This window comes from Flavobacterium sharifuzzamanii (assembly GCF_003254585.1).
Taxonomy (GTDB): domain Bacteria; phylum Bacteroidota; class Bacteroidia; order Flavobacteriales; family Flavobacteriaceae; genus Flavobacterium; species Flavobacterium sharifuzzamanii.
On sequence record NZ_QJGZ01000035.1, the window covers coordinates 230,686 to 288,356 of the forward strand.

General features: G+C 32.8%; 48 protein-coding genes and 2 tRNA genes (2 of these 50 only partly in view). 25 read left to right on the forward strand and 25 right to left on the reverse strand.

What is annotated here, in order from left to right; translation table 11 throughout:
- From DMA14_RS06130 to DMA14_RS06140, 3 genes are all read right to left on the reverse strand, one after another.
- Positions 1-646, reverse strand: the 5' portion of a protein-coding gene (locus DMA14_RS06130; protein ID WP_157957676.1) for a hypothetical protein. The gene continues 335 nt to the left of window position 1, outside the view; 646 of the gene's 981 nt are visible here — the first part of the coding sequence; its start codon is at positions 644-646; its stop codon lies beyond the left edge, outside the window.
- A gap of 93 nt (positions 647-739) precedes the next feature.
- Entirely contained in the window at positions 740-1,084 is a 345-nt protein-coding gene (locus DMA14_RS06135; RefSeq protein ID WP_111423895.1) for a hypothetical protein, read from the reverse strand.
- A gap of 224 nt (positions 1,085-1,308) precedes the next feature.
- Positions 1,309-1,563 carry a hypothetical protein gene (locus DMA14_RS06140; RefSeq protein ID WP_111423896.1) on the reverse strand — a complete coding sequence of 85 codons (255 nt, stop codon included), beginning with the start codon at positions 1,561-1,563 and terminating at the stop codon, positions 1,309-1,311.
- A gap of 331 nt (positions 1,564-1,894) precedes the next feature.
- On the opposite strand from DMA14_RS06140, the gene DMA14_RS06145 reads away from it, so the two are divergent.
- The 19 genes from DMA14_RS06145 to DMA14_RS06235 all read left to right on the forward strand — a co-directional run bounded on the left by DMA14_RS06145 (position 1,895) and on the right by DMA14_RS06235 (position 22,115).
- A complete protein-coding gene (locus DMA14_RS06145) occupies positions 1,895-3,103 on the forward strand; it encodes an anhydro-N-acetylmuramic acid kinase (protein WP_111423897.1) in 1,209 nt (402 codons plus the stop codon).
- A 178-nt stretch (positions 3,104-3,281) separates the two neighbouring features.
- Positions 3,282-4,856: a glycoside hydrolase family 10 protein gene (locus DMA14_RS06150; RefSeq protein WP_111423898.1), complete on the forward strand. Its 1,575-nt coding sequence runs from the start codon at positions 3,282-3,284 to the stop codon at positions 4,854-4,856.
- A complete protein-coding gene (locus tag DMA14_RS06155) occupies positions 4,843-6,165 on the forward strand; it encodes an MFS transporter (RefSeq protein ID WP_111423899.1) in 1,323 nt (440 codons plus the stop codon). The genes DMA14_RS06150 and DMA14_RS06155 overlap by 14 nt, the downstream gene beginning before the upstream one ends.
- A 21-nt stretch (positions 6,166-6,186) precedes the next feature.
- Positions 6,187-6,528 carry a tetratricopeptide repeat protein gene (locus tag DMA14_RS06160; RefSeq protein ID WP_111377772.1) on the forward strand — a complete coding sequence of 114 codons (342 nt, stop codon included), beginning with the start codon at positions 6,187-6,189 and terminating at the stop codon, positions 6,526-6,528.
- Between the two features lie 176 nt (positions 6,529-6,704).
- Positions 6,705-7,154 (forward strand): GNAT family N-acetyltransferase, encoded by a 450-nt coding sequence (locus DMA14_RS06165; RefSeq protein WP_111423900.1) that lies wholly within the window; start codon positions 6,705-6,707, stop codon positions 7,152-7,154.
- Positions 7,155-7,156: 2 nt separating this feature from the next.
- Positions 7,157-8,770 (forward strand): glycoside hydrolase family 3 protein, encoded by a 1,614-nt coding sequence (locus tag DMA14_RS06170; protein WP_111423901.1) that lies wholly within the window; start codon positions 7,157-7,159, stop codon positions 8,768-8,770.
- 123 nt (positions 8,771-8,893) lie between these two features.
- Positions 8,894-9,532 (forward strand): peroxiredoxin, encoded by a 639-nt coding sequence (locus DMA14_RS06175; protein ID WP_012024184.1) that lies wholly within the window; start codon positions 8,894-8,896, stop codon positions 9,530-9,532.
- Positions 9,533-9,757: 225 nt separating this feature from the next.
- A complete protein-coding gene (locus tag DMA14_RS06180; RefSeq protein WP_008462030.1) occupies positions 9,758-10,066 on the forward strand; it encodes a thioredoxin family protein in 309 nt (102 codons plus the stop codon).
- A gap of 66 nt (positions 10,067-10,132) precedes the next feature.
- The gene (locus DMA14_RS06185) at positions 10,133-10,390 is read left to right on the forward strand and encodes a DUF6952 family protein (protein ID WP_008462029.1); all 258 of its coding nucleotides are present in this window, start codon (positions 10,133-10,135) and stop codon (positions 10,388-10,390) included.
- 333 nt (positions 10,391-10,723) lie between these two features.
- Positions 10,724-11,221 (forward strand): thiol peroxidase, encoded by a 498-nt coding sequence (gene tpx, locus DMA14_RS06190; protein WP_111423902.1) that lies wholly within the window; start codon positions 10,724-10,726, stop codon positions 11,219-11,221.
- Between the two features lie 13 nt (positions 11,222-11,234).
- The gene (locus DMA14_RS06195; protein WP_111423903.1) at positions 11,235-11,609 is read left to right on the forward strand and encodes a diacylglycerol kinase family protein; all 375 of its coding nucleotides are present in this window, start codon (positions 11,235-11,237) and stop codon (positions 11,607-11,609) included.
- Positions 11,610-11,627: 18 nt separating this feature from the next.
- The gene (locus DMA14_RS06200; protein WP_111423904.1) at positions 11,628-14,087 is read left to right on the forward strand and encodes a DNA translocase FtsK; all 2,460 of its coding nucleotides are present in this window, start codon (positions 11,628-11,630) and stop codon (positions 14,085-14,087) included.
- Positions 14,088-14,094: 7 nt separating this feature from the next.
- Complete coding sequence (locus tag DMA14_RS06205; protein ID WP_111377989.1) at positions 14,095-14,787, forward strand: LolA family protein; 693 nt, start codon at positions 14,095-14,097, stop codon at positions 14,785-14,787.
- A gap of 8 nt (positions 14,788-14,795) precedes the next feature.
- Positions 14,796-16,250, forward strand: coding sequence for an LptF/LptG family permease (locus DMA14_RS06210; RefSeq protein ID WP_111423905.1), 1,455 nt, complete (start codon positions 14,796-14,798; stop codon positions 16,248-16,250).
- A 2-nt stretch (positions 16,251-16,252) separates the two neighbouring features.
- The gene (gene ribB / locus DMA14_RS06215) at positions 16,253-17,386 is read left to right on the forward strand and encodes a 3,4-dihydroxy-2-butanone-4-phosphate synthase (protein ID WP_162536276.1); all 1,134 of its coding nucleotides are present in this window, start codon (positions 16,253-16,255) and stop codon (positions 17,384-17,386) included.
- A gap of 1 nt (position 17,387) precedes the next feature.
- Positions 17,388-17,786 carry an acyl-CoA thioesterase gene (locus tag DMA14_RS06220; protein WP_111377764.1) on the forward strand — a complete coding sequence of 133 codons (399 nt, stop codon included), beginning with the start codon at positions 17,388-17,390 and terminating at the stop codon, positions 17,784-17,786.
- A gap of 152 nt (positions 17,787-17,938) precedes the next feature.
- Positions 17,939-18,026 (forward strand) — tRNA-Ser (locus DMA14_RS06225).
- Between the two features lie 261 nt (positions 18,027-18,287).
- Positions 18,288-19,511 (forward strand): site-specific integrase, encoded by a 1,224-nt coding sequence (locus DMA14_RS06230; RefSeq protein WP_111423906.1) that lies wholly within the window; start codon positions 18,288-18,290, stop codon positions 19,509-19,511.
- Positions 19,512-19,664: 153 nt separating this feature from the next.
- A complete protein-coding gene (locus DMA14_RS06235; protein ID WP_111423907.1) occupies positions 19,665-22,115 on the forward strand; it encodes a S8 family peptidase in 2,451 nt (816 codons plus the stop codon).
- On the opposite strand, the gene DMA14_RS06240 is transcribed toward DMA14_RS06235, so the two are convergent.
- From DMA14_RS06240 to DMA14_RS06265, 6 genes are all read right to left on the reverse strand, one after another.
- On the reverse strand, positions 22,112-23,137 hold the full coding sequence (locus tag DMA14_RS06240; protein ID WP_111423908.1) for an AAA family ATPase: 1,026 nt from the start codon (positions 23,135-23,137) through the stop codon (positions 22,112-22,114). The genes DMA14_RS06235 and DMA14_RS06240 overlap by 4 nt on opposite strands.
- A gap of 840 nt (positions 23,138-23,977) precedes the next feature.
- Positions 23,978-24,625, reverse strand: coding sequence for a hypothetical protein (locus tag DMA14_RS06245; RefSeq protein ID WP_111423909.1), 648 nt, complete (start codon positions 24,623-24,625; stop codon positions 23,978-23,980).
- 178 nt (positions 24,626-24,803) lie between these two features.
- Positions 24,804-25,739 carry a hypothetical protein gene (locus DMA14_RS06250; protein WP_111423910.1) on the reverse strand — a complete coding sequence of 312 codons (936 nt, stop codon included), beginning with the start codon at positions 25,737-25,739 and terminating at the stop codon, positions 24,804-24,806.
- A gap of 164 nt (positions 25,740-25,903) precedes the next feature.
- Complete coding sequence (locus tag DMA14_RS06255; RefSeq protein ID WP_111423911.1) at positions 25,904-26,665, reverse strand: Cthe_2314 family HEPN domain-containing protein; 762 nt, start codon at positions 26,663-26,665, stop codon at positions 25,904-25,906.
- Positions 26,666-27,021: 356 nt separating this feature from the next.
- Positions 27,022-30,186 (reverse strand): DEAD/DEAH box helicase, encoded by a 3,165-nt coding sequence (locus DMA14_RS06260; RefSeq protein WP_157957678.1) that lies wholly within the window; start codon positions 30,184-30,186, stop codon positions 27,022-27,024.
- 1 nt (position 30,187) lies between these two features.
- Complete coding sequence (locus DMA14_RS06265) at positions 30,188-31,036, reverse strand: hypothetical protein (RefSeq protein ID WP_111423913.1); 849 nt, start codon at positions 31,034-31,036, stop codon at positions 30,188-30,190.
- Positions 31,037-31,327: 291 nt separating this feature from the next.
- Here DMA14_RS06265 and DMA14_RS06270 point away from each other — a divergent pair.
- Positions 31,328-31,415 (forward strand) — tRNA-Ser (locus DMA14_RS06270).
- A gap of 170 nt (positions 31,416-31,585) precedes the next feature.
- On the opposite strand, the gene DMA14_RS06275 is transcribed toward DMA14_RS06270, so the two are convergent.
- Together DMA14_RS06275 and DMA14_RS06280 are read right to left on the reverse strand one after the other, a co-directional pair.
- Entirely contained in the window at positions 31,586-31,870 is a 285-nt protein-coding gene (locus tag DMA14_RS06275) for a MerR family transcriptional regulator (RefSeq protein WP_111423914.1), read from the reverse strand.
- 1 nt (position 31,871) lies between these two features.
- Positions 31,872-32,288 (reverse strand): hypothetical protein, encoded by a 417-nt coding sequence (locus DMA14_RS06280; RefSeq protein ID WP_157957679.1) that lies wholly within the window; start codon positions 32,286-32,288, stop codon positions 31,872-31,874.
- Positions 32,289-32,731: 443 nt separating this feature from the next.
- Between DMA14_RS06280 and DMA14_RS06285 the strand changes: the two genes are divergently transcribed.
- Positions 32,732-36,346 (forward strand): hypothetical protein, encoded by a 3,615-nt coding sequence (locus DMA14_RS06285; protein WP_111423916.1) that lies wholly within the window; start codon positions 32,732-32,734, stop codon positions 36,344-36,346.
- A 5-nt stretch (positions 36,347-36,351) separates the two neighbouring features.
- Positions 36,352-37,425 carry a trypsin-like serine peptidase gene (locus DMA14_RS06290; RefSeq protein ID WP_111423917.1) on the forward strand — a complete coding sequence of 358 codons (1,074 nt, stop codon included), beginning with the start codon at positions 36,352-36,354 and terminating at the stop codon, positions 37,423-37,425.
- A 222-nt stretch (positions 37,426-37,647) separates the two neighbouring features.
- Here DMA14_RS06290 and DMA14_RS06295 read toward each other — a convergent pair whose 3' ends face one another.
- From DMA14_RS06295 to DMA14_RS06350, 12 genes are all read right to left on the reverse strand, one after another.
- A complete protein-coding gene (locus DMA14_RS06295) occupies positions 37,648-39,555 on the reverse strand; it encodes an alpha/beta hydrolase (RefSeq protein ID WP_111423918.1) in 1,908 nt (635 codons plus the stop codon).
- Positions 39,556-39,678: 123 nt separating this feature from the next.
- Complete coding sequence (locus DMA14_RS06300; RefSeq protein ID WP_111423919.1) at positions 39,679-40,839, reverse strand: PD-(D/E)XK nuclease family protein; 1,161 nt, start codon at positions 40,837-40,839, stop codon at positions 39,679-39,681.
- Between the two features lie 80 nt (positions 40,840-40,919).
- Positions 40,920-41,648: a peptide arginase family protein gene (locus DMA14_RS06305; RefSeq protein ID WP_111423920.1), complete on the reverse strand. Its 729-nt coding sequence runs from the start codon at positions 41,646-41,648 to the stop codon at positions 40,920-40,922.
- Positions 41,649-41,683: 35 nt separating this feature from the next.
- On the reverse strand, positions 41,684-42,913 hold the full coding sequence (locus DMA14_RS06310) for a DNA replication/repair protein RecF (RefSeq protein WP_111423921.1): 1,230 nt from the start codon (positions 42,911-42,913) through the stop codon (positions 41,684-41,686).
- Between the two features lie 29 nt (positions 42,914-42,942).
- Positions 42,943-43,980 carry a TIR domain-containing protein gene (locus DMA14_RS06315; protein ID WP_111423922.1) on the reverse strand — a complete coding sequence of 346 codons (1,038 nt, stop codon included), beginning with the start codon at positions 43,978-43,980 and terminating at the stop codon, positions 42,943-42,945.
- Positions 43,981-44,089: 109 nt separating this feature from the next.
- Positions 44,090-44,809, reverse strand: a complete 720-nt coding sequence (locus DMA14_RS06320) for a hypothetical protein (protein WP_111423923.1) — start codon at positions 44,807-44,809, stop codon at positions 44,090-44,092.
- Between the two features lie 407 nt (positions 44,810-45,216).
- Positions 45,217-45,381 (reverse strand): hypothetical protein, encoded by a 165-nt coding sequence (locus DMA14_RS22720; RefSeq protein ID WP_157957680.1) that lies wholly within the window; start codon positions 45,379-45,381, stop codon positions 45,217-45,219.
- Between the two features lie 705 nt (positions 45,382-46,086).
- A complete protein-coding gene (locus DMA14_RS06330; RefSeq protein ID WP_111423925.1) occupies positions 46,087-46,557 on the reverse strand; it encodes a hypothetical protein in 471 nt (156 codons plus the stop codon).
- A 192-nt stretch (positions 46,558-46,749) separates the two neighbouring features.
- A complete protein-coding gene (locus DMA14_RS06335; RefSeq protein ID WP_111423926.1) occupies positions 46,750-47,031 on the reverse strand; it encodes a MerR family transcriptional regulator in 282 nt (93 codons plus the stop codon).
- Between the two features lie 42 nt (positions 47,032-47,073).
- Positions 47,074-47,502: a hypothetical protein gene (locus DMA14_RS06340; protein WP_111423927.1), complete on the reverse strand. Its 429-nt coding sequence runs from the start codon at positions 47,500-47,502 to the stop codon at positions 47,074-47,076.
- Positions 47,503-47,512: 10 nt separating this feature from the next.
- Positions 47,513-47,800 (reverse strand): hypothetical protein, encoded by a 288-nt coding sequence (locus DMA14_RS06345; protein ID WP_111423928.1) that lies wholly within the window; start codon positions 47,798-47,800, stop codon positions 47,513-47,515.
- Positions 47,801-48,090: 290 nt separating this feature from the next.
- Complete coding sequence (locus tag DMA14_RS06350) at positions 48,091-48,339, reverse strand: helix-turn-helix domain-containing protein (protein ID WP_111423929.1); 249 nt, start codon at positions 48,337-48,339, stop codon at positions 48,091-48,093.
- 558 nt (positions 48,340-48,897) lie between these two features.
- Between DMA14_RS06350 and DMA14_RS06355 the strand changes: the two genes are divergently transcribed.
- The 3 genes from DMA14_RS06355 (at position 48,898) to DMA14_RS06365 (ending at position 55,957) form a co-directional block, all read left to right on the forward strand.
- Positions 48,898-51,870 (forward strand): SusC/RagA family TonB-linked outer membrane protein, encoded by a 2,973-nt coding sequence (locus tag DMA14_RS06355; protein ID WP_317047244.1) that lies wholly within the window; start codon positions 48,898-48,900, stop codon positions 51,868-51,870.
- 107 nt (positions 51,871-51,977) lie between these two features.
- Positions 51,978-53,312 (forward strand): RagB/SusD family nutrient uptake outer membrane protein, encoded by a 1,335-nt coding sequence (locus DMA14_RS06360; protein WP_238989923.1) that lies wholly within the window; start codon positions 51,978-51,980, stop codon positions 53,310-53,312.
- 311 nt (positions 53,313-53,623) lie between these two features.
- Positions 53,624-55,957 carry an alpha/beta hydrolase family protein gene (locus tag DMA14_RS06365; protein WP_157957681.1) on the forward strand — a complete coding sequence of 778 codons (2,334 nt, stop codon included), beginning with the start codon at positions 53,624-53,626 and terminating at the stop codon, positions 55,955-55,957.
- Between the two features lie 74 nt (positions 55,958-56,031).
- On the opposite strand, the gene DMA14_RS06370 is transcribed toward DMA14_RS06365, so the two are convergent.
- Positions 56,032-56,301: a DUF6520 family protein gene (locus tag DMA14_RS06370; protein ID WP_111423933.1), complete on the reverse strand. Its 270-nt coding sequence runs from the start codon at positions 56,299-56,301 to the stop codon at positions 56,032-56,034.
- Between the two features lie 87 nt (positions 56,302-56,388).
- Positions 56,389-57,671 carry the 3' portion of a MauE/DoxX family redox-associated membrane protein gene (locus DMA14_RS06375; RefSeq protein WP_111423934.1) on the reverse strand. 238 nt of this gene lie beyond the right edge of the window, so 1,283 of the gene's 1,521 nt are visible here — the last part of the coding sequence; its start codon lies off the right edge, out of view; the stop codon is at positions 56,389-56,391.

The following is a 57,671-nucleotide window of genomic DNA, read 5'->3' on the forward strand; positions in this document are numbered from 1 at the left end:
CAATTTGTCCTTCTTCAAAATACATTTTCAAAAATCGGATTGGTATAAAAAGTAAAACTCCAAAAATAAAGTAATTTAAATAAACTAGGTCGAATGGAAAATATTTTGATAGTATTATTGCAACATCATCTATTTTTGTTATAGCTCCAATTATTAATGTTAAAATAAATGTGATTCCTTGTGACAAAAGACTATTTTTCGATGGCTTATAATGTTTTATCAAGTCATCTGTTTTTTCATCTACTTTGTCTCCCTGAAGCTTTAGTATTTGTTTCTTCAATTCAATAATCTCTCTTTCATTCATTTCTTTTGTAAATTGCAAATTTTCAATAGTTGCTTGATATTTAATGATTTCTTGTTTGTTTCTTATAATTTCATACTCCTTTTCGTACAAAATCATATCACTTGGTCTTTTTTGTTGTTTTTCTTCCTCAATGTATTTAGCAAGTTTGACTAAAAGAGAGTTTAATTTTTTAAATTTTTCTTCTGCTCCTCTTTTTCTTTCCTCATCAAAAAACTTATCAGGATGCTGTGAATTTCTATATTTATATAAAAGATCATAAAGTTCTGTAGAAGTTAAATCTCCCGATTCTTGTAATTCATCCTTTACCGTTTGAATTATACTTGCAGTCAGTGTTTCCATCATAATTTATTGATTGTTCAGTATTTGAAATTAGTTTTTTTATACATATTTAATAATACATTATTACATTAATTGATTTGAATTATTTTTTTATGATTAATCTAATTCATTATCATTTCCTAGGTAATCAGCAAGTAGTTCATTAATAGCCTCATCATAAGTTTTATCAAAATTATCTGTTATTAATTTTATATTATTTACTGCTCTAAAAATATCTCCCTCTGGATTTTTACCATTATTTTCTTGAGCAAAAGTTTGAAATCTTTGTTTGACAAAAATTAGTTTACTGAAATTATTTATTGTAACATTTAATTCTTCTGTTAATGTAATTAAGTATTCAAATTCACTTCCTGGAAAATTTGAAAAATAAACTTTTCTAATGCCAATTTTATTCTCGTCATTTCGCCATTGAGATAGCACTTTTTTTAATTCAACTCTCATAATCTGATATTTTAATGTTTATATTATTTAAAAATAAAGTTTTTAGAAATACTCAAATTTAAATACTTATTGCAAAAAACTTATTCTATCTATTTTCAAAAATATCAATTAACCATTCAAAGCGACTAAGTACTTATACCTAATTGTTAATCTTGCTAAAATTACAAAACATGGCTAGTTATATAAAAAAAGAGCCTAGCAGAAGTTGCGAGGCTCTGTTCTAACTAGAAATTATTAGGATTAAATATTAAGTTCTTTGACCACCAACCATGCGATTGGATAACCAATAATCTATCGTCTTTATCAATGAATTTCAAAAAATGATCTCTCAAATCTTCTGATTTTCCAGATTCATATTTAAAAGACCAAACTGACTCTAAAACTCGTTTTGCTTTAAATTTCTCTAATTCTTCATAAAGTTTAGGATAATCTTTAACTTTAACAAGATCATAACTTAAAAAATAAAGTACTTGACTCATTTATTTTTGGTTTTATATTTCAACAATCCAAGTGAAATATCTTGGCGATTGAAGTTTTGAATTTCTTCTTCATTCAAAAAATACTTTTATGGTATTCAATTCTATACCAAAAGCAAATATGAATAAAAAAACCATTCTTACTTTACGGAAAACCTTACTTTAAAAAACAATTAAACCATGTAATAAATCGCAAATTAATCAAAAGCTTAAAAATCTTCATTATATAAAAAGCAAAGCAACTCAACAAAATTTTCCTTTTTTCTAAATTTATATATAAAATAATCCCATTTTAGCGTTTCCAAATTAATTGCGTTTTTTAAGATTACTTGAAATGAATAAAAATATAAAAGCTCTTTACGAAATTGCTCAAAAAGAGACTCGAAAAATATTAGGCTTAATGTCAGGAACTTCGCTTGACGGACTCGATATTGCTCTTTGCGAAGTTTCGGGCGAAGGCGAAAACACGGTTGTAAAAATTCAGCACTTTGAAACCATCGATTACAACGACGATATTAAAACCGAAATCAGAAAAGTGTTTGCACAAAAAACAATCGATTTTCAGCATTTGGTCTTATTAAACGAATGGATTGCAAACCTCCACGCAGGAATGATTAATGATTGTCTTGCTAAATGGAATATTCCCGCAACGGAAGTCGATTTGATTGCTTCGCACGGACAAACGGTTTTGCATGCGCCAAAGTTTTTGCATCAGCAGGAAAAATTTCCAAATGCGACTTTACAAATTGGCGATGGCGATCATATTGCAGTAAAAACGGGAATTATAACGTTATCAGATTTCAGACAAAAACATGTTGCTGCGGGTGGCGAAGGCGCGCCTTTGGCCGTTTATGGCGATTATCTATTGTTCAGCCAAAAAGGAGAAAACCGAATTATGCTCAACATGGGCGGTATCGCAAATTTCACTTATTTACCCGCTTCACAAAACGCCGAAGAAGTCTTTGTAACCGATACAGGAACAGCAAATACCTTAATCGATATTTTTACCAAACAGTTTTTCCCTGAAAAAAGCTTCGACAAAGATGCTGAAATCGCTAAAAGCGGCACTGTAAATCAAGAACTTTTAAACAAATTAAAAAGTGATCCTTTCTTCCTGAAAAGCTTCCCAAAAACCATTGGCCAGGAATTGTTTAATCATAATTTTGTGAATTCGGCTTTGGTAAAATTAGGATTACAGAATATTTCGGCACCAGATTTGCTGGCAACTTTAACACGCCTGAGCGCAGAAACGATTGCCGAAGCAGTTTTGTTTGTTGTAGAAAATACTAAAACTCCAATCGAAGAGTTTACAGTTTATATGTCTGGCGGTGGTGCTCGAAATCCGTTAATGGTGAAGTGGTTACAGGAATTATTGTCTTGTAAATTTGAAAAAAGCGACGTTCTCGGAATTTCACGCGATGCAAAAGAAGCGGTTTTATTTGCTGTTTTGGCTAATGAAACGGTTGCAGGCGGAAATTACAATTTTGGCTCACAAAAAGGAATACCATCAGTAACCATGGGGAAAATTTCTTTCCCAGATTAAAAGTTCGCCACTAATTACACGAATTTTCACGAATTATTTTTTAATACTTTAAGAATAAAAAATTAGTGTAATTTGTGAAATTCGTGGCAAAAAAAACATTTAAAATAAAAAATTAGTAGAATTCATTGAATTCGTGGCAAAAGAAACTATTTTTGGTTTTTGTTAATAAAAGATTGAAATGCATAAAAATCAGCACTTACTATACTCTCTCCTATTTTTATTTTTCTTTGGATGGAAATCTGTTTCTCAGGAAAAAACAATGTATCCTAAAAATGAATTTAGAGGTGTTTGGATCGCAACAGTCGTAAACATTGACTGGCCACAAAAAGCGACAGACAACGTAGAAAAAGAAAAAGCTGATTACCTTGAAATTTTAGAAGCTTACAAAAAACTGAATTATAACGCCGTAATTGTTCAGATTAGAAGCGTTGGTGATGCTATTTATCCCTCAGAATTTGCTCCTTGGTCAAGATTTTTGACTGGAAAAGAAGGCTTAGCTCCAAACCCGTATTACGATACTTTGGCCTGGATGATTGAACAAGCGCATAACCGCGGATTTGAATTTCATGCTTGGTTAAATCCGTATCGCGCTACTTTCGATTTGAATAAAAATCTTTTAAGTCCAAATCACGATCTTTTTAAACATCCTGAATGGATGATCGAATACGGCGGAAAATATTATTACGATCCTGCACTCCCGGAAGTTCAGGCGCATTTAACCAAAGTCGTTAAAGAAGTAGTTGACAAATATGATGTTGACGCAATTCATTTTGACGATTATTTCTATCCGTACGCTGTTCCAGGAAAAGTCTTTAATGATAACGCTTCTTATCAAAAATATGGCGCTGGTTTAAGCCGTGCAGATTGGCGCCGTGCCAATGTGAGCAACTTTGTTCATTCTATTTCAAACACTATAAAAGAAAGTAAACCTTGGGTACAATTCGGAATTAGTCCGTTTGGGGTTTGGCGAAACAAATATCAAGATCCAAGAGGTTCTGAAACGCAGTCTACATCAAACTACGATGATTTGTATGCAGATCCAATGCTTTGGATGGATCAAAAATGGATTGATTATATTCTGCCCCAATTGTATTGGAGTATGAACAATACGAGAGCTTCTTATTCTAAATTGGTAAAATGGTGGTCTGAAAACACTAACCCTAATACTGCAATTTACATCGGGCATGCTACATACAAAATTAGAGGTGATGGCGATAAAAACTGGAATTATATGACTGAAATTCCAAATCAAATTGATCTTCTTAGAACTTTTAAAAATGTTTCTGGAAGTGCTTATTTCAGCTCAAAATGGTTTATGGGCAAAAACTTTGATGTTGTTCGTTATTTAGAAGAAAATCAATATAAATATCCTGCACTTCCTGCAGCGGTTCCAAATTTAAAACATGTTATTATCGATACTCCAAAAGTTTTGGAATATAGTAAGGACAGCATTAAATATAATTTCACTTTCCAAAGTCCGCTAAATACAAAGGTTCGTTATATGGTGGTTTATGGAGGCGAACATATTTCGAAAATAGACATTAACGATGCTACAAAAATTATCGAAAAAGTAACGGTAAAAGAAGTTGACGGAAAAATTACTTTCGCAATAGCGGCAGGAAAACTAAATCTTTACAAAGCTTGCGCCGTAACTTTTATTGATTATTATGCCAATGAAAGCACACCAATTGCTATAGACTTAAAAAAGCCATTTAAAAACTATACACCAAATCAACCTAATGAAAACAGATAACAAACCTTGGTTTTGGATTCCGCTTCTAAACTTCGCATCAGGATTACCGTATGCCATAATTATTTCAGTTTCGGTAATTATGTACAAAAATCTAGGAATTTCTAACGAAGACATTGGCGTCTACACCAGTTTGCTTTATCTGCCATGGGTAATTAAACCGCTTTGGAGTCCGCTTATTGAATTAATCGGAACTAAAAGAAAATGGTTTCTACTAATGCAACTCATAATTTCAATCGCCTTTTTGCTGGTTGGATTAACAATTCCGACAAACGGATTTTTCATGATGTCGCTAGCCATATTCTGGGTTGCAGCTTTTGCCTCAGCTTCAAATGATATTGCAACTGACGGTTTTTATTTATTGGTTTTACCAGAAGACAAACAATCATTCTTTATCGGAATCCGAAGTACTTTCTACAGACTTTCTATGCTTGCCGGAAACGGATTAGTGGTACTCTTTGCTGGATATTTAGAACATAAATATGGTGACAACACCAAAGCTTGGTCATATACTATGATTTGTGTTGGTTTATTGATGACTTTCATTACTGCTTACAATTTCATTTTTACGCCAAAAAATGAGATCAATGCCGTAAAAAATGAAAAACAAACTCCTCATCAAAACTTCGGAACTATATTTACCAGCTTCTTCCAGAAAAAACAAATAGGTTTAATTTTGACTTTTATCTTGGTTTTCAGGTTAGGAGAATCTCAATTACTGAAAATGTTGAGTCCTTTTTTACTTGACAATAGAGAATTAGGCGGAATGGGATTAGACACTGAAGCTGTTGGAATTATTTACGGAACATTAGGAATTTTTGCCCTTACAGTTGGCGGTATTTTAGGCGGAATTGCGATTTCTAAACATGGTCTTACAAAATGGATGCTTCCGATGTTTTTGGCGATGCACCTTCCTATACTTGGTTTTATTGGATTAGCTCATTTTCAGCCACAAGAGCTTTTTCATCTTCATATAAATTTATATTTTTTCGAAATAAATTCTCCATTAAATCTTTATACTTGCATTACGGTTGTTCTGGAACAATTTGGTTACGGTTTTGGATTTACAGGTTTTATGATGTATTTAATTCATGTGGCAGAAGGCGAATCGAAAACAGCGCATTATGCACTTGCAACTGGATTTATGGCATTAGGAATGATGCTTCCAGGAATGTTAAGCGGTTATATTCAGAAATTTTTAGGCTATCAAAACTTCTTTGTTTGGGTTTTAATAGCTACAATTCCAGGTCTAATTTTATCACGTTTTTTAACTTTCCCAAAAGATTTTGGGAAGAAATCAGAAGAAGTTTAAACCCCAAATCAAACTTTACCTATGGAAATCAATGAAAATTTGCAGAACGAACGAAATCTGAAAGGATCGGAGTTCGAAAAAAATGGAAATCTAGAAAAAGCAATTGAGTTGTATGAAGAAAATGTTGCGGAAGGCTTTAAAGGAAATCACCCATACGATCGATTAGCAACGATCTACAAAAACGAAAATGACCTCGAAAATGAAATTCGGGTTTTAGAAAAAGCAATTGTGGTTTACGAAATAATCACCATTGAAGACCGATTGGAAGGTTTGCCAAAACTTTTCCGTTTTAAAAATCGATTGGAAAAAGCGCTTGAAACCAAAAAACAACTGGCTAAACAAAAGAAAGCAAAGTTGAAATAATTTTTACCATTAAGACATTAAGTAATTTAAACCCAGCTTTATGAACTTTCTTATTGAAAAGAAGAGAATAAAGTAAAACTAAGGCGCTAAGCTTAATTTTTTTACCTTGAATAGTTTAATAGCTTTATGAACTTAATGCCTTAATGGTAAAAACAAGATAACTAAATTTATTTGACATGGTTACTTTAAAACGTACGAATTCAGACGATATCGATTTTATAAATCTGGTTGTTTTACTAGACCAGGATTTAGCGATTCGAGATGGCGAAGATCATGCGTTTTATAATCAGTTTAATAAAACCGATAAAATAAAACATACAATCGTTTATTATGAAAACGGAATTCCTGTTGGCTGTGGCGCTTTTCGCGAAAAAGAACCAGGAACAACAGAAATTAAACGAATGTATGTTCATCCAGATCACAGAAAGAAAGGAATTGCTTCTGCCGTTTTAAAAGAACTTGAAATCTGGGCAAAAGAAATCGGTTATACTTATACTATTTTGGAAACTGGAAAAAATCAACCGGAAGCCATCAACTTATATCAAAAATTAAATTATACCATAATTCCCAATTATCCGCCTTACGAAAAAATGGATAATAGTGTTTGCATGAAAAAAACTTTATAATAATGAAAATCACAGCCGAAGCATTACGACAAAAAATAGGACAATTTTTCTTTCCAGCAGTATTCATCAACGATACCGAAGAAAATATTCAAGAAACTGAACGCCTTATAAAAGAACATAATATTGGCGGACTAACCTTTTTTCATAGTCGCGCGAGCGCTGCAACCAATTACGAAAGCAAGAAAAAAGTAGTTTTCAATGATGACAGCTACGAAAAAATCAAAGCTTTGATTGTTCGTTATCAAAAAGCCGCTTCTACTCCACTTTTAATCAGTATTGATGCGGAATGGGGATTAGCGATGCGAATTGAAAAAACACCGCAATATCCATATGCAATTACGCTTGGCGCTTTGCCAGAAAATAAAGCCGATTTGGTTTATGAAGCTGGAAAACAAATTGGTTTAGATTTAAAAACTGCTGGAATTCAGTATAATTTATCGCCTTTGGCAGATATTAATAATAATCCAAATAATCCCGTTATCGGTTATCGTTCATTTGGTGAAAACAAAGAAAAAGTAGCCGATTTTGCGGTTGAATATTTAAAAGGAATGTCGGAAGTTGGTGTTTTAGGATGTTTGAAACACTTCCCTGGGCATGGAAACACCAATGTCGATTCGCATTTAGGATTGCCTGTTTTAAAGGAAACTTTGGAAGAATTATTAGAAAACGAATTATATCCATTCATTAAAGGAATCGAAAACAACGTCGATTCGATTATGATTGGACATTTGGCTGTTCCGAGTTTAAATGATGGAAAAGACACTTCTGCAACTTTATCAAAAGCGGTTATTCAGGATCTTTTACGTAATAAATTAGGTTATGATGGTTTGGTAATTTCTGATGCGTTAAACATGCACAGTGTATCTAAATTGTACGAAACAAAAGGTCAGTTAGAATGGGAAGCTTTCAACGCTGGAAATGATATTTTATGTTTCGCCGAAAATGTTCCTGAAGGAATTGAAGCTATCTTTAAAAATGCTTCTCCAGACCGCATTTTCGAAAGCTATAACCGAATTATGAAAGCCAAAGAAAAAGCTGGAATTTTATCTGGAAACACATCTGCTTCGGGCGAATTGGATTTCGAAAAAACATCAAAAATAAATTTAGAAATTGCTCAAAATGCCATTACTAAAATTATTGATAATTCAAGTGCTGAACTAGCTTTTGAAGCTCAGAAAAATAATAAACTTGCCAAATTAAGTTTATATAAAAATACTGAAAACACATTTTTCAAAACTTTAAATGCAAAACTTAATTCGCCAGAATTTGCTTTTGAAAATTCAGAAGTTTCTAATATTTCATCTATCAAAAAAGAATTAGAAAATTTCGACACTATTATCATTTCGTTGTTTGTCCCGAAAGCGAAACCGTTAAACAATTTCGAAATTGATAACGAAGTTTTAGACTTGCTTTCTGAAGTATTGCAGACAAAAAAATGCATTGTTTTTGTTTTCGGAAATCCGTACTCATTGCCTTTAATTCCTAATCTGAAAAAAGCTTCAGGATTAATTGAAGCGTATCAAGATTTTGAAGAATTTCAAAAAACAGCGGGAGTTCAATTTTTAGAAAAAAATAATTTCAATGGCGCTTTACCAGTAAATATTGATATTCAATAAATTACAACAACAAATAACCAAAATTTATCAACTTATAAATTTTTATAATCACATCTTATTGTAACTAGCTGTACTTATGCCCTACTTTTGCAGCAAATAAATATTAAACGTAAAACGAAAATTATGTCTTTAGTAGGAAAAAAATTCCCAAGTATTGCAGTAGATGCTATCTCAGAAATGGGTGATAACTTAAAAATCAACATTTTTGAAGAAGCAGTAAACAACAATAAAAAAGTACTTTTATTTTGGTACCCAAAAGATTTTACTTTTGTATGTCCAACAGAATTACACGCCTTTCAAGCTGCTTTACCAGAATTTGAAAAAAGAAATACTATCGTAATTGGTGCTTCTTGTGACACAAACGAAGTTCACTTTGCTTGGTTAAATACTCCAAAAAACAATGGTGGAATCGAAGGTGTTACTTACCCAATTTTAGCTGATACAAACCGTAACTTAGCTAACATTTTAGGTATTCTTGATATCGAATCTACAAGCTATAGCGAAGATACTGATTCAGTTATCATCGAAGGTTCTAACGTAACTTACAGAGCTACTTACCTTATTGACGAAACTGGAAAAATCTTCCACGAAAGCGTAAACGATATGCCATTAGGACGTAACGTAAACGAATACTTAAGAATGGTTGACGCTTACACTCACATTCAAACTAAAGGTGAAGTTTGTCCTGCAAACTGGGAAGCTGGTAAAGAAGCAATGTCTGCTGACAGAATCAGTACAGCTGAATACTTAAGCGCAAACTAATTTTTTATAAAGGTACAAAGGTTCATAGGTACAGAGTTGCAAAGTTTTTTTGCTGCTTAAAAAATTATCCATTGAACCTTTGTTACTTTAATTCTCCTCTAAAAAAAATACCAAAGAATTTTATCGGTCTCAAACAACAAATGTAATTTGTTGTGATTTCTTATACAGTTTAAAAAACTTTGAGCCTTTGAACCTTTGTAACTTTGAACCTTAAAAATTAAAGAAATGTTAATCGACTTAAACGAAGATACGTTAGCAGATTTAGTTGCTAAAAACGAAAAAGTAGTAGTACAATATTCAGCTTCATGGTGTGGAAATTGCCGTATTATGAAACCAAAATTCAAAAAATTAGCGACAGAGAATGAAGCTATCACTTTTGTTTTGGTTGATGCAGAAAACTCTCCTGAATCAAGAAAATTAGCTAACGTAAGCAACTTGCCAACTTTCGCTACTTTCGTAAACGGACAATTGGTTGGCGAAACGCAAACTAACAAACAAGAAGTTTTAATTGACTTAGTAAACGCTATAGTTTAATTGGTTATTTGTTTATTCGTTCAATCGATTAAACAAAAAAACGATTTAACGCTTAAACAAAAAATTATGAAATTACCTGTAATTAAGCATTTAACACAATTCATCGAAGAAAACGATCAGGATTATATTATTGAAACGATCGAGGTTTTGGAAGCTATGACTGAAATTCCTTCTCTTAAAGATGAAGAACTAGACGTAATTGGTGAATTGATTTCAAATATGTACGGTGCCCTTGAAGTGCAAAAATTAGTTGCTCAAGGAACAGATAAAAAAGAAGCTTTAAATACGTTCATGAAACGTGTTTTAGGTTCAATCGATAAATAAATCGACCTCCTCTCAAGAATAAATAAAAAAATAAAGCTGAGAAAGCGTTTCTAATTTAGGGGCGCTTTTTTTAGTATTGTGGTAAATGGCACACGGATGACACAGATTCACTTCGTGAAGTCTCGGATTTAGACGGGTTCTTCTGTTTTGCACATACCAAATCCGTTTAAATTCGCGTTTTTGCGTAAGCAAATCCGTGTCATCCGCGCCCAATCCATATACAAACTAAGATAAAAATCCACCTCCTTAATCTCTCCTTAAACCCTTAACAAATACTTTTAGATTAAAATATTAATCCTTACTTTTGAGCCTCATTAATTTTAATCAAAAATCATGGCATCTATCACATTAGGAGGAAATCCAGTTCATACATCAGGTGAATTACCAGCAGTCGGATCACAACTAGCTGACTTCAAATTAGTTCAAAACGATTTATCAGTTGCATCTTTAAGCAATTTTGCTGGTAAAAAATTAGTTTTAAATATTTTCCCAAGTGTTGATACCGGAACTTGTGCAACATCTGTTAGAAAATTCAACCAAAGTGCAAGCGGATTAGAAAACACTACCGTTTTATGTATTTCAAGAGATTTGCCTTTCGCTCAAAAACGTTTCTGCGGTGCTGAAGGTTTAGAAAATGTGGTAAACTTATCAGATTTTCAAACTGGTGCTTTTGGAAAAGCAAACGGTTTAGAAATCGTTGATGGACCATTAGCAGGTTTACACTCAAGAGCAATTATTGTTGCTGATGCAAACGGAAAAATTGTTCACACAGAACAAGTAGCAGAAATTGCAAACGAACCAAATTACGAAGCAGCTTTAGCAGCACTATAATATTTTCCTTTAAATGGAGTTTCAAAAAGATAATACATTTGTTACAGGCCGATTAAAAAGTATGACTTATGCTTTTAACGGAGCTGTAAAATTGATTAAGACAGAGCACAGCATTATGGTTCAATTCTCATTGGGAATTATCATGACAATTGCTGGGTTCTATTTTCATATTTCGCAAACCGAATGGCTATGTCAAACCTTAGCCATTGGTTTAGTTTTAGCTATCGAAGGATTAAATACAGCAGTTGAAAAAATTGCCGATTTCATCCATCCTGATTACAGCAGACGAATCGGATTTATTAAAGATATTGCTGCGGGAGCGGTATTTTTTGCCGCAATGACTGCAATTGCAATAGGCTTGATTATTTATATTCCAAAATTTATTTAGGCAAAGGAAAACGCAAGAATGGCAAAAAATAAAAAAGAAACTGTAGATAAAAAAAACGACAAACAAGAAGGAAATAAAAGATCTTTTAAAATTTCTAAACAACAAAAATTTGTTTTAGGATGTCTTTTGGTACTTTTTTCTATTGCACTATTAGTCGCATTTATTTCTTTTTATGTTAATGGACAGTGGCAAAACGACCAAAGTGTTGTAGACCAACTTGGAGATCGCACTGAAGTTGCTGAGAACTGGCTCGGGAAATTTGGGGCTTATCTTGCCGATTTAATTATTTACAGAGGTTTCGGACTTGCTTCTTTCATTTTCGTACGTTTATTTTTCCTTACCGGAATGTTTTTAGCGCTTGAGCTTTCGACTCAAAAACTTAAAAACACTTGGTTTTGGGATATTTTTGCTATTATAGTTGTTTCTATCTTATTTGGTTTCTTTGCTACTTCGGCACCAGAATTAGGAGGAACTATTGGTTATGAATTAAATTTATTCCTTCAAGATTATATCGGAAAAACAGGTACACTGCTTACACTGCTTTTTGGTTTAATCATTTATCTGATTTTCAAAATCAAATTATCGCCAGAAAAAATTCAATCGTATTTTGATTCGACTAAAAAAGAGTTCAAATCGGAATTAGACACTTTAAAACCAGCTGTAAATCAGCCGGAAAGTGCTTATAATTTGGAAGAATTTGCTATTGTAGAAGAAAAACAGGAGGAAGATGATCCTGAATTGGATAACATCCACATTAAAACCGTAGATTCTCAATTCGAGCTTAATAAAGAAGCCTTAAAGCCAACTATTTCTCATTCGTCAGAAATTGAGCTAACTCCAACTTTAAAGCCAATTCAACCGCCACCTACGCAAATTACTGCCACACCAGAGGAAGCATTTGTAATTGAAAAAGCGGAAGAAGAAGACATTATTGAAGAAAACTTAGCTTCTCGCCTAGTTGCTGATTTTGGATTATTTGATCCAACTTTGGATTTATCCAATTACAAATTCCCAACTATCGATCTATTAAAAGAGTATTCAACAGGCGGAATTACAATTAATCAGGAAGAATTAGAAGAAAATAAAAATAGAATTGTAGATACACTTCGTAACTACAAAATTGAAATTGCGCAAATTAAAGCAACCGTTGGACCATCGGTTACTTTATATGAAATTGTACCAGAAGCAGGAATCAGAATTTCTAAAATTAAGAGTTTAGAAGACGATATCGCTTTATCATTGTCAGCACTTGGAATTCGTATTATTGCGCCTATTCCAGGAAAAGGCACCATCGGTATTGAGGTTCCGAACAAAAACCCAACTATGGTTTCTATGAAGAGCGTTATTGGAGCCGCAAAGTTCCAAGAGGCCGAAATGGAATTGCCAATTGCATTAGGAAAAACCATTTCAAACGAAACTTTTGTTGTCGATCTTGCTAAAATGCCTCACTTACTGATGGCTGGAGCAACTGGACAAGGAAAATCTGTTGGATTAAATGCAGTTTTAACTTCGCTTTTATACAAAAAACATCCAGCAGAAGTAAAATTTGTTTTGGTCGACCCGAAAAAAGTAGAGCTTACGCTTTTCAACAAAATTGAAAGACATTATTTAGCCAAACTTCCAGATACTGAAGATGCTATTATTACAGACAATGCTAAAGTTGTAAATACTTTGAACTCACTTTGCGTGGAAATGGATAATCGCTATTCTTTATTAAAAGATGCGATGGTTCGTAATATTAAAGAATACAACGAAAAATTTAAGTCTAGAAAATTAAATCCAGAAGCGGGACATCGATTTTTACCATACATTGTTTTGGTTGTCGATGAGTTCGCCGATTTGATTATGACCGCAGGAAAAGAAGTTGAAGTTCCGATTGCGCGTCTGGCTCAATTAGCTCGTGCTATTGGTATCCACTTAATTATTGCAACACAAAGACCGTCTGTAAACGTTATTACAGGTTTGATCAAAGCCAATTTCCCTGCCAGAATTGCGTTTAGAGTAACTTCAAAAATTGACTCTAGAACTATTTTAGATACTCAAGGAGCCGATCAATTAATTGGACGTGGAGATTTATTATATACCAATGGAAACGACGTAATTCGTGTACAATGCGCTTTCATTGATACTCCAGAAGTAGAAAAAATTACAGATTTTATTGGAGGACAAAAGGCATATGCTACAGCTTATTTGCTTCCAGAGTTTGTTGGAGAGGAAAGTGGCATTAATCTTGATATAGATATTTCCGAAAGAGATACTTTATTTAGAGAAGCGGCAGAGATAATTGTCAATGCTCAGCAGGGTTCTGCTTCTTTATTGCAACGAAAATTAAAATTAGGATACAACAGAGCCGGTCGTTTAATCGATCAACTTGAGGCAGCAGGTATTGTTGGTCCGTTTGAAGGCAGTAAAGCACGCAGCGTAAACATCTTAGATTTAAATGCTCTTGATCAATTTTTTAATAATGAACAAAATTAATCCAATCATGAAAGCAAAAATTCAAGAAATCAACAACAATTCTATCACAAACATGACTAAAAAGTGCTTCCAAATGGCAATTATTTTGCTTTTGAGCTTCACTTCTATTCAGGCTCAAGATAAAAAAGCGAAAGATTTATTGAACGAAGTAACTTCTAAAATAAAAAGCTACGACAATATTGTTATCGATTTTAAGTATTCTTTGAATAATGCCAAAGAAAACATTAATCAAGACAGTAAAGGAAACGTAACAATGAAAGGAAATCAGTATGTTTTGAATTTTATGGGCGTTACCAAAATTTTTGACGGTCAAAAAACATACACTATTGTTCCAGAAGACGAAGAAGTTACTATTTCTAAAGTAAACGAGAAAGATGATAACGCAATCACTCCTTCTAAAATGCTTACTTTCTTCAATTCTGGCTACAAATACAACATGGATATTGTTCAGAATGTAAAAGGAAGAAAAATTCAATATATCAAATTAGTTCCTACTAGCGGAAAAGACCAAAGAAAAGAAATTTTGTTAGGTGTTGACGTTCAGACAAAACACATTTACAATTTGATTGAAACTGGAAAAAACGGAACAAAAACAACTTTAACCGTTAATTCTTTTAAAACCAATCAGCCATTATCAAAAAATCAATTTACCTTTGTAGCGAGTAAATACCCGAAATACTACATCAATAAATTAGATTAATCAGAAGGTTGAAAATTCTAGACAAATACTTATTAAAAACATTCTTACTTACATTTACTACGGTATTTGTAATCTTATTTTTCATATTCATACTGCAAACAGTATGGCTATTTATTTCAGAACTAGCAGGTAAAGATCTCGACTTAATATTGGTCGTGAAATTCCTGCTTTTTTCTATGCCACGAATTATTCCGCTGGTTTTACCACTTTCGGTTTTATTGGCATCCATCATGACTTTTGGAAATCTAGCTGAAAATTACGAATTCGCAGCCATGAAATCTTCTGGAATCTCATTACAAAGAGCAATGAGAGTACTGATTATTTTTATTTTCGTTTTAAGTATTGTTGCATTTTGGTTTGCAAACAACGTCATTCCGTATGCCGAATATAAATTTGTCAATTTTAGAAAAAACATCGCTCAAGCTAAACCAGCTATGGCAATTGCTGAAGGTCAGTTTAACGATGTTGGCACTTACAACATTAAAGTAAACAAAAAAACTGGCGAAAACGGCAATCATCTTACTGGTGTAACTATTCACGAGAAAGCGAATAATATGGGCGAAAATAAAACCGTAATTAAAGCTAAAACTGGAGAACTAGTCAGCAATGAGAAATCTAGTATTTTAAAATTGGTTTTAAATGACGGTTATTACTACCAAGATGTTACTCCAAAAAAATATGAGGATCGTGCTAAAATGCCTTTTATAAAAGGAAAATTTAAAACACAGATCATCAATATCGATTTATCTGAATTAAACAAAGTTGACGACAGCAAAGAAAACATTGCAGGAACAAATGGAATGTTGAATGTTAATGAACTTCGCTATACTTTAGATTCATTGAACAAAAATTTAGACAACGAAATTGTTTCTTTTTCTGAGAATATTAATCAGCGAGTTGGGATTAAAAAATTCCCTAAAGGTACTCAAAAAAACATCAAAAAGAAACCGCTTCCAAATGATGTTTTGTCTATTTACTCTAACAAAGACAAAGTTGATATTCTAAAGATGGCTGGAAGCAATATTACCAGCAATATTTATTCTATAGAAACGACGCAGAAAGATTTAAAAGACAAGGAACGAGAAATCAACAAACACTATAATGCATTATATGAGAAATTTGTTATTGCATTTGCTTGTTTCTTAATGTTCTTTATAGGAGCTCCGCTTGGTGCTATTATTAGAAAAGGAGGACTAGGACTTCCTATTGTATTTGCTGTTTTAATCTTTATTACTTTCCATTTCATCAATACATTCGGAAAAAGATTGTCACAAGAAGGAGGTATGACCCCGTTTATGGGATCATGGATGTCATCTTTTGTCTTGTCGCCACTTGCCATATTATTAACCTATCGCGCTACAAACGACAATGGATTAATTAATTTTGATGCAATTACAACCCCAATTTCACAACTAATTCAGAAAATCTCTGAGCGGTTTTTATCTGCTCAAAAGCAAAAATAATTATGTCAACAACAAAAATACAACTGAATACCATTGAAGAAGCTATTGAAGATATTCGTCAAGGTAAAGTAATCATTGTAGTCGATGACGAAGATCGTGAAAATGAAGGTGATTTTTTGGCTGCTGCCGAAAAAGTAACTCCAGAAATGATCAACTTTATGGCTACTCATGGACGTGGTTTAATTTGTACGCCACTTACAGAAAGCCGATGCAAGGAATTAGATCTTCGTGCGATGGTTACCAACAATACAGATCACATGGAAACTGCTTTTACTGTTTCTGTTGATTTAAAAGGTCAAGGCGTTACAACTGGAATTTCGGCTGCTGATAGATCAAAAACAGTTCAGTCATTAGTTGACCCAAATACAAAACCTCACGATTTAGCTCGTCCTGGCCACATTTTTCCTTTAATAGCAAAACAAGGCGGTGTTTTAAGAAGAACTGGACATACTGAAGCTGCAATTGATTTTGCGCGCCTTGCAGGATTTAAACCTGCTGGTGTAATCTGTGAAATCTTAAACGAAGACGGAACAATGTCGCGTTTGCCAGAATTAGTTAAAGTTGCTAAGAAATTCAATTTGAAATTGGTTTCTATTGAAGACTTAGTTGCTTACAGAATGCAGCACGATAGCTTAATTGTTAAAAAAGAAGATTTTGACATTGAGACTCGTTTTGGAACTTTCCGTTTAAGAGCTTACGAACAAACTACAAACAAACAAATTCATATTGCTTTGACCAAAGGAACTTGGAATCTTGGTGAACCAATTTTGACAAGAATTCACTCTTCTCAGGTAAATAATGATTTATTAGGCACATTGACTAACAATGCCGAACAGCAGTTAGATGATATGTTTAAAGTAATTAATGAAAACGGAAAAGGCGCTGTTATCTTTATCAATCAAGACATGACGGCTGTAAACCTTTTAAATAGAATTTCTGAGCTTAAATCATTACAAGCTAACGGAACTTTAAAAGCACCGAAAGTTATTATTGACAGCAAAGACTATGGTATCGGAGCACAAATTCTTCATGATATAGATATTTCTAAAATCAGATTGGTTTCGAACACAGAGCAAACAAAACGAGTGGGTATGATTGGATACGGGCTTGAAATTACAGAATACGTTAATTATTAATATGGGAACAGTAGAAGAAAGAATTCAAAAATCAGAAACCCGTATTTTTAAAGCGGTATTTCCTAGCACAACAAATCATTATGATACTTTATTTGGAGGAACTGCTCTTCATTTAATGGACGAAGTTGCTTTTATCTGTGCAACACGTTTCAGCCGTAAAAAAGTAGTTACAATTTCTACAGGACAAATTGACTTTAAAAAAGCAATTCCTGCAGGAACTTTAATCGAATTAGTAGCCAAGGTGGATAGCGTTGGAAGAACAAGCTGTAAAATTCACGTTGATATTTTTATGGAACAAATGTATTCTGAACTTCGCGAAACGGTAGTTTCAGGAACTTTTTCATTTGTTGCTGTTGACGAACACAAAAAACCGACGCCAATTTTAGACCATTTAGATTAATTTTTCAAAAAAACTCACTTTCGGAAATACTGATAATTAGATACTTGAAAATTATCTTAAAAAACTTCAAAAAAAAAGTTCGAAAAAAGTTTTTATAACCGAAAAACCGTCTTATATTTGCACCCGCAATCAGATAATGATCGCGACATATTGGAGAAATGGCAGAGCGGTCGAATGCGGCAGTCTTGAAAACTGTTGACTGTAACAGGTCCGGGGGTTCGAATCCCTCTTTCTCCGCCAGTACAAGTTTCAGAAGAAACTTTAAAAGTCAAAAGCCTTTAAACACTAGTGTTTAAAGGCTTTTTCGTTTTTACACACTTTTCAAAAAGCACATGTTTTATCAAAGAATGGTTACCCTATTAGTTACCCTATCTTTTTTTGATTCTTTTTTCTCAAAAAAGGGTAACTAAAAAGAAAGAATTCCCCGGGAATTCCCTGCTGTCAATGGGCTCTCTTAAAATTTTTAATTCAATTTGATTATTAATTTTAAAACTAGATAGAATGTTAAAAGTAATTTTTTACCAGAAATCCGACAGAGCAAACAAGAACGGCGAATCTCCAATCTATGCCCGTTTAAGCTACAATGACAAACAAATTTCCATGTCAACCGGGCTAGCCATTTCAAAAGAAAGATGGACCAGCACTAATAACCTTAGAAACCAGCTTAAAATTGAAAAGGAAATAGTAATAAAAAACCTGCTTGATCTTTTCCAGCTTAATGCAGCCAAAAAATTTACTGAACTCTTCAGAATTGATCCTGAGGTCAACCTTCAATTACTAAAAGCTGAACTCACAGGAAAAGTCAAAATCGATCAGCCTGAAGGTTCTACCATAATTCAGATTATGGATACATACAATGAATTCTTCACCAAAAGAGTAAATACTGGAGAGCGCGCATCGGCTTCACTGCAGAAGTACAAAAGGGCAAAAGACCTGCTTTTGAGTTTCATCTCCAGCAACTATAAGAAGGAAGATATGCCTGCATCTGAAATATCAAGCTCGTTTGTATTCAAACTGGAACAGTTCCTTAAGTATGAGAGCAGTTTTAAAGACCATACAGGCATCAAAAACAATTCGGTGGTAAAATATATGAAAATGTATAAGACTGCCTGTAATTATGCTATAAAGATGGATCTGATCATAAAAAACCCGTTCAATATTTATGACGGCAGACTGAGCGTAAAAGATGCCGTTTTCCTGACACAGCAGGAACTGAACACAATTGAGAATAAAATATTTCCAACGCCACGTCTGGAAAAAGTCAAGGACATATTTCTTTTCAGCTGCTATACAGGATATGCACCCATCGATGCGATGGATCTGACCGAAAGAAACTTATCTGAAGATTCAAATGGAAACTCATGGATTATGACGAGCAGAGCCAAAACTGCCATTAGAGCAAATGTGCCTGTATTACCAACCATTGAGAAAATTATTTCTAAATATAAAAATCAGCAGAAAGGTCTTATCCCGAAAATTTCCAACCAGAAAATGAATGCTTATCTTAAGGAAATAGCTGATGCCTGCAGCATAGACAAACATCTTACTTGGTATGTTGCCAGACACACATTTGCAACAACCGTAACTTTAGGAAATGGTGTAAGACTTGAGAATGTTTCTGCAATGATGGGACATACCAATACCAAGCAGACCCAGCATTATGCAAAAGTTTTGGATATTAACATAATGGAGGACATGGAAAAATTAAAATCTAAGTTTAAGTAACACTCTTTCAAATGAGGCTTCTGAATTTGAAGCCTCTTAACACTAAAACATAATTAAAAATAGCTCCAAACCATCCTTAAAAATGCCAATCACCTAGATAACAATCTTATACATACTTTTCTTATATTTACATTTAAACTAACTAACCAAACAATGACTAACAAATCTCACTTAAAATTTCTAAGTAAAAAACAGCTGTCCGAAATCAAAGACTTCAAATATAATTATGGCTTTGATCCTAGCAATGATGAAGAAGATAAAGAACCTAGAAGTTACACCAGGCTAGCCAACTCATTTAGAAATAATCTGATACGCTTTGAAAGCGATTTAAATAGTAAATACAAATTAAGAGATAAATCTTTAGCCATACCCTTCGACATAGACTATGTACAGATTACTTTTCAAGATCAGTTTGTCATAAATAAATATTACAAGGACTATTACAATAATTTTGGACTAGAAGCCACATCCTTCTACGACTTTGCAAAAAAAGGATTATTTGCTATTGTTGACCGCGAAAAGTTTGAGAGATTCATTAGTAATGTAAACAATTTCATCCGTTACGAACTCGAGAAAAACCATAATCTAAAGTTTTCCGAATATGTCAAATATATATCAGATTTTAAACTCCTTCGAACAGAAGATATTCTAAAGTTCAAATTGGAAGATACCGGATCTATTGTATACCTTGAACTTATTAACCTACCGCTGGATGATGCTATTAAGCAGCAAATTGTAAAAGCTTTAATAAGCTATTTAAATGAATCAAATATTGACCATAAGCATGATTCTGAAAATGATAGAATAGAATTGATAAATCCAGATTCGCAGCAAATTCAATTGATCATACAAAATTACGACATAATTGAGAGCGCGACATGCTCACTCTTCACTACGATCCGCCCTGGTGAATTTAACACAGTTGAACGCCAGTTCGCTTTTACCATTTCAAACTCAGATGAGCAATTGCCAATTATTGGAATAATTGACACCGGAATTAGTTCTCAAACAGCTTTAGCTCCTTTAATAATTGATGACACAAGCTTTACCCTTGCAGGCAATCCCTTAATTGACCAGGCTGGGCGAAGAAGTGGATTGAATTATTTAGGTCATGGTACGGCGGTGGCGGCTTTAGCCGCTTTGGGAAAAGAGAATCATAAAAATAATTTCAAAGGAAAAGTCATTGCCGATGCTAAGCTGCTGTCAATTAAAATTAGCGAAAATGGAAATGGTTATATATCTGAAGTTGATTTATTAAAAATGCTTTATGATGTAAAAAAGAAATACCCAGAAATTCGTCTATTTACATTAACCACATGCTACGGCATCTTTAAAGAGCAAAATGAACCGTTTTCAAACTACACTTATTTACTAGATAAATTCTCATACGAGACAAATAGCCTTATCTTTATTTGTACGGGAAATAATTTGAACTGTCTAAATGAAAATACAAGTTATGACCTTTCCTATTTTCAAAACAACCATACTAATTTATCTACTCCCGCAGATAGTTTAAACAATTTCACTGTAGGTGCTGCAGCAGGCAATCTAATAGACGGGCCTTTTTTAGGCATTTCCAGCGGTAAAGAATTTCCTGCACTCTACACCAGAAAAGGACATATCGACCTATCTGCAATATTTAGTACTGTTAAAATAAATAAAAACTATTTCAAGCCTGATGGTATTGAGTATGCCGGTGATATAGGATATTACGACGAAAACACTTTAGACTGGATGGATGAACCGGCCCTTACACTTTTATCAGCCCGTCCTGAAATCGGCATAATCCAAGAAGTCGGAACAAGTTTTGCTACTCCACTTGTTGCCAATCTTGCCGCAAAAATCACAAAAAACTATCCGTTACTTACCAACGAAAGCGTCAAAGCACTTATAATAAACAGCGCATCTACAAGCTTGATGCCATTTAAACCAGATGTTTCTAAATTAAAAAATAGAGTAATTGGGCATGGACTGATTGATGATTTTAAAACATTATACTCAAATGAAAATTCAGCCACACTCATATTAGAAGATACTATAAAGAGTGGAAAAATAAAAATTTACCCTGTTAATTTTCCAAATTACCTGATAAATGATAACCTAGGCAAAATAAACGGAATTTTAAAAATTACAGCAACTTTATGCTTTAAATTCCTGCCCATCAAAAACAATCAACTGTCTTACAATCCAATCCACATGGCCTTCAGCATCTTTAAGAACCATACAGCAGAGGATATTATGAAATCCGATGAGGAGATATTGTCAAAGCTAAAATCAACTCTAACATGGTCTGAAAACGGAAGATACATTTCAAAACCTATTCCTTATTCAAATACTCAGAAAATAACACTTAATGTCAATGTAGCCGACTTGGTTAATGAAAAAAGCACGTTCAAACTAGCATTACACGCAAGAGTATCGGATCAGATTGTTGGGGGATTACCTGAAAATTATCCTAAAGAATTTTCATTTTCAATTGTGCTTACTATAGAAGAAAATCTAAAGAAGAAAACCGGAAAATTATACGATGGATTACAATTGGCTAATGAGGTTGAATCTATGCTAAATATTGAACTTGATGATGATTTAGAAGCAGATCTTTAGATATTTAAAGACTCCTTTTCAGTGATAACAAGTTTTTTCCAGATGGATGTATCTATTTTAGCGGAAAGCAAGTTTTGCGTTTGCTCAGCAGCGAATAAAGACCTTTTAATTGCGGTGATAAGGGTCTTTTGAATGCTGTAATAAGACAAACCTATGCATTCCTTTAAAATTCTGTTCGCAGCTGCCTTATTATCAAATTTAAAACTCCCATTTTGTAGAACTAATTCGATAAGTTTGCCGATTTCTGCTTCATTAGGAAATTGAAATTCGATTATATTATCAAATCTGCGCAACAGTGCTTCATCAAGCATATCCTTCTGATTTGTTGCAGCTATTACAATACTGCTTTGCGGAAGATAATCAAAAAGCTGCAATATAGTATTGACTACTCTTTTCATTTCTCCATGATCTTGACTGTAATCTCGTATTTTACCAAGACTGTCAAATTCATCTAGAAATATAATACAATCCTCCAGTGCTGCTTTTTTGAATATTTTAGATAAGTTTTTGCTTGTTTCTCCTAATTTCGAAGACACAATGGCCCCCAGATCAATAACAACCATCATTTTTTCTAATTCGCCAGCAATAACATAAGAGGCTAATGTCTTTCCGCATCCTGATGGTCCATGTAAAAGTAGTTTATTAGAAACCGGCAGTCCAAATTGCTGAAGAACTTCAATTTTATGATGTTCTTCAATAAAAAAGTTTAATTCATTATGCACCTTTTCATTTGCAATAATATTTTCTAAAGTATAATCAGAGGTAATTTTCTCTAATATTAAATCAGAGATTTCTTTGTCTTCAATCCTGTTTAAATAAGTTTCCGAACCAACTTTTATTAATCCTGTGGATTTTTGAAATCTAATTGCATCTTTTAAAATTGACTGAAGCTGTATGGCAAAATTTAACTTTTTAGTTTTCTTAGAATGCTCAATCAACTCGTTTAAAACAGACAATAGACGTTCCTGATCATTCTCAAGACCATACTTTGCTATTTCTTTGATGTAGTCTGCCTGTGCCATATACTGCCGCAAAAGTAACCAAATTTATTTAATAAATTTACGGAAAATCATCTGATTAATAATACCTGAATTATTAAAAAAAATCTACAAATTACAAAACAAGGTTATTTCAGCTTTTATTCTCGGATACCTTACATCATAAATTCAGATTTTCAAATGATTTAGAGATTTTAATAATTAATGATATAGTAATAATATACTTTAATATTAAAAAAACTCACTTTTGAAGAAAAACAGCAGCAAAAAAAGAGCAGATTATAGATCATACTTAATTATCCGAAGAATTAAAGCCTCAGAATGCAACTGGATTTTCAAATTGTCAAGAAAGAGGGATCAAAAATTTTCAGAATGTTTCCAATTGTGTCCACAGTGCGGACACAATTCAAATTCATATAATCAGTTTATAATAAAGAAAAAAGGGAGTTCTACATTACTATAGGAGTAAAAACAAATGAGCTTCCCCTGCTAGAACAATAAGGATTACATTATTCAAAGGTTAGAATCTGAAAAGAGAGGATTTGCTATGGTCGATGAATTACCAATTATCTACTTCTATAAGAACCGACGCTAAAAGGATTTTCAAATAAAAATATTTTGCGGATTAAACAATTCTATCCGCAACATAAAAATCATTCAAATCTCTCAACACTGTTGAGAGAAATCAGCCAGCATAAAATCTTGCTGTTTTTTCCAAATATTTCTAATTGCGTCCGCAGTGCGGACGTAATTAGAAAATAAATAACATTTCTCAAGTAAGAGTCAAAATTCATAGTACTGGAAGTGCTACAGTTGAGCAACGTTAATCGCAAATAAGAAGTATAACACTACAGAATTTTACAATTAATGCAGATCAGTGTTTTCACTCTTAAATTTGATAATCTCTTCATTTATTTTCGAATTCAATTCTTCGTTTCCATCTTCTCTAAGAAGTTGTCTTACTTTATTTAAAACCAAAGCCCTATTTCTAGCTCCTTCGATTCCGTATTGATCCAATAATTTTTCCTCTTCCTCTGTAATGCGTATTTTTAGTTTCTCTGTATCAATTTGATATTCTTTTGTAACTCCTCCGAATTCATTTAAAAGAAATTTGAACGCTTGATCCGCCATGTTCAAAAATCCCTTTTTTAAGCTTTCTTCTACTGAAGCACTTAAATCTGGACTATATTTTAGCAATGGTTTATCAATACCATCAATAAATTTTGGTAAATCTTCAAAATTATTGCATTCAAAATTATGTGCAAACTGATTTCTAATGCTGATAATATGCAATAAATTGGCATAAGTCAGCTTGTCAATTTTACCGCAATCCACAAGCAGATCAATTTTAGCACGCAAACTTATCGAAGAAGATTTATTATCTAGTGACTTCGTACTGCCCAGTAACTCCAGCCCCATCATGTGCTTGATAAGCTTAGAAGTTAATGACTCAAAGAAAAGGGCTTTTTCAATTGCAATTTGTCTATTTTCAAATGTAGGCTGAAAGTTCATTTTTTTCTTTTGATTAATTATAATTCCTTATGATCTAAACTGGAAAAAAGTTAAACAATTCTATTTTCCAACGAATATAGCTCGAATTCAGTTAAGTTTTCATTACGCCGCATGCAAAATCGTTTTTCAAATACACAATTATCTACATCCGTTTCAGCAGCAGTTAGTTGTTATGCAATTACCAATCTTCATATAGAAAATCTGAAATTTCTTTCGCTGTTTCATGCTTTAACATTGACATATACTCTAAACTAATATTTGGCGAGATCTTTTCGATTTCTGCAATTCGTTTATTGTGCAAATTGAATTTCTCAACATTTTCACCATTCTCAGTTACTGTAAGCTGAATTACTTCTTTTGTTACAGCATCTATTGCATTTAATCCTTTCTCATTAATTTGTACATTTTCTAATTTTAAAATTAGTGAAGCAGGAAAATCATTTACGTGCTGTATAATCTTATTACCTATAATCGGAGTAAAAACCCATAGTGATTTACCTATATTACTTATAATGCCAGTTGTAAAAGCTCTTGCACCAGATATTAATACTTTTGTATTTCTAAACTCTAAAATAAATAAACCATTTACTAAGTGCTCGCTCTGTTGAAGTAAATCTTTCAGATTATTTTCTTTAATTAATATAGTTGAAGATTCAAGAAAAATTGAATTTATTAGATTTAAGTTTTGTTTAAATCCGTTCATTAGAAAAATCCCCATAAGACGACCAGCTTCGCGATGTGCAAAATGATTCCTTAACTCTTTTGCTGCTCTCCATTGTTCAAATAAATCATTTGAACATAATGCTTTCAAACGTGTAAGCTTTGAATTTAATGATTCAAAACCATCTCTTTTTAAACCCGAAATTTCGAGTTTCAAAGTAACACTTGCTTCAAAAATTCGTGTCGATTTTGAAAATGCTTCATCAATTAATGGATAATTAAAATAGCTATAATACATTAGCCTTTCAACTACTTTGTAATCATTAATTATCGTCTCCGGAACTAACGAATGGAATTTCCCTTTTAGTAAATATTTTTCTCTAAAATCATCTTCAGATTTTACATTAAATAATTCCCAGATTTCATCAGGTTCAAAGTAATTTATTTCTTTCATATAAGTTATTGTTTAAAAGCCTCGTGAGAAAGCATTACTGCTAATATTCCCACATGTTGCTCGGTTTGCAACTTTCGAAATTGAGACTTTTCGGCTAAACGAAAATTTACTAAAAAGGTAATTCTTCTAAATTACCAAATTGCATAAGACGTATGCTAATAGCCTTATTGTTTCGCTTTAGCCCTGTTCAAAAATTCAGGAATTGTTACGTTTATAAAAATATTGATGTATTGTTCAGCCGAATTATTTCCGCTTTTTATGTACAACAACCTTTCATTTTTGTATTTTTTCAGTTTATATTCCAATAAAAATTTAGGCATCATTCTTCTGAAGTCATCACCTAATTCCATATTAAACTTTTCGGAATTTTTGTAAATCATCATTGGAGCTTCAATATCATCTTTTTCAGAATCTTTGAATATTCCACGATGAGTATTTAAATTTCTGGCTTTAATAATGTGCTCAAAACTTTTATGATAATATTCTATTACTTTTAGTGATAGCGAATCTTTAACTGCTTCCGATTTCATTAGATTACCCCAAGTACATTTTCTTTCGGAATACCCAAGTTCATATACTTCATTTGTAAATAATTTGAACAAATCTAACAGTGTATTGCATTTGTGATAGAAAACTTCGGTATGATATTTAATATAATCTAGATGAGAAATTTCATTTTCTTCATAAAATTTTTTTAATGGAAAACGACGTAGAAAAACTTCTACTTTACTTAAATCTTCTTTGATCTCATTTATTTTAGCATAAATACCAAAAACTGCATTAGCATATTTCCCTTCCGGACTAAATAAATGATGATTGTTTTTGGACAAGCTATACTCTGGATGAATATGAATTTCTTCCATTGTACGATGAACAATTTCAAAAAAATCTTTAACTAATTTATCGTTAAGTTCAGTTATTTCCATTTAGTTGCTTTTATAACAGTTAGTGATGTTCTGGTTTTATAGCGAGCTGAGGAGTAATCTAAGTCCATTCTTCTGAATTCAAAAATCTTCCTAAATACAAAATCAGCATACTGACCCTTCTAAGTTTTTTATTTAATAATTACGATATCAATTTTAGATATGATTACTAAGCAAGATCAAAGATAATTTAGCAGTACGCAGCTATTTTGCGCAGTTAAAAAATAATTAAGAACAGAGATTAGAAAGAAAAAAATAACTTATATTTTTAATTAAAAAACCTTTTTAGCCATCTCCCTTCGACGAAAATCATAACTAACTAAATAAGAATTCATCAGATCATATAGAGGAATTTAGTCTTAAAACATCGAAAATAATTCATGGCAATTAACCCGACCCTTGAATTTATATTTCTTCTTAAAAACTAACTTTTCTGCATCATCAAAACCTTCTCGTATACAACTTGCTAAAATCTTAACGTTAAGTGGAATTTCTTGCTCATTATAGTTTTTCTGTTTGGCTCTTTCTAGTGTAATAAATGATAAAACTCCTAAACCAAAACTTAGTTCAGGGACAAGTCTCAAAATAAAACTTCGGGCTTTTAACAAATACAAGCTCTTATCAGGATTCTTCGAATCTGGAATAATATCATTTAGTTCTTTTATGGTTTTACCTTCCACATAATTTTTTAAAATGTCGCTCACAATAGGAAGCTTCTCAAGTATTTCCTTATCCGTATGAAGCTTGCTAAGCTGCATTCCACATGCTTTTCTAATTTGATCTCGAGTATTGGGTTTGGTGAAAATTCGGCTTAGATATCTTTCATCTTTTCCTAACCATTTGAAAAACCAATCTATATATTCCGTAATTGAAAAATCAATAAATTCATCAAAATCCTCTTCATCTATACTTTCCGAAAGCTCTAAAATCAACGTTGGATCAACTCCCGTTTTAAAGCTGATTTCTTTTGTCCATAAAATATCTTCTGACAAATCATCCAATTGTTTTCTTCTTTCTAAAAAATATTCAACCTGACCTTCGAAACTATCAGATTTCATTTCTTTCTCCGATTTAAAAGCGTATAAGGAATTCCTCAAAAGTACCTTTGTGTCAAATTCTGAAAGTTTTTCCGCCTTAAATCTATATAAAATATTAGCCTGAGTTACATCTAGGCTTTCAGCATCTTCTTGAAGAGAATCCAGTAAATATTCTAACGGATCTTCAATTTTAAGACATTGGTCTCCTTTTGAAAATACTCGTTTTTTTAAATCCCACCACCTGCTTGATATCACTAAATTCCGCATCGTTACTATATCTCCAGGAATTAGTATAACTGCTCCTTGTGATGAAAGTCCCGCTCTGCCAGCTCTGCCAGCAGCATTTAACAGCTCATGCGGTTTCACTGCTTCCCTAAAACCTAATTCATCATCAAATCTATCATCACCTGCTATAATTACTATTTCAGCAGGCAGGTTAATACCTTGAGCTAAAGTTGCGGTTGCCACCATCACTACAGCTCCATCTGATTTTTTATAATATTCTTCAATCAAATTCCTTTCAATTGGAAGTAGAAGTCCATGATGCACACTTACGTTGTACTGCTCGTTAAAATAGGAGTATTCTATCGCTCCCAATTCTTTAGCCAGCAGTTCGATATCTGCATCCTTTTCTTTACAAAACTCTAAAAAACCATTTTCCCTAGTTAATTTGTCATTTATTTTTTTCCATGTCGAATTTGCTATTCTGGGATCATCCACAAAAACTAATGTTTTAAGCCCCAATCCCGCAAAATGAACTGCGAGCCTAGCAGCAACATCGTTTCTATTGCTCGTAAGCTGCCAACCCCTATTTACATCAAGCATCACTTTGTCTTCAAAAATTGATGTTCTCAAATAATCTGCATCAGCATTCGTTTCCCAGATATTCTTCAAACTAAAAAAACAGTAGGGCTTAATCAGCATCTCTCGCCGTAAACTAGCTGATGGTCCATTGGTATCACCTCTTCTTCTGGCATCAAAGCATAAATCTCGAAGATCTGAAATCTCGCTTTCTTCAAAAACTATGCATCCATGTAGCTGCCTTGTAGGTTTCCATGAAGAATTAAAAAGAAGGCATTCACGGGTAGTAATCTTCTCCACCCAAGAACATATTTCCTGGCCGTTTTCAACCATTGCTGAAATCAATAAATAATCTGATTGTGGAATTAAAGTGAAAAGTGACAACAAACAATACATAGCATCTATCGACCGTCTATCCTTTTTAATGTCTGTTCCATGAATTAAATGAAATTCATCAAAGACAACAAGGCCAATATGATCAAATATGTCCGGATAAAGATTTATTATGGTCAGACAGCGTTCAGGTGTCATTACCAGAAACGGATAATTGTTAAATTCTGCAAATTCCGTAAATTCTCCATCAAATTCAAATTCATCAGGATCATAGTCCTCAAAAAGCTCCTTTAAATTTCTCTTTACTTGATCTTCTAAGGCATGAGTTGGTACCAAGTAAATTGTTTTTTTTCCGGAGTAAATGCAAGAGGCGATCTTAAGTTCAGAAAGTGTTGACTTACCAGCTCCTGTCGGAAGTGTTAAAACCGCAGATGTTCCAGGCTTCAAAAAATTGGTTGCTACTGCTTCAATGTGATTTTCCCATAAATATGGACGTTGCCCTGCCAGATTACTTAAAAACTTATACCAAGATCCTATATGAACCCCATCGGGAGTAGGAATGTTAATTACCCCTCTATTAATTATATCTCGCCCCAAAATTTTTAGAAGTTGGGCTAAACGATATGGTCCGGCAAAAACACTTTTCTGCCCTAAAAAAGATTTCTTAGATATGGATAATTCTATTACCTTTTGAAAATGTATCTCATAATCCAGTTTCTCTGTACCTGTTAAGGATGAGGCTATTGAAACAATTCCTAACCCTAGTTCTCTCCACAAGAAATTCAAGGCTACCTCTTCCAAATCAGTATCAATAAAAATTTCTTTTTCACTAAAATTGACTTTAGAAATTAAAAATAATCTTCCTTTAGCCAATTCAACAATAGAAGTTACAAGTCTCTGCTGTGTCAGATTCAGTGTTTTTGATTCAGGAAGAGTATTAGTCATTTCAGCGGCATCTGCCTGACTGTTTCCAATCAAAAAAAGGACTATTGAAGCAATATATCTTGAAATTACATCAGCATCCAATATTTTACCGGACTTAACGTCCTCAGACAAAGTAATTTTATATAAAAGGCTGTTGGCCGTCGCTGCTACAAAGGCGATGGACTCTTTCTGTTCATGATTTGGGATAGAAATTAGGATGGTTTCTAAATTATTTGCCAATTTTTGTAGCAATGTAAGAGCCTTTAAAACCCCTTCATCATCCAAATTCAAACTTCCCTCGGTAATCTGTTTTCTTATACTCACCACCTGCGCATAAATTTTTGTCAATTCCTGCGGAAGCCTATCAATATCTATATCACCAATCTGAGGAATATCCTTTATTTTATCTTCAGTCTTACTATTGTACATATTAGTTTTTTTTGGATTCAAGATAGTTTATTACCTGGTTAGCAAAATCAGCCATCCAGTCTCTCATATCTTCTAGGTGTATACTTGCCGCACTTCTTCTAACCGATGTAGAGCCATCAACGCATTTATCATAATTTGAAAATAAATTTTTCCTGCCATTAAGCGAATTATGAGATTCTTCTCTTGTTATTCCAATTCTGTAAAGACGGTACTTTTTTTCAAATATATCATTCTGAACTTTCTCCAAGATCTCACCTGCATTTAGCCCACCAATAAGACTAGAAATAATTCCTACGAGCGCATTATCTTTCGCTCCACTTTCAAATTCTTTAAACTCTGGAAAAACCTGAGATGTAATTTTATTTCTCGGATGAATTGTACATTTGTCTTCGGTAATAATAATATTCTTAATTGTGTCATCAACATTAAGAGTGATAGCTAATCCATCAATACCATGCTGCGCTGGAGCAAAATGTGGATAATTTGAATAAAAAAGATCTCCAGACTTACTTTTTGCAAGAACAATCCACGATATCATTTGAAAAAGCCAGCCATCTCGTTTTGATGGGTCAGCATTTACTATTTTCTCAATTATTTGATCAATTGATTCGTTTTTATGAACAGGAAAACTAGCAGATAAAGATTTAATGATTCTTAAAATATGGTGATGATGTCCTAAAAGCATTTCAGCGACATATTTAGCCAGCAGGCTCTTATTGACTATTTCATATTCATAATCTATAAACGAAGGCGAACCATCTATTTCATTGTATTTAAAAGGCATAGTTTTTATTATTAAGATAAATATTTTATCTAGTGCCATATCGCCACCTGCTTCAAAAATAGTCATATCCTTTATATCAATCTTAAGTAAAAATACTTGATTTCATTTTATAAGATGCTAAAAAACTTCCATTCGAAAATGCATCGAACAAAAAGCAAGAATCCTGCTAATTCTCCACAAAATAACCCTGAAGTGCAGTTGGTACTTTTTTTATTCTTAGTGAAAGAATTATACATGATTTACTCTACTTTAGATACGGATATTATTTTTCTTTATAAATATTATCAAAAAAATTTCTGGAATTAAAAAAACGTCCTATATTTGCACCCGCAAACATGCAAATGCTTGCATCTTACTGGAGGAATGGCAGAGCGGTCGAATGCGGCAGTCTTGAAAACTGTTGACTGTAACAGGTCCGGGGGTTCGAATCCCTCTTCCTCCGCCAGATGAAGTTTCAAAAAAAACTTTAAAAGTAAAAAGCCTTTAAACACTAGTGTTTAAAGGCTTTCTTATTTAGAATTGTGTCGAATCCTAATTGCAAAAAAGTGTCCTTTTTTAGTTACCCACCCTACTTTGAACTCTCTTTTAGAATCTGGGTAACTAATAAATGCTGAATTATGATTCGTTGCTTCTGAGTATTTTATCGATCTTTCCACTGTCATATAAAAAAATATCTCCCAGCTTAGTATAGGGCAAAATTCCGGTCTGTCTGTATTTTATAATGGTATTATTGGACAGTCCAAACATCTTTTTTAAATCCTCATTTCTGTAATATTGAGGTCTTACTTTAAATGAATTGATACTCAGTTCAATCTTTTCTATTTTTAGAAAAAGTGGCTCTAGAATACTTTGTAGTGCACTAAAAAGCCTGGGTTTATACGAAATTTTATTTTTTTCCATTTTATTGAGATTTTAATTTAATCCTTTCCTTGCGGCGTTGCAACCGGTTTATTATGCTGTCAAGCAGACGGCATTGCTTTTCTTGATAAGTATAGCCCTTTGCCTCTGAAAATTCCCTGCTAATCGATCTGACGGGCATTTGCAGACCCTCCTCCCCTCTGTAACTAAAATTCTTTTCAAAAAAGGTCTGCAGCAAAGACCTGTTCTTCACAGGGTTAGTCCTGTCAAAAAACAGGATGCCTTCGTCCATTAAGATATAGAGGATAAATGCGAGCTCATTTTTTTTAAGACTTGAGCAGCATACCATTCTTTTTGCTTTTGAACTGCTCTCTCCATTTACTGACTTTTCAAGTGATTTTATTTTGCGGTAGATCACTCTAAGCAGTTTTGACACAGTCTCCGGAGTATCAATCTTCATATCTTTCATCTTATTTGGTAATAAAAAGATTCAATTTGCTTTATTATTTCTCAATGAAGGGACATACATCTTTGAATCATTATAAACTGTATCCTTTTATGTCTTCATACCTTTAAAATTCATTGGTCAGGCAAATTAAATGCAAAAAATGCTCAAACATAACTGGTCGGTAATCTTTGTCCTTAGAAGGAAGCAAATGACAATGTCTTATTTATTTTTTTGAATTTATTAAATCATAATTGCCCACTTTTAGGGCTCTTAAAAAAAACTTAATTTATCCTAAAAATTAACTACTGGACAGTAGGAATAAAACTTTTAAACACTTAATAAACAGAATAATACAAGTTAAAACAAAACAGGTATTTATACTTGCACATATGAATATTCAACTAATTATCTTTATTTTTTTTTGTACTAAAAGTCATTAAAAATCCTCCGTTATTATGAAAATAATCTCTACCCTATTATTGCTATTTGCATTGCAGATTTATTGCTATTCTCAAAAGACTGCTCCCGTTGCAGGACATGCAGCCCGGTTAGTAGACCTTCTTAAAAAAGACTACAGCTCTTTGGATATTGCCTCACGTAATGAAACAATTCTAAAAGATATGGATGAAGTACTGGCAACATTCAGAGTATATGCGGGAGTCGATTACAATCCTGATAAATTTATCTTGAAACAAACTGTACTGACTGATACTTCGAGCATCGGCATACACCAAATAAAGTATGAGGATAATGATCTTAAATCTGCATATGAGGATTATATAGAATCTTCTACAAAATACAATAACATGTCCAAAACAATTGCTTCAGTTAATGTCTCAAGCAGTACTGCAGACACTGAATCGGGGCCTTATGAGATACTTAAAGGTTTAAATGACGATCTTCAATCTACAAAAAAGACTTACGAAGAAAGTAAGATTAAGGATGATGCCAATCAATTATTGATTTTATATGGTTATTTCAAAGATTCAAATCCATATCTATCTTTTATGCTGGAATTATTCATCTTCAAATATGACCAAGTCACCAAATTTAGACAAGATGTCTATTCAAAGGTTAATTATACTTCTTCGATACAAAAAGCACTCCCTTTTTTTGGAGGTGATCTCGCTTTTAAAGCAGCCATAGACGGATTAAGCAAATTCCTTGCAAAACGTATTAAGGACGAACTCACTACATACGCAGTTCAAAAAGTACAGGAATATTTAAATAATCCAAAACCGGAAAGCTATCTAAATGAACTGATGGTGCTTTTACCTGTAACAACCTCATATTTAAAATCATTTGACAGCACACGTACCTTAAATTTTATAAATGACCTCAAACAGTATATCGAACAGGACCTTAACAATTTAATGAACAATGCCCCAAACCTTAAGGATACGCCCCGTTTCAGAAGCTATATAAAAATGCATCCCGATCTTGATTTTGCTTTTGAAGCACTGGAACTGATTCCGCAGATACAAAAACTTGAAAATCCAATTGACTATTTTGATATTCTTGAAAACAGCCGCAATATTCAGCGTTGGGGTAATATGGACATTGAAGTGCAGGCTGAAAAAATAGCTGATAGTAAAAAGCAAATTATCGGTCTATTTAACAAATCTGCAGGCTATGATGCTGTAAAGGCAGAATATCTCAGTAAAAAAGGAGATTATAAAACAAAGAAGGACCAATACGAAAAAGAAGAAAGATCGTTGAACAGCATTAACAAACTTGCTGATTATGATATCATTATTGCAAAATATGATAAAATTACCAAAGAGCTTGAATCTGCACAGAAGAATCTGGATAATTCTCAGGCGAAATTTACAAAGACCCCAAATGCTGTAACCGGAAAAAACATTCTTGATGCCAAAGCTGATTTCAATGCCAAAAAAAAGGACTTTGATGCTATTAAAAAAGACTACCAAAAAATCGATCCATTATATTTGACGGATAAATCACTTTTTGCCACAGATATAATAGCTGCTCAAAATAATTTACTCAAAAGTAAACAAGAAATGGATGATGCAGAAAAAGAAGTGAAAATAAAAGAAAAAGACTTTAATGGGCTACCGGAAAATCAGATTGACAGCTTTAATAGATATATCAAATCAAATTTTGAACAATTAAAAGTTGCTAATGATAAACTATTGCCGATTGCTGAAGATAATCAAAATAAGTTAAAAACAGCGATTTCAGTTTATAATTCTTCTTTAACTGAAGAAAAAAAAGACATCTTAAAATACAATATTGCCAACAGCATCAAGTTTGCATCGATGATAGCGCACAGCCTTGTTGTTGTCGAAAATAATAAACCAAGATTTGCTTCCACTGCATTTGTTGCCGCTTATAGCAGCGAGGTAAATTTCTATATGCTTTACCTAGGCTTTTTAAACCAGCAGAACAGAAAATTTTACAATGTTTCATATTATATAGATTCAAATAAAAAAACTTTGAAAGAAGGTTTGGAGAATCTTATGGTAAACATCATAAAGCCCGAAACTGTTACGGCCGCAGAAAAAAAATATCAGATAATATCCAGTAATATGATTCAAATAGCCAGTAACGCCGAACGCTTAAATACCAGTTTTAATGACATTAAAAAAGCCAATAGCGCAAAAGAAAAAGTAACAGCCGAGCAGGTACACAGTCTGGCGGGTGATATGATTGATTTCGCCGATGGTGTTGTGCGCGTGATAGATACTTTGGCCACTGATAAAGATTTAAAATTATTTGATGCGCCATCTGTTGAAACTATAGTCAAAACAACAAAACCGTATTTTATTACAGCCAGAACTGTAAATGACATATACTTGGACCTTCATACAAAAAATTATACAACGGCTCTTATAAAGGCCATTGAAATACCACTTGCTTTTGGAAAAGATAATTCACAGTCAAAAGTGTACAATTCTATAACAGCCCTTGTGAATAATGCTGATGACATAAATCAATTGCGTAATTTAAAAAAGTTGTTCTCCTATAAAAAAGTTTACACAGATGAGGACAAATTGAAAAGTCAGAAAGAGCTTGGTCTTTGGGTAAAAATATCACTGGACAATAACCCGAATCTTTCGGATTATTCTAAGTCGTATGAGACTGTAAATAATTTAATACAAAATAAAGACGTTGATAATCAGTTTAGCACTCTACTTGGTGATTTTGAAACGTCCATCAAGAACAAAAGCACAGAATTCTATAAAGAATATGCAGGAATAAATACCGACGAAATATTAAAAAATGTAGATGACCTACTGACCAAACATAATATAACGGATGTTAAAATAAAAACATCAATTAAGAATACAATTAAAGATGCTATTGATAATTCAATCGAGTATTACGTTTTTGGCGATGAAGTTAAAAATGAGCAGCTAAAAAAAGATACAAAACTGATGATTCAGAATTTTAAGTATTACATGCCCGAAGTATTTCCTGATGTATTTGAATTTAAGGATGATAATACTATAAAATTGATTCATTTTGTAAATGATATTGCAAATGCCGACAGTGCAGAGGATGTAGAAAAAGCCCTAAATACATTTGCTCTGCCTCCAGGAAGTTCTTCGCTTAAAGAACATACCTCTTCTTACTTTTCTATTAATTCGTATCCCGGACTGTATTTTGGTGTCACATGGAAAGACTTTAATGGTTCAAAAGAAACCTATTCAACAGGAATAACAGCTCCTGTCGGGTTTTATTTTCAGCCGTGGCCAGCCGGAAAAAAGGTTACCTTGGGAATTTATGTGCCCGTAATTGATATAGCGGCACCTGTGAGGCTTCGCCTAAACAGTGATAGTGATACTGAAACACTGCCAGATTTTGATTTTATGGATATTTTCAGTCCTGGTATCTATTTTAGTCTTGGATTCAACAAAAGCCCATTTGCAGTTAACATAGGCGGACAATTCGGTCCTCGTTTAAAGGCTTTAAGTCCTGACACAGCCGCTTCAGGAGGAAGCGATCCTGCACCACAAATCGTAAATGAAAAACAAGTGTTTTATTTTGGCATCTCCGCAGTTATAGACATCCCCTTGTTCACTCTTTTTGCAAGATCTAAAAATTAGAAACTATGCTAAAAAGACCTTTAATTATTTTATTGATAAAGCTGGCAATCAATTGGTCTTATGGGCAGGATACCTTGCCCCCAAAAAAAATCCAGGAAATTATGAAGCTTGATAATGTAAAATTTCGCACAAATCAGGATCTCCAGAAAAAAGAGGAACAGGAAAATTTTTTTCAGGAATGTCAAAAAACAGAAGCATTTCAAAAAAGTATAAAATCAGTAACGAAGTTCGAATCTGTAATAATCGAGGTTGAGACAGAAACAGAAACAGAAATTTATAATTCTAAAAGACTGCATGGTCCAACCCAGTTTGACAGCAGAATCGAAATAGCTCAATTGTCGCCTAATAATGAAGAACATGTAAACATTCGTAAAATAAGCGAATCCGTTGCAATGGTTATCGAAAGAAAAAATTTGAATAAGATTTCAGAAAATACATATCAGTTAAACACAACGAATACTTTAGGAAAACAATTCAATCTTTGTCAGGGCGAAGCGTTTTCCGAACAGATCGTTGTAGGAACAGGAACTGCTTTTGTTGTGGGAGAAAATAAAATGATGACCGCATCCCATGTATTGCAAGGCTCCTTGAAAGACTATGCTGTAATTTTTGGATACAGGGTATTGAACACTTTTGGTACTGCCGAAAGTAGTATTTCTGCTGACGATGTATATTTCTTATCTGAAACAATCAAGAATGATCCTGATTTGGACATTACAATTTTTAAAACAGATCGTCCAATTAAAAGACCAATTTTGGCCAGCGAGAAATCGTCCCTTTTAAAGAAGGGAAATGAAATTTATATGCTTGGTTATCCTATGGGGCTTCCACAAAAACTTGCCATAAATGCCACTATATCTGATGAGTCGAACTATCAATTTTTTTACACCACACTTGATAGCTTTCAGGGCAATTCGGGATCACCTGTCTTTAATTTAAAAACGCATAAACTAATTGGCATACTTGTTTCGGGAATGATTGATTATGAACTTCGTGGCGATTGCTACAAGTCGGTTGTTTGCCGACAACCATACTGCTTAGGAGAAAAAGTCATACGTATCGAATTAGTGCTTGACTAACCAGATGATACTGGAGAAAACAATCTCTGCTAAATGTATCTTCTTTACTTAACTATAATAAATGCTTTTCTCGGCTTGCAGAAATACCAGGAACATTTTGGTCCAAATCTATTTTAAAAATAGGCCTTTACAAATTGAAGCAATTCTCATATGAGAATTGCTTCAATTTTATTCACTTTCAATCAAAAAAATTTACGATCAGTATTTTAGTATAATCCTTTATTAAGAATTTCTAAAAACCCAATACGATTTTGTTGTACCCTCAATTATTTTACTTTTTGAATCAAGTATTCTGTTTGTCGGTGGTATACCTAAAAGCGTCATGTGAATATCGTTTAATAAGGTTTGTGTATCTGCAAAATAGCCATGACCTAACAAACTTGTATCTACCCTTGATGCATCTATTGAATCCAGACCCTCTGCAATGACAATGTTGTCTCCACCCTCTCCAAGTCTGATATAACCACTCCTAATTCTCTTTGAAGCAATCAATGCTTTATCTTTGTCCGATGCATAAAGGGTTAGTCCAAAATTTCTATTTATCTCAGGCATTAACTGACTTATAAAGATGTCTTTGTCAATATCTGGCGCCGCAAGTATAATTTGATTGATTAAAGTGTTAGGAAATAAGTTTTCATTTTTCAATTTAACCAAAGCATTAGTTAATACCACATTGCCCATACTATGAGCTATAATATGTATTTTTTTTAAATCTTTAGTTTCTAGTAGTATTTTAATAAAGTCACACAAGTAATTTGATGAAAGGGCAGCGGTATCGGTATCTGCAGCATAACCCGTAACAGTAGCCTCTGAAGGCCATGAAAAGGCAGTTACCCCGCCTTTAAAATTTAGATCATAACCCAGCTGAGCTGTGCGGTACATTGCTTCTTTAAAATCAACATTATATCCATGTATGAATAATAAAATATCATTCTGATCGGATTTACCTATTTTTTCTGCGAGAATCTCAGTAAAGGCATCCTTGTCCAGTAATTCATTTGTAAGAATAGTGAAATACTTTTCAGGACTATCATTAAAAAAAAGGCTTGTAAACCAGTCAGGGCGTTCTAACTCGCCAACTCGATGAGAAAGAGGTATGCTTATCTCACAAATTCCCGTATGCAAACTGGCATCTCTTTTATTCTTATATGCTATTTTTTTATTTTTAATTTCATATTTTCTGTTAGTTCCATATAACACAGGATATGAAATATACTCAGTACTAATAATGTTTTTGATATGAGTAGTAATTCCAAAATCATTACCAAAATTATGGAATAATGATCCTAACTCTGTTTCCATTTTTTCGCGTTCAAATTTTGAAAGCTCCTCATGGGTTAGTTCTACTGCTCCTTCTTCTGCCGTGGGATTATTAATTGAGTCTAAAAGTATGTATATATCAAGATACTTTCTGAGTTCCCTCATAGAAAATCCATACAAATATTTTTCTTCAATGTAGCCATAAGCAACTAATGCCACAGGTTCGCCAGTTTCAGAAAATATTGGTGCGCCGCTTGTTCCCTGATAATCAAGTTCACTTACAACTTCTTCTTCTAGAATAAATCTTTCAAATGGTCCAATTTTACCATCATATTTCATTCCTAATACTAGTTTATCAATCTGGTTCAGGGTGTTGTCTTCTAATTCTCCCCTAATTCTGCCGTGGAAGCAGTATCCTTCTTCAAATGTTGGTTCGTAATCCAGATCTGTGTAAATCATTCTTTTTAAGTCAGCTGTTACAACTGTATCTCCAAATTTCTTCAACGTTTGCTTAATTTCAATGGAATCTTTTATCTCAGTGTAGCAGATATCTAAAGATTTCAATTTTTTCAATACAGGCTGACCAATATCGAGTCCCTCTACACTGAATTGGTCAATAAAATTTAATGCAGGCAAACTATACAGATTTGTACCATTTTCATCTCCAATACCAGTATCAAGAGCGGCCTGTTTTCCTGCTTTATCAGTGACATGCTGGACAGAAACAAAAAAAAGTCTTTCTTTATAAATTAGTAGTAAGCCACTACCTCCGTTTGAAGGCATTAGCGTTTCAGGGTCAATCATAATAACATGTTGTGTTGATTTCACAACATAATTGATTAATTCGTCGCGTAATTCTTTTTCACTCATAATATTCAATTAAATATTTAAATCTTATTTTATTCTCGGAGGAAGTTTATCTTCTTTTTTTATACTCTTTTCTGCGTTTTAACTCCTTTTTCTCTGCTGAACTATTGGATAAGATAGCTACCCTTAATTAAGTTTTGATTCCAGTAGCTCTGTTAATCTATTTCCATTATCAATTTCTTGCTCAATAAAAGCGACCAATTCGTCCATATTCATATGCCAATAATTTCGATTAAGTTTCTTGGATATTGATATATAAGCCTTGGTCTTGGGACGATTGCATTTGACATACCCAAATGTATTTTCTGAACTTAATTCAAGCATTTTTGGGATCATGCCTTGAATCCAGTCTTTTCTTGAGCTACCATATTTATCGGCCACTAGGAAAGCAAACTTTATGACATCATTCTGCAACTGAATCATTGTCATGAATCTTTTTCCGCCAAAGTAAATGTTAGGTTTTAAATGAAAATCAATCAAGGCGTCGCCTCTGGTATCGGTAACGAAAGTGTTTACCTTTTCAATTCGAAGCGAAAGGGAAGTTAAGAAGCTTTTTTGCAGTATTGTTTCAAGTTGATTTTCAGCAATAAACCTCTCATATTCATTTTTATAAAGAAAATTTAATTTATCGGCTTTCTTTTTCTTTCCATCTAAAAAAACCATATCGTATTTTTTACTGTCGTTTTGAAAGTCTATCAGCAATCCAGATAATTTTCCAAGATAAGCAATATATTCTGTAAGTATTACTGAATGGGAATTCTCGCTTAGTCTTATTTTTTGCAAAGCATTAAATATGTGTGTATATGAAATTCTTTTCCAATTAGGATCTCTTACTATTTCATCAATTAGAGTTAAAAAATAAAATTTTGGTTTGACTTTATGAGTCTTTCTAAACAGCTCAACATAACGTTCAAGCTGATTGGAATGCTGCGAGGGTTTTAATTTATTTTCTATAACAATCAAATCGCTGTCTGTTTCTATAATAATATCTATTCTTTGGCTTTCTGTCAAAATATGCTTGATTTCTAATACATTTTCCAACTTAAAAATATTCATGACCAAATCGCGTTTTTGACTCTCGCTTAAAGCATTGCAGTCTGATGAAAATATCCACGCCAAAATTTGAGAATGGATTCTTTCCATGTCTGCGATTCCTAGATATTCGAAAAAAGTTTTACTCATAGATGATAATGTTTGACCATTCTTTCCCTCATATTTTACGTAGGGAATTACTCTATACAAAGTTTTTCCCATCATTAAGGTTCGGCTATCCACCTGCTTTTCCATGACCCGATTGTCCTGTTACATTTCCCTTAATAGAAAATTTATAATTTATTGCTCTACAGCATACAGAAAAAAGTAGTCTCCTAAATTTGCCAATTGATGTCAAGCTCTTGCAAAATTAATTTTGCAACTTTTTCGGAATTCTCCCAACTACCGCACATTTCAGGGCTTAATGCTATTGTCAGAACCGCAACATTTTCCATTGATTTTCTTATTTCCTGCGCAATTCTAATTATAAACTCATCAGTATATAATTGAATATATTGGTTATCGTCGTAACTTGTAAAGAAATAATCTATATCTAGATTTATAATCCACTTTCGATCAGTTTTATTTACCCTGTAAGATAAATTATCTTGTAAGTACCAAGCATCAATTTCAGAAATTTCCATTTCATCAATCAGATCTCCATTTTTTTGAGTAGCGAAAATATTTAAAGCTAGTAAGCCAGGATAAAGCCTATCAAATATTGTAATGTAACTATCCCAGCGAAAGATGGGAAAAAAATCCTTTTTTTTGACCATATCTTTTTGCTCATATCTTAATCCAACAAGTTCCTCAATTGTTAGGTTGACCATATTAATATTTTGAGTCTGTAAAGCTTCTATCCAACTGTCAAGTTGACTATCTAATAAATCATAATGCCTATCAATATGTAAAAAATTATACTGTTGTTTTATATCTATTTTTTTTAACCAACACCAGCTAGCAGCCAAGTGATTATCCATTAAATAAATTTTCCCCTCGTTGCATAATAAGTTTAATTCAAATTCATCAGAACTTTTTTTACCATTAAATAGAATTGTCTCCATAATTTGTTTTAGTGATTTTCCATTTTATTTAGAGTTTAGTCTTGCATGTTTTTCTTTACCTGGACAGCAACATTTTTTTTATCGGTCACAAACAACTCATAAACTTTAAAACCCTCTACATCATAATCTGTATTTGGGATTGTTGTAAAGAAAAATTGAAAATTTGGTTGTTCATTTCGCAGTATGTCAAATAAACTATTAATCCCCCTAGAGTCAAGAGTACCAAAACTTGTGTTTTCGATTAGCAAAATCGTCGAATTGAATTTTGCATGATAATAGGCAATTTTTAATGTTATTTCCAGTAAAACTCTGTCTTGCTCTCCACCTGATAATGCCCTAAATGAAAAAGCGGGACTATGTAATCTGTCAGAGACCTTAACAATTAAATCGTCCTTTTGTTCATTAAAATTAATATCGTTAAAGAAAAACTTTTTATCCCTCATTATACCTCCAATTACATTCAAAAACTCATCTTCGGATAATCTAAAGTATGAGGACAGTAGTTTTACAAGGCTTTTATCTTCTTTTTCATCTTCTGTAAGACTTCTCAAATAGTCCCAATAGCTTTCACTAATGAATAAAATGGTCATTGTTGGCACAAGAAAAGGAATTTCTGTATCGTTGAATGAATACAAAACTCTATCCTTATTGTCTATTGCTAGGGAAAATTTATCAAGTTGGTTTTTGAAATAATAAACATTACAAAAAGAGTTGGCTTTAACTTCCCTGTCATCAGTCCATCTCTCTAAATATGATTTATCGGAAAGTGAGGCAATTAATTCCAAAATGAGTGTCTTACCAACTCCATTATTGCCATATATTATATTTCTGTCTGTAAATTCCAATACAACAGGGCTTGTTATTTGACCAAAATTAGAAAGTTCAATTTTAGTAATCACTCCCTTATCAACACTAATACCTGATAGTCTGAATTTAATTTTCTGTTCATGCGTTTCTTTGATAAATTTTAAGTATGATGTCGTGTATGTTGTTTCGTCACCATCAATTAAATCCGCATGTGTATTGCATAACCAGATTCCGTTGTCAATACTGCTTCGTTCTTTAGAAGTTAAAACACTGTCATATCGCCTACTGCCAAGTCCCTCTGATGCTGCACTTATATGTGCTGCCACTCCTATCAAATTCACTGAAGTGTGGGTTTCATCGGAAGGCCCAACAGTAATGTTGCTGCAAATTGAACATAAGTAGCCTGCTCTTTGTGCAAGTCGCCTTTTAACTTCTATTGAAAATTCGTCTCTTGGCATATTATCTTTTAAGCTCTTCTTTTAAATTATTATAACAACTTCTTTTTAACAATCATAACAAAATCTCTGTATGCTGATTTTACCTTTTCTCCTTGTTCAAAAAGCTTCTGTTGCAATTCAAGGTTTCTTTTATCTGCCTCTTGCCAGCTTTCATTTCTGTATGGTTGTTTTATTGCTTTATAAATTTGAACATGTTTAAATTCAAATTCCTGTTCTTCTGTCAACTCAATATCACTCATTTTCAATGATAAATATTCTTTGTATTGACTATTTTCATAATCCAAATGAAAAGCCTGCCCAACAATGGAATGAAATGTATCCAATTCTTCGAGAAAAACTGCAATAGACTCATTTATAGATTCATCTATAAAAATATTCTCCGATATTTTGTAAAACTCCTCCAATAAATCCCATTTCTCGAAGTAGTACCTACTGGTAAACAGACTATCGACTGAAAGAGAAATACTATCTAATAATGTGACTTCATTGCATAATTTGGTAAATTTATGATATAAATTTAAATCGTGAGACTTGTTGTTTTTTTCGTTTTGATCTTTTACAATTTGTTCAAAATTTTCAACAATTGACTTTATAGCCAGTAATAATTGCCCCTTTAAATTATCCTTAAATTTATCTTCTGAACTATTAAATGAAGTAACTCTGTGACCTCTTATATCAAAAGGCAATTCCTCCGGATTTGAATATCGTAGATCATTTACACAAATTACTCTTTCCCAACCAATTTGGTTTACTGCATAACCTAATTCAATTAAAACATTTGGATTTGGTCCAACTCGGTGTTTCAAAATTTTGTTCAGCCAATTTTTATTGACTACTGTGACATCGCAAATAAAAATATCCGCTGTATCTATTTTATTGAAAATAGTAGCGGATATAGCTGGGCTACCAGTTCTATTTCGTGTATCACGATCTATATTAATTTCTAAATTAAGCTCTTTTTCATACTTTTTTTTTACTTCTCTAATTGCTTTCTCAATGCAACCTTGTATGGAATTATTCCTTATATCCGATTGCCATGAATAAAATAGTGCAAAATTATTTCTCATAACTTGAATGAATGTTTCTTATTTTTTTACTGTTTAAAGAGCTTCAAAAAAATATTTCGCTTTTTGATATCGTTTAATTAAAACAGAAAAATCTTATTGAATATAGAATTTAAAAATCGATTATTGGATACCAATGTACATTATACTTTGCTAGCAAAAGAGAATGAACGCTTTTAACTAAAGTTTGTGGATCTTTACTTTCTTCTAACAATTCTGAATTTTCTACATCTTCAAGCAATAGCGACCTTAATTGTAATGCTTGACTGTAAATTGTAATTTCTAAATTATCATTTTCAGCAAAGATTTCATATGGATTTATATTTTGAACTTTGTCAATTCTATAGGGATCTGAAAAAACATTAGCCCAATTATGCCGAGGGCTGAATATCAAATGATGTTTACCTGAACCATAAGCAGGAAGATAATTTAACGCAAAAATTCCAGAATTTGACTCTATTGAACTTTTGGAGTAATTAAAATATAACTCAGTAATAGTATGAAATTCTGGTACTGCGTAATACACTTTATTAAATGGTCTGACAAGTGCTTTTAATAACTCGTACTGCTTCCCATTGGTATCAAGTTTCATTTTATAATAATCATGACCGAAAACATCCCAATACGGACGATATACATTATCGTGATATGTTGGGATCTTGAATTGGAAAAATATATTACCTTTAATTTTGACGTCATAACCCCCACCTTTTCTACCCTCCCAATATGTATTTGGAAAAATAGGCAATGGTACAAAAGGATAAAATCGAGTTATGTACTCAAAAGTAAAGCAGAATGAAAATTGAGTTTCTGAAAATTCACATTTTTTCATGGTTCAGATTGAATTAGTGCAAGTTAATTTTATCATTAATCATATGAAATGAATTACGTTAAATTTCTATTTCAAATTATAGGAATATTAAGATATTAATAAAATTTGATAGCAAGTGATTTGAAATTTTATTGTTAATTCAAACCTGACTCAAAAGTTAAATTTTATATTAAACATCAACGTTTGGATCTAAATTGAATATACACAGATATTTGCTCATCATTATTACCAACCATAAAATTGAAATTTTCTATTAAATAATTTTGAATGGTATCTGTTTTTGGGTGATTTTTCTTGAAATCAATTCCTGGGAAATGATGTTGATTTTCGCGAGCCCATGGTCGTGGCTCAGTAACCACAAATCTTCCTGTTCTCCGTTTGTAATAAATCATAAATTGTTTTGCTATTTATTTTTCAGTATCTATTTCTTCAATATCAATATTAGGAAGATATTTATTGGCATTTTTTTCAATCTTCTTCCAAAGTTCAGTTTTTTCTTTTCCTTCAGAAAATTCTTGATACCTCTTAGCAAGGTTATCCATATATTCTTTAATACTCGCTGGTTGTAACATAATATTTAGAGCTGTTCATTTAAACTTCTTTATTCTTGCACATAATCGATATACAAGAAACATAATTCCACATATGTCATGAAGCTGCATTTTGATTGGCAAACGTCTTTGCAAAAAATTAACAGCAAACCTACATAACAATTTTTTCTATATTCTACAGTTTTCTGTAATCAATCAATTATAAAGTGCAAAATAATTCTTTTGGAATGAAAAGATAACCGTATAAATACCTGTTATTTTTTTAATTTTTAATAGGCATAAAAAAAAGATGCCATACAGCACCTCTTTATATGTCATAAGTTATATTCTTATATTCTATCCATTGTTTGGAAAGTACTACTAAATCTTAATATTAGATATGGTATTTTTTAATTTTTCATAGTAAGCAATCTTCATTTTGAGTTTTTTATCTAGCTCAATACATTCATCAACAATCGTTAATATTTCATTGTTACTTTTGAGTATAAACAGAGTAAAAAAAATCAATCTCTAATTCTTGACTTACAGAATAAATGGAAACTACAGACACTCTCCAGTGCGCCTTTAGAAGATGGATTTTGAGCTATTTTCGATTTTTAAGCATAAGAAAGCTTTTCCAGAAACAGAATATTAGTTTTTGCCCCTTATTAAAAAACATGGCTAATTAATAAAATTGCCTTTCGAAATACTCTGGTTCACAGTATAAAAACTTTAGTGTTGCAAAATTTACAATAGTAGGCTGGTCAGATTTTCCCATTTATCTAAAAATTTATCATTTATTCCGTAGCCCCCTTCTCCGTTTCTCTTTATCGTGAGTTTAATATTAGCATTATTAGTACCTAGATCAGACTTGGGCACTATGAAATATGAATTATAGTCAAACCAGAAACATATCAGTAAATCCATTTCATCGTATTCATTTTTAGTTACATTAAATTGTCGCTTTCCCTCTGTATTTTTGCTCGTCGCTGTCGTGTAAAGTGATTGTCTGGTCTTTACTTCTATTTTTATTATCCTGTTTGTTTTCAGATTTAATAAGACAATATCGCAGCCGGAATGTTCCAGATTTTTGAATGCCTGCCATTCGCTTGAATGAATTCTTGTGTAAATTTGAAATAAAACTGAATTTTCGCCGATATCTTTCAATAAATCTTTCAGATTTTGAGCAAGTTGTTTAGTGGGCTTTAGCTTTTCCATCCTTCTTTTAAAATTGTGACTTTAAATAATATCCACAATGTAATTAAAATGGAACAATAGCACAAATATTAAGATCTAATACTCATGCATCATTAAAAGCTAATAATCATACATCGTTTCTAAGAGTAATGCTTATAAGGAAGATAGTTTCTAATAGCGAAAAATTTCCTTTATAAGACCGAGATTAGCATGTTAAGAAGCATTTCCCTTAAGTATCATATCGATTTTATCTGAGTCATACAAAAAGATATCTCCAAGTTTAGTATAAGGCAAGACTCCTGTCTGCCTGTATTTTATAATAGTATTATTGGACAGCCCGAACATCTTTTTTAAATCTTCATTCCGGTAATAATCAGGCCTCAAAGTTTTTCCTTGGCTGATTTTTGAATCAATCTTTTCCAGTCTTGCCAATACAAGCTCTATCAACTCCTTCATTTCCATTACATAAGATAACCACTTTTCCTTCTTCATCATCACTAGTCTTTTACATATTATCAATCTTCTTTCTTATCCATTCTACCAGTTTTCCAACCTTCTTCGACGTTCTTGCATTAATGCAATAAACTCATCTAAAAATTTTATCTGCTTCATCTTATAGGTATATCCTTTACATTCAGAAAACTGCCTACTTATTGTACTTATTATTTTCTGGCCTCCTTCATTATCATTATAAGTAAAATTTTCGCTTATAAATTCCTGGAAATAGCCTCGATTTTTTTTTGCATCATTTGAATCAAAATATAAAATACCTTCATCCATTAAAACATAGAAAAGATTTGCAAACTCGATTTTATTATAAGAACTTCTACATTTATTACTACAAGAGAAGGCTTGGCCCTGAACATTCCCAAATCCATTTGTTTGTACTAGACTTTCTATATTTTTTAATCTCGTATCGAGTTTAAAAAAATTACCTATAATATCATATGTTTTAACTTTTTTCATTTTTACTCGCCTATTTGAAATGAAAATATATCTTACTACGTTTTTGCTTATTTTTAGTTGGCATATAAGTTAAATAACCGTATGCATGCAATTCTCCAATACATTTATAGTAAGTCTTCGGTGAAGCGATTTTAGCTATTTTCTGAATTTCAAAGCTGTATACTTGTATAGGATTTATTGACCCACTATTTTTTCGAAATTGAATAAGTGTTGCAAATATTGCAATATGAGTAGTATTGATTCGGAAATCTCTTTCAATAGCCAGAAAAAAATCTGATAAAGGTTTTGAATAATCCATTTTACTTCTCTTTTATTTCAACAAAAATCAAAGTAACAATTAAACAAATTTATCCACAAGTACAACTTTTGTTGTACCCAAGTTGTACCCTTGATTTAAACCTAAAGTTAAAATTGGGTTAATAGTTAAAAATACTATATAAATATAGGCTCTAAGACTTAACTTTTAGAAATATATGCAAAGTTAAAAGTCTTTAAAAAGAATGAAGTATTGAAGAGTATAATTAAAAAATGCTAAGTTTTTATAATTCTAACCATCACATTTAATAACAAAAAAAATATTTTTTTTACTCATTCATCTTTTTTTAATTCAAAGTCAAAATCAAAAAAATCTTTTGGATGAACATCTAACGCTCTAGCCAAATCAAAAATCGTCTTTAGCTGAATGCTTTTTTGGCCCTTTTCAGTTTTACTTATCTGACTATGATCAACATTACACATTTGAGCAAGCTTTCTATAGCTCAGTTTTTTAGCTGTTCTAAACTTATGCAAATTGTTACCGAATGATATTAAAAATTTGCTATTTTGCTCCTTCTCCATTTGAAATATTTATAACATGTAATTTCAGCTATTAGAAAAAAAATATTGTAGTACTTAAATACCACTTAATATATTTTTTGTTATATTTGTTCCATTATTAATTACATTTGCGAAACTTCTTTTAAAAATATAGAAGCATTCGCTTTGAATCTCGTACTAGAAAATTGGCCTTTTCATTTACCACGAGAGAATAAGCAAGATGCTCACGTCCATTGGCGTGGGCTCACTTATTCGTGGTAAGGTATGGCCAATACCTCTAGTGCAATAAGCTGAGTTCCATGCCTTTTTTATTCTTACAACTCTCTTATTTTATTCTTAGCAATGAGCCGTTTCGCATTTTATCAATGCTATAACTATTGCTATTTAAAACTTATGAATAAAAACGTATCCATTTTTTTATCTTAAAAGATAAAAAGACTCTCTACCTCGTCGCCAAACTAGTATAGAGAGCCTTTAAGCTAATCAAATATCATTTAACTAACCAATCCCAATATTATGAATTATTTTTCATTTTACAAGGATGGAAGAGCTCTCTATTGCCTAATTTTCACTGGCATTTTGCTATCTTTTTCATCGTCATTCGCTAAAATTTTAGAGCATTCGCACACGTCATTTTTACACCAACATACTGTTGAAGGTATTGTAACTGACGGGACTTCTCCACTTCCTGGAGTTACAGTAACTATAAAAAACAAAATAAACAATGTTTGCATTACCGACTTTAACGGTCAATATTCACTTGTTGTATCATCAAATGATACGCTAGTTGTTTCCTTTATTGGATTTAAGAAGGCACTTATTCCTATTCAGGGACGTACCAAAATTGATATCAAACTCCAATACGACACCACTACGTTACAGGAAGTAAAAATCAATGCTGGCTATTATTCTGTGAAAGAAAGCGAACGTACTGGCAGTATAGCAAAAATCACCGCAAAGGACATCGATAAACAGCCTGTTACTAACATACTTTCTGCAATGCAAGGCCGCATGGCAGGAGTTACAATTACCCAAACCACAGGAATACCAGGAGGTGGATTTGATGTGCAGATAAGAGGAACTAATAGTTTACGTGCTGATGGAAACCAGCCTCTTTACATAATCGACGGAGTTCCTTATGCGTCAAATTCTATATCCAATAATAATATCTCGTCGATTATTATTCCAAGTTCTAATGTGAGTCCCCTAAGTTCAATTAATCCTTCAGACATAGAAAGCATTGAAGTTCTAAAAGATGCAGATGCAACTGCAATTTACGGATCCCGTGGTGCTAATGGAGTTATATTAATAAATACAAAAAAGGGCAAGGAAGGAAAAACCAGATTCACAATCAATACAAACACAGCCGTAGGAAATGTAACTCGCTACATGAATTTAATGCATACGGATCAATACTTGGAAATGCGAAAAGAAGCATTTGCAAATGATGGAATTGTAAAATATCCAGCAGCTGCCTATGATGTAAACGGCACTTGGGATCAAAGTCGCTATACTGACTGGCAGAAAGAACTTATTGGAGGCACGGCTCAAATAAATGATTGTCAAATATCAATAAATAGCGGATCTGCTCATACGCAATTTCTTGTAAGTGGTAATTACCATAATGAAACTACCGTTTTCCCTGGTGATTATAAGTATAAAAGAGGCGGAGCAAACTTTAATCTAAATCATCAATCAGCAGATAATAAGTTTAAGATAAATTTGTCTTCCTCATATTCTTCACAAAATAACAATTTACCTGCGACTGATTTTACAAGAGAAGCAAGATCGCTGTCTCCAAATGCTCCCGCCCTCTATGATACTTCTGGAAATCTAAACTGGGAGAACGGAACGTTTAATAATCCCTTACGTAGTCTTGAAGCGGTATACAAAGCCAATACAGCTAATCTTATTGCAAATGCAATTTTATCATACCAGATAATCCCAGAGCTGGAAATCAAAACTAGCATAGGATTTAGTGATCTCCGTTATGATGAAATCAGAACTTCACCATCAACGATATATAATCCCTCACTTGGTCTGGGAAGCGAATCTTCATCATTATTTGTCAATAACAGTAACAGAGAATCGTGGATTATCGAACCCCAATTGAACTGGAATAAAAAAATTGGGCATGGTAAAATAGAACTTTTGGCTGGTGCTACTTTTCAACAGCAAAAAACGGCACAGCTTGTACAAGAAGCAGATGGTTTTGCAAGCAACAGCTTAATTTATGACCTTGCTTCAGCCACATATCTTTATGTATTTACAAATCAGCAGACACAATATAAATATCAAGCATTTTTCGGCAGGGCAAACTTTAATTGGAAAGATCGTTATATTGTTAATCTTACAGGAAGAAGAGATGGCTCAAGCCGCTTTGGTCCGGGCAATCAATTTGCCAATTTTGGTGCCATTGGAGCAGCTTGGTTATTTTCAAAAGAATCATTGCTAGAAAATAAAATCTTAAGCTTTGGAAAATTGAGAGCCAGTTATGGAACTACTGGCAATGACCAAATCGGAGACTATAACTTCTTAGATACCTATAGTTCTGCAGGCAATAATTATCAGGGAACAGTCGGTCTGCAGCCCAATCGCTTATATAATCCAAATTTTGGATGGGAAACCAACAAAAAAATGGAAATAGCTTTAGACCTAGGTTTTATTCAAGATCGCATTTTTTTAACGACTGCCTATTACCGCAATCGTTCATCCAACCAATTAGTTGGAATTCCACTTCCCGGAACTACAGGATTCAATTCCATATTAGCAAACCTAAATGCAACAGTTGAAAACACAGGACTAGAACTGACTATTCGAACAGTAAATATTGAAAAACAAAATTTCAAATGGGCTACAAATCTGAATTTGACTGCTCCAAAAAATAATTTAATAGCCTTCCCTCAATTGGAAAACTCTACCTATGCTAACCAGTATGTAATTGGGAAATCCATCAACATTCAAAAGGTTTACAATTACATAGGCCTGAATACCCAAACGGGAATATATCAATTTGAAGATGTCAATAAGGACGGAAAAATTTCATCCCCTGATGATAGGCAAACGATTAAAGATTTCAGTCCAAAGTTTTATGGCGGTCTGCAAAATCAGTTTAACTTAAAAAGATGGCAGCTTGATTTTCTGTTTCAATACGTTAAACAAGAAAACTGGAATTCAATAAGCATGTTAGGCCTGCCTGGGGGTTTGTCTAATAAAACTATAGAAGTATTAAACCGCTGGCAGAATCCTGGAGATACTGGTCCATATCAAATGTATAGTTCAGGAACAAATTCACTGGTAACAGTTGCAAATAACCTCTACGCCAACAGTAATGCCGCTATAACCGATGCGTCATATCTTAGGCTTAAAAACATTTCAATATCCTATAATCTACCTGAAAACAGTCTAAAAAAATTAAAATGCCGTATTTCTCTTCAAGGCCAGAATATACTAACCTTCACCTCTTATAAAGGAGCTGATCCTGAGTTTATAGTATCTGGCTTTTTACCTCCTCTTAAAATATATGCATTAGGATTACAGCTTATTTTCTAACACGAACGACTATGAAAAATTATATACAACAAAGACGGCTAATTTTCTTTACTGATAATAAAATAAAATTATCAATTTATTTCGCTTGGATACCTATATTTTGCTCTTTGCTCTATTCCTGTGACAGTTTTGTGGATGTAGATCTTCCCACTTCTCAATTAACAGGAAATACAGTATTCGAAAATAAAAATACTGCCAATGCTGCTTTGGTAAATGTTTACGCCCAGATAAGAGACAACGGATTAATTACAGGAAAACCGACAGGAATTTCTAATCTTTTAGGAAACTACTCGGATGAATTAACGTTTTATGGAACAGACAGTAATGCTGCTAAAGATTTCTATAATAATACTATCATAGCATCAAATACTACTGTCGCAGGATGGTGGAATAATACATACAAACAAATATATGCTGCAAATGCTGTAATTGAAGGAGTATCTAATAATACAAAACTTATTGAATCAGACAAAAATCAATTATTAGGCGAGGCTCTTTTTATCAGAGCACTGCTTCATTTTTATCTTGCTAATATTTATGGCAATATACCATACATTACAACCACCTCTTACCAAACAAATGCTGTCGTTTCTAAGAAATCTGTCTCTGAGATATATTCTGAGGTTATAAATGATTTACAAAAAGCAATATCGTTATTACCCTCTAATTATATTACTTCGGGTCGTGTTCGTCCAAATAAATCAGCAGTACAAGCGTTGTTAGCAAGAGTATATTTGTACGATAATCGATGGGAATTGGCCGAACAAACCGCTTCTCTCCTAATTAATAACACGAATCTATATTCTTGGGAAAACAATATTGATAAAGTATTTCTAAAAGAAAGCACCTCAACAATTTGGCAGCTGATGCCCTCAACAGCTGGTAAAAATACAGATGAAGGAAATCTTTTTGTATTTACCAGTGGACCGCCAACACTTGTTGCTTTAAATAATGAATTATTTAAAGCTTTTAGTTCTGATGATTTAAGAAAAACCCATTGGATAAAAGTAGTCACCAACGGAACTTCAACTTGGTATCACGCTAATAAATACAAACAGAAAAGCCCAACGGGAACCTCGGTTGAATATTCAATCGTAATGCGTTTAGAAGAACAATACCTTATTCGTGCAGAAGCAAGAGTGTATCTTAACAAATTGGAAGAAGCCAAAGAAGATTTAAATAAGATCCGAAATCGTGCAGGTCTTCAAAACACAACTGCAACGACAACTGAAAATCTGCTACAGGCTATTCTCAACGAAAGAAAGTTTGAGTTATTTACTGAGCTCGGACATCGATTTTTCGATCTTAAAAGAACAGCAAATCTGGATAATTTTCTCTCTGGAACAAAACCTGGATGGAATACTACTGACAGACTTTTTCCAGTCCCTGATTCTGAGTTGAGGGTAAATCCAAATTTGCTTCCTCAAAATGACGGGTATTAAAAAAAATTACATATCCTATGAAAATCAATAACAAAAAACTAGTACAGGCTGAGTCATTTTTATCCCGTATTACATTTTTATTTTTTGTTTTAGTAGCCTGCCCTTTATTGGGGCAGGTAAAACAAAAAAAGATGCTTCAGGAATCCGACTATCATCTGTGGCATACAATACAATCAGAAAATATTTCTGAAAACGGAAACTGGATAAGTTACAAACTAGTTTATCCAAATAGTAAAGACACTCTTTTTATTACAAATACAAAACTGGATATACAGTATGTTTTTCCAAATGCGTTTAATGGAAGTTTCAATATGGAAGAAAGCTTCGCTTGCATTACTCCAGTAGCAGGACTGCAAATACTTAATTTAAAAACTGGCAAATCGCATTCTTATGCGGGAATAACCCAATACAGATACACAAAAAATAAAAAATATATAATTACATACAGCAAAGCTGAAAATGCTTCTCTGGAAATAAAAAAATCCTCAGGATTAACAATAATGAAAATTGATAATGTTCGCGAATATAAAATAGCTCCACAAGAAAATGCTGTTGTGTTTTCTGATGGCCATCGCATCGGATTTATAACTTTAACTGACAAACTGGAAAAGACTATCATTCTTGAAAAATCCGAAAATTCATTTTTTAATTTGACGTGGCAAAGCAATGGAAATACTGTTGCCTTTTTACAAAAAAAAGATGATCTCGGTGAAAACAATTTATTTTTCTTTAACCTTAAAAATAATAAGCTTTTTGAATTCGATTCCGAAAAACTTTTAAACCTTAAAAGTGATATCACAATTAGTCCTACAGTGACGACTAAATTGACAATATCTGATGATGGACAGCGTGTTTTCTTTGGAGTAAAAAAACGGGAATATAATTATTCCGTAATTGATTCAACACAAGTACAAATATGGAATGCCTCTGATAAGTTATTGTATTCGCAGCGAGAAGAAATTGGGCAATGGGATAAAGTAGCTAAGCTTGCTGTTTGGTTTCCTTATGAAAATAAATTTAAACAAATAACTAGTAATCAACTTCCAAAAGTAATCCTGGCTGGGGACCAAAACTTTGCCATCACATTTAATCCGTGGCAATATGAACCCCAGTACAAACAGCAGGGAGATATCGACCTCAGCTTAATAAGTCTAATATCAGGGGATTCAGGCAGAATATTAACCAAACACTCTGGAAATAAAAATCATACTATTATATCCCCAAAAGGTAATTTCATAACATATTTTAAAGATCAGAAGTGGTGGGTATATGATATATTAAAAAAGATTCATCTTAACTGCTCAGCAAATATTAAGCTACCTCTCTTTGACCAAAATTATAACTCAGCAGGTGAAGTTCCTGCATATGGGATCTTAGGCTGGACAAAAAATGATTCTTCACTATTGCTTTATGATCAGTTTGACATCTGGGAAGTTTCTCCCGATGGCAGAACAGCTAAAAGATTAACACACGGCAGAGAAAAAAACATACAATTCAGGATAGCAAAACAGCAGTATGAAAACTTTAAAACAGAAAACTACAATGGTTTCTATGCATTAGAAATTGATCTCGACCATGAATTAATTCTTCAGGCAAAAAATAATGAAAAAAGCGGTTATTTTATTTGGAACAAAACCGATGCAGAAAAGCCTCTGGTTTTTAATGAAATGAAAATTAGCTATCTAATGAAATCTTCAAAAGGAGAAAGGTATGTTTTTCAGCAGCAGAACTATGAAAATGCTCCATCAATCTGGTTAAAAAAAAATAAAAAAAGCAAAGCCGAGTTAATTGTTCAGAGCAACAGACAGCAGAAAGATTATTATTGGGGTAAAGCTGAAAAAATTCATTATTATAACAAAAATGGAGCATTTTTAACAGGCGCACTTTTTTATCCTGCTAACTATAATCCCTCTAAAAAATATCCTTTAATAGTCAGCATCTATGAATTAAAATCTCAGGAATTTTATCAATATGTTAATCCCACTTTGTATTCTGATACAGGATTTAACATAACGAATTATACCGCTCAAGGCTATTTCGTTTTATGCCCTGATATTATATACGAAATTGGGAATCCCGGTATTTCTGCAGTAGATTGTGTTCTTTCAGCAACTCAGTCTGTAATCGACAAAGGTATTATTCAAAAAGATAAAATAGGTTTGATAGGCCACTCTTTTGGAGGTTATGAAACTAATTTTATAATTACCCAAACCAATTTATTTACAGCTGCAGTATCTGGAGCCGGTGTAGCAGATTTAACAAGCTGGTATTTAACAATGGGATGGAATACTGGTACTCCAGAAATATGGCGTTTTGAAAATCAGCAATGGCGTATGGGAAAATCACTTTTTCAGGATAAACAGGCATACAGCCGCAACTCTCCATTGGAGTTTGTACACAACATTCAAACACCACTACTCTCTTGGACTGGCAAGCAGGATCGGCAAGTCCATTGGTATCAAAGCATAGAATTTTACTTGGCATTGCGAAGACTGCAAAAAGAGCATGTTTTATTAGTGTACCCTCAGGAAAAGCATGTTATAATGAATCCAAAAGATCAGAAAGATCTCAGCAGTCATATTAAGCAGTGGTTCGATTATCATCTGCAGAATAAAAGCCTTCCCTCTTGGGTTAGTTATAAATAAAAACAATGCAGTTCTTTATAAAAATAGAACTGCATTGTAAATGAACCTAACATTTTAGTCAAGCCCTTTAAAGATTAGTTTAATTTGTATAAGACTTTGTTACAAGTAGTACCACTGGCATTTAAACCAAAAACTTGCTGATTTGTGTCCTCAATGGTACAAATTTCACTCCCTTGATTGTTACAATCAATTGATTCAGAACATGGATTCGGATTATTGATGTATCCTTGTTCAGGCGCAATTACATTAGTTGCTTTGCCATTTGGACTTGAGGCAAAAGCACCTGCAATTGCAAAGGCAAAGGCTGCCACAGGCAAAAGCTTTTTCACATTTAATGTTTCCATGATAATAAAAATTAAATTAAAAAAATATCTACTTTTTTTACAGGTGTTCGATTACATTCCTGATACTGAGCGCTAAGTATATGATAATCATAATTCACTTTTGTAATGCTGTAAAAGTGAATTACTAAGTTGATAACAAACTATATAATTGCCAATAAGGGCATAGAGGTAATTCTCTTTAACAATTATATTTCTTATTTTTTGATCTCCGATATTATAAATATAAAAGCTCGAAACATAAGAAGCATCATTCAAATCATAAACGTCTATGGTACTTGCCTGGCTCCATAAATCTTTGGACTCATATAATCCATGAACTGGCGAGTAAATAAAAAGAAGGTTTTTATAGACGGCACTGGCTTTGTTGACGATAATCGGCGGTGCCGACATTTTCTTTTGATTCCTGCTTGAGATATTGGAAATTTTAATTTTTGCCTGGCTTGTAGTATCTATAGTTTTCCCTATATATTTTAAGCCAAGAGAATCATTAGCTACTACAAATTCATTCCGATATAAATAAACATAAACGATACGTTTTATCTTTGGACTGTAATGTAGCATGCCGTCTGTATCAAAAATTCCATCAATTTGTTTTTGCAGCAGTCTAGGATTTAATTTCACTTTTTGATTCTTTCCCAGAAAAATGGATCCAATTATATTTTCATTATTCTTTACCGCCTGCCCTCGAAAGGCAACATTAAGAGAATCGATTGGTGTAATTAAAGAAAAAAATGCTTTTTGATTCATAAATAATGATGCTTTCCAATCTGCTATTTTTCCTCTAAACAGACAAGGGACATTTCCATCCGAAACAAAAAAGTAAGATCCTGAAATATTAATTTTGACAGCTTTAAATTTAAAATCACTCTTATCCAACTCTATTTTTAATGAAGTTTTCTTTTGCAAAATACTATCGAACGACACGAGATGTAACGGCGTAGTATTATTTCCTAAATATAAATTTCCATTTGCTTCTCCAGCAAAATAATAGGAATTATAAAGAAGATCAACTTCACTTCTTTTTACTGCCTGATGGTGTGGAAAACGTCGCACAAAATTATTCCGATGATGCATTATATTTTCAGATGAAATAAATAAAACAGTCACTAGGCCAACACTAAAAAAAATCGAAAGGGCAAAAGAACTGGTAAGAACAGCGGGTTTTGAAATAAAAGATGTCTTAGACACCCTATTGGCCGATATCAGGATACCCGCTGCCGCCAGCATTATGAAAACCAAATTAAAAAAGAAATGTTCCTTCCATCCCATTTTTTCCAAAATCCCACCACAGGAGCATGGAATAAAAGAGCTGTAATTTAAAATAATATAGATGTATGATGTAAACATGATCATCAGATTAAAAGCTGCAA

Excerpts from the sequence above, each read along its gene's own strand:
- DMA14_RS06245 (WP_111423909.1), bottom strand. The coding sequence starts at position 24,625 with ATGAACTTTCAGCCTACATTTGAAAATAGACAAATTGCAATTGAAAAA.
- DMA14_RS06150 (WP_111423898.1), top strand. The coding sequence starts at position 3,282 with ATGCATAAAAATCAGCACTTACTATACTCTCTCCTATTTTTATTTTTC.
- DMA14_RS06145 (WP_111423897.1), top strand. The coding sequence starts at position 1,895 with ATGAATAAAAATATAAAAGCTCTTTACGAAATTGCTCAAAAAGAGACT.
- DMA14_RS06300 (WP_111423919.1), bottom strand. The coding sequence starts at position 40,839 with ATGGAAAAGCAGGTGGATAGCCGAACCTTAATGATGGGAAAAACTTTG.
- DMA14_RS06330 (WP_111423925.1), bottom strand. The coding sequence starts at position 46,557 with ATGGAAAAGCTAAAGCCCACTAAACAACTTGCTCAAAATCTGAAAGAT.
- DMA14_RS06165 (WP_111423900.1), top strand. The coding sequence starts at position 6,705 with ATGGTTACTTTAAAACGTACGAATTCAGACGATATCGATTTTATAAAT.
- DMA14_RS06310 (WP_111423921.1), bottom strand. The coding sequence starts at position 42,913 with ATGCCAAGAGACGAATTTTCAATAGAAGTTAAAAGGCGACTTGCACAA.
- DMA14_RS06315 (WP_111423922.1), bottom strand. The coding sequence starts at position 43,980 with ATGAGAAATAATTTTGCACTATTTTATTCATGGCAATCGGATATAAGG.
- DMA14_RS06320 (WP_111423923.1), bottom strand. The coding sequence starts at position 44,809 with ATGAAAAAATGTGAATTTTCAGAAACTCAATTTTCATTCTGCTTTACT.
- DMA14_RS06365 (WP_157957681.1), top strand. The coding sequence starts at position 53,624 with ATGGAAGAAAGCTTCGCTTGCATTACTCCAGTAGCAGGACTGCAAATA.
- tpx (WP_111423902.1), top strand. The coding sequence starts at position 10,724 with ATGGCATCTATCACATTAGGAGGAAATCCAGTTCATACATCAGGTGAA.
- DMA14_RS06280 (WP_157957679.1), bottom strand. The coding sequence starts at position 32,288 with ATGAAGATTGATACTCCGGAGACTGTGTCAAAACTGCTTAGAGTGATC.
- DMA14_RS06235 (WP_111423907.1), top strand. The coding sequence starts at position 19,665 with ATGACTAACAAATCTCACTTAAAATTTCTAAGTAAAAAACAGCTGTCC.
- DMA14_RS06170 (WP_111423901.1), top strand. The coding sequence starts at position 7,157 with ATGAAAATCACAGCCGAAGCATTACGACAAAAAATAGGACAATTTTTC.
- DMA14_RS06220 (WP_111377764.1), top strand. The coding sequence starts at position 17,388 with ATGGGAACAGTAGAAGAAAGAATTCAAAAATCAGAAACCCGTATTTTT.
- DMA14_RS06305 (WP_111423920.1), bottom strand. The coding sequence starts at position 41,648 with ATGGAGACAATTCTATTTAATGGTAAAAAAAGTTCTGATGAATTTGAA.
- DMA14_RS06265 (WP_111423913.1), bottom strand. The coding sequence starts at position 31,036 with ATGACTATTTTTGAAGCAGGTGGCGATATGGCACTAGATAAAATATTT.
- DMA14_RS06185 (WP_008462029.1), top strand. The coding sequence starts at position 10,133 with ATGAAATTACCTGTAATTAAGCATTTAACACAATTCATCGAAGAAAAC.
- DMA14_RS06200 (WP_111423904.1), top strand. The coding sequence starts at position 11,628 with ATGGCAAAAAATAAAAAAGAAACTGTAGATAAAAAAAACGACAAACAA.
- DMA14_RS06205 (WP_111377989.1), top strand. The coding sequence starts at position 14,095 with ATGAAAGCAAAAATTCAAGAAATCAACAACAATTCTATCACAAACATG.
- DMA14_RS06285 (WP_111423916.1), top strand. The coding sequence starts at position 32,732 with ATGAAAATAATCTCTACCCTATTATTGCTATTTGCATTGCAGATTTAT.
- DMA14_RS06180 (WP_008462030.1), top strand. The coding sequence starts at position 9,758 with ATGTTAATCGACTTAAACGAAGATACGTTAGCAGATTTAGTTGCTAAA.
- DMA14_RS06340 (WP_111423927.1), bottom strand. The coding sequence starts at position 47,502 with ATGAAAAAAGTTAAAACATATGATATTATAGGTAATTTTTTTAAACTC.
- DMA14_RS06275 (WP_111423914.1), bottom strand. The coding sequence starts at position 31,870 with ATGGAAAAAAATAAAATTTCGTATAAACCCAGGCTTTTTAGTGCACTA.
- DMA14_RS06345 (WP_111423928.1), bottom strand. The coding sequence starts at position 47,800 with ATGGATTATTCAAAACCTTTATCAGATTTTTTTCTGGCTATTGAAAGA.
- DMA14_RS06370 (WP_111423933.1), bottom strand. The coding sequence starts at position 56,301 with ATGGAAACATTAAATGTGAAAAAGCTTTTGCCTGTGGCAGCCTTTGCC.
- DMA14_RS22720 (WP_157957680.1), bottom strand. The coding sequence starts at position 45,381 with ATGTTACAACCAGCGAGTATTAAAGAATATATGGATAACCTTGCTAAG.
- DMA14_RS06350 (WP_111423929.1), bottom strand. The coding sequence starts at position 48,339 with ATGGAGAAGGAGCAAAATAGCAAATTTTTAATATCATTCGGTAACAAT.
- DMA14_RS06155 (WP_111423899.1), top strand. The coding sequence starts at position 4,843 with ATGAAAACAGATAACAAACCTTGGTTTTGGATTCCGCTTCTAAACTTC.
- ribB (WP_162536276.1), top strand. The coding sequence starts at position 16,253 with ATGTCAACAACAAAAATACAACTGAATACCATTGAAGAAGCTATTGAA.
- DMA14_RS06195 (WP_111423903.1), top strand. The coding sequence starts at position 11,235 with ATGGAGTTTCAAAAAGATAATACATTTGTTACAGGCCGATTAAAAAGT.
- DMA14_RS06240 (WP_111423908.1), bottom strand. The coding sequence starts at position 23,137 with ATGGCACAGGCAGACTACATCAAAGAAATAGCAAAGTATGGTCTTGAG.
- DMA14_RS06335 (WP_111423926.1), bottom strand. The coding sequence starts at position 47,031 with ATGATGAAGAAGGAAAAGTGGTTATCTTATGTAATGGAAATGAAGGAG.
- DMA14_RS06260 (WP_157957678.1), bottom strand. The coding sequence starts at position 30,186 with ATGTACAATAGTAAGACTGAAGATAAAATAAAGGATATTCCTCAGATT.
- DMA14_RS06160 (WP_111377772.1), top strand. The coding sequence starts at position 6,187 with ATGGAAATCAATGAAAATTTGCAGAACGAACGAAATCTGAAAGGATCG.
- DMA14_RS06295 (WP_111423918.1), bottom strand. The coding sequence starts at position 39,555 with ATGAGTGAAAAAGAATTACGCGACGAATTAATCAATTATGTTGTGAAA.
- DMA14_RS06175 (WP_012024184.1), top strand. The coding sequence starts at position 8,894 with ATGTCTTTAGTAGGAAAAAAATTCCCAAGTATTGCAGTAGATGCTATC.
- DMA14_RS06250 (WP_111423910.1), bottom strand. The coding sequence starts at position 25,739 with ATGAAAGAAATAAATTACTTTGAACCTGATGAAATCTGGGAATTATTT.
- DMA14_RS06135 (WP_111423895.1), bottom strand. The coding sequence starts at position 1,084 with ATGAGAGTTGAATTAAAAAAAGTGCTATCTCAATGGCGAAATGACGAG.
- DMA14_RS06290 (WP_111423917.1), top strand. The coding sequence starts at position 36,352 with ATGCTAAAAAGACCTTTAATTATTTTATTGATAAAGCTGGCAATCAAT.
- DMA14_RS06230 (WP_111423906.1), top strand. The coding sequence starts at position 18,288 with ATGTTAAAAGTAATTTTTTACCAGAAATCCGACAGAGCAAACAAGAAC.
- DMA14_RS06140 (WP_111423896.1), bottom strand. The coding sequence starts at position 1,563 with ATGAGTCAAGTACTTTATTTTTTAAGTTATGATCTTGTTAAAGTTAAA.
- DMA14_RS06255 (WP_111423911.1), bottom strand. The coding sequence starts at position 26,665 with ATGGAAATAACTGAACTTAACGATAAATTAGTTAAAGATTTTTTTGAA.